The organism is Longispora sp. NPDC051575, from assembly GCF_040681875.1.
Taxonomy (GTDB): Bacteria; Actinomycetota; Actinomycetes; order Mycobacteriales; family Micromonosporaceae; genus Longispora.
The window spans coordinates 485,617-543,287 of the sequence record NZ_JBFAZP010000002.1 but is presented as its reverse complement, the minus strand read 5'-3'; the positions used below and the strand labels follow the sequence as shown (position 1 = coordinate 543,287).

General features: G+C 71.7%; 37 protein-coding genes, 20 tRNA genes and 3 pseudogenes (2 of these 60 only partly in view). 50 read left to right on the top strand and 10 right to left on the bottom strand.

Annotated elements, in window-relative coordinates; all coding sequences use genetic code 11:
- The 3 genes from AB0M43_RS06160 to tdh all read right to left on the bottom strand — a co-directional run.
- On the bottom strand, window positions 1–2,163 hold the 5' portion of the coding sequence (locus AB0M43_RS06160) for an RHS repeat-associated core domain-containing protein (RefSeq protein WP_363721603.1). It extends 1,908 nt beyond the left edge of the window; 2,163 of the gene's 4,071 nt are visible here — the first part of the coding sequence; its start codon is at window positions 2,161–2,163; its stop codon lies beyond the left edge, outside the window.
- A 123-nt stretch (window positions 2,164–2,286) separates the two neighbouring features.
- Window positions 2,287–3,468 carry a glycine C-acetyltransferase gene (locus tag AB0M43_RS06155; protein WP_363721601.1) on the bottom strand — a complete coding sequence of 394 codons (1,182 nt, stop codon included), beginning with the start codon at window positions 3,466–3,468 and terminating at the stop codon, window positions 2,287–2,289.
- A 4-nt stretch (window positions 3,469–3,472) separates the two neighbouring features.
- The gene (gene tdh / locus AB0M43_RS06150) at window positions 3,473–4,522 is read right to left on the bottom strand and encodes an L-threonine 3-dehydrogenase (protein WP_363721599.1); all 1,050 of its coding nucleotides are present in this window, start codon (window positions 4,520–4,522) and stop codon (window positions 3,473–3,475) included.
- Window positions 4,523–4,610: 88 nt separating this feature from the next.
- Between tdh and AB0M43_RS06145 the strand changes: the two genes are divergently transcribed.
- The gene (locus AB0M43_RS06145) at window positions 4,611–5,525 is read left to right on the top strand and encodes a LysR family transcriptional regulator (RefSeq protein WP_363721598.1); all 915 of its coding nucleotides are present in this window, start codon (window positions 4,611–4,613) and stop codon (window positions 5,523–5,525) included.
- 36 nt (window positions 5,526–5,561) lie between these two features.
- On the opposite strand, the gene AB0M43_RS06140 is transcribed toward AB0M43_RS06145, so the two are convergent.
- The gene (locus AB0M43_RS06140) at window positions 5,562–6,731 is read right to left on the bottom strand and encodes an ROK family protein (RefSeq protein ID WP_363721597.1); all 1,170 of its coding nucleotides are present in this window, start codon (window positions 6,729–6,731) and stop codon (window positions 5,562–5,564) included.
- Between the two features lie 98 nt (window positions 6,732–6,829).
- Between AB0M43_RS06140 and AB0M43_RS06135 the strand changes: the two genes are divergently transcribed.
- The 10 genes from AB0M43_RS06135 (at window position 6,830) to AB0M43_RS06090 (ending at window position 29,548) form a co-directional block, all read left to right on the top strand.
- Window positions 6,830–7,921 carry a Gfo/Idh/MocA family oxidoreductase gene (locus tag AB0M43_RS06135; RefSeq protein WP_363721596.1) on the top strand — a complete coding sequence of 364 codons (1,092 nt, stop codon included), beginning with the start codon at window positions 6,830–6,832 and terminating at the stop codon, window positions 7,919–7,921.
- A 2-nt stretch (window positions 7,922–7,923) separates the two neighbouring features.
- Window positions 7,924–9,351: a sugar ABC transporter ATP-binding protein gene (locus tag AB0M43_RS06130; protein ID WP_363722067.1), complete on the top strand. Its 1,428-nt coding sequence runs from the start codon at window positions 7,924–7,926 to the stop codon at window positions 9,349–9,351.
- Window positions 9,348–10,355 (top strand): ABC transporter permease, encoded by a 1,008-nt coding sequence (locus tag AB0M43_RS06125; RefSeq protein ID WP_363721595.1) that lies wholly within the window; start codon window positions 9,348–9,350, stop codon window positions 10,353–10,355. Before AB0M43_RS06130 ends, AB0M43_RS06125 begins: the two co-directional genes overlap by 4 nt.
- A complete protein-coding gene (locus AB0M43_RS06120; RefSeq protein ID WP_363721594.1) occupies window positions 10,352–11,302 on the top strand; it encodes an ABC transporter permease in 951 nt (316 codons plus the stop codon). The genes AB0M43_RS06125 and AB0M43_RS06120 overlap by 4 nt, the downstream gene beginning before the upstream one ends.
- Window positions 11,303–11,304: 2 nt before the next feature.
- Complete coding sequence (locus tag AB0M43_RS06115) at window positions 11,305–12,483, top strand: substrate-binding domain-containing protein (RefSeq protein ID WP_363721593.1); 1,179 nt, start codon at window positions 11,305–11,307, stop codon at window positions 12,481–12,483.
- Between the two features lie 2 nt (window positions 12,484–12,485).
- The gene (locus AB0M43_RS06110) at window positions 12,486–13,319 is read left to right on the top strand and encodes a sugar phosphate isomerase/epimerase family protein (protein WP_363721592.1); all 834 of its coding nucleotides are present in this window, start codon (window positions 12,486–12,488) and stop codon (window positions 13,317–13,319) included.
- Window positions 13,320–13,350: 31 nt separating this feature from the next.
- Window positions 13,351–16,896, top strand: coding sequence for a ThuA domain-containing protein (locus AB0M43_RS06105; protein ID WP_363721591.1), 3,546 nt, complete (start codon window positions 13,351–13,353; stop codon window positions 16,894–16,896).
- A gap of 398 nt (window positions 16,897–17,294) precedes the next feature.
- Window positions 17,295–21,653 (top strand): LamG-like jellyroll fold domain-containing protein, encoded by a 4,359-nt coding sequence (locus AB0M43_RS06100; RefSeq protein WP_363721590.1) that lies wholly within the window; start codon window positions 17,295–17,297, stop codon window positions 21,651–21,653.
- Window positions 21,654–21,710: 57 nt separating this feature from the next.
- Window positions 21,711–28,415, top strand: a complete 6,705-nt coding sequence (locus AB0M43_RS06095) for a polymorphic toxin-type HINT domain-containing protein (RefSeq protein WP_363721589.1) — start codon at window positions 21,711–21,713, stop codon at window positions 28,413–28,415.
- A 662-nt stretch (window positions 28,416–29,077) separates the two neighbouring features.
- On the top strand, window positions 29,078–29,548 hold the full coding sequence (locus AB0M43_RS06090; protein ID WP_363721587.1) for a YbaK/EbsC family protein: 471 nt from the start codon (window positions 29,078–29,080) through the stop codon (window positions 29,546–29,548).
- Between the two features lie 34 nt (window positions 29,549–29,582).
- Here AB0M43_RS06090 and AB0M43_RS06085 read toward each other — a convergent pair whose 3' ends face one another.
- The 3 genes from AB0M43_RS06085 to AB0M43_RS06075 form a co-directional block, all read right to left on the bottom strand.
- On the bottom strand, window positions 29,583–30,989 hold the full coding sequence (locus AB0M43_RS06085; RefSeq protein WP_363721585.1) for a hypothetical protein: 1,407 nt from the start codon (window positions 30,987–30,989) through the stop codon (window positions 29,583–29,585).
- The gene (locus AB0M43_RS06080) at window positions 30,986–31,516 is read right to left on the bottom strand and encodes a SigE family RNA polymerase sigma factor (RefSeq protein WP_363721583.1); all 531 of its coding nucleotides are present in this window, start codon (window positions 31,514–31,516) and stop codon (window positions 30,986–30,988) included. The genes AB0M43_RS06085 and AB0M43_RS06080 overlap by 4 nt, the downstream gene beginning before the upstream one ends.
- Window positions 31,517–31,794: 278 nt before the next feature.
- On the bottom strand, window positions 31,795–32,670 hold the full coding sequence (locus AB0M43_RS06075; protein ID WP_363721581.1) for a hypothetical protein: 876 nt from the start codon (window positions 32,668–32,670) through the stop codon (window positions 31,795–31,797).
- A gap of 373 nt (window positions 32,671–33,043) precedes the next feature.
- Here AB0M43_RS06075 and AB0M43_RS06070 point away from each other — a divergent pair, with 373 nt between their 5' ends.
- The 14 genes from AB0M43_RS06070 (at window position 33,044) to AB0M43_RS06005 (ending at window position 44,705) form a co-directional block, all read left to right on the top strand.
- Window positions 33,044–33,811, top strand: a complete 768-nt coding sequence (locus AB0M43_RS06070; RefSeq protein WP_363721579.1) for a hypothetical protein — start codon at window positions 33,044–33,046, stop codon at window positions 33,809–33,811.
- Window positions 33,812–33,835: 24 nt separating this feature from the next.
- Entirely contained in the window at window positions 33,836–37,312 is a 3,477-nt protein-coding gene (locus AB0M43_RS06065) for a hypothetical protein (RefSeq protein ID WP_363721577.1), read from the top strand.
- Window positions 37,313–37,361: 49 nt separating this feature from the next.
- A complete protein-coding gene (locus tag AB0M43_RS06060) occupies window positions 37,362–38,849 on the top strand; it encodes a hypothetical protein (RefSeq protein ID WP_363721575.1) in 1,488 nt (495 codons plus the stop codon).
- 399 nt (window positions 38,850–39,248) lie between these two features.
- Window positions 39,249–40,442 carry a MoxR family ATPase gene (locus AB0M43_RS06055; RefSeq protein ID WP_363722065.1) on the top strand — a complete coding sequence of 398 codons (1,194 nt, stop codon included), beginning with the start codon at window positions 39,249–39,251 and terminating at the stop codon, window positions 40,440–40,442.
- Entirely contained in the window at window positions 40,439–41,656 is a 1,218-nt protein-coding gene (locus AB0M43_RS06050) for a VWA-like domain-containing protein (RefSeq protein ID WP_363721573.1), read from the top strand. Before AB0M43_RS06055 ends, AB0M43_RS06050 begins: the two co-directional genes overlap by 4 nt.
- 104 nt (window positions 41,657–41,760) lie before the next feature.
- Window positions 41,761–43,212, top strand: a complete 1,452-nt coding sequence (gene argG / locus AB0M43_RS06045; protein ID WP_363721572.1) for an argininosuccinate synthase — start codon at window positions 41,761–41,763, stop codon at window positions 43,210–43,212.
- 236 nt (window positions 43,213–43,448) lie between these two features.
- Window positions 43,449–43,640 carry a hypothetical protein gene (locus AB0M43_RS06040; RefSeq protein ID WP_363721570.1) on the top strand — a complete coding sequence of 64 codons (192 nt, stop codon included), beginning with the start codon at window positions 43,449–43,451 and terminating at the stop codon, window positions 43,638–43,640.
- Between the two features lie 77 nt (window positions 43,641–43,717).
- A tRNA-Trp gene (locus tag AB0M43_RS06035) sits at window positions 43,718–43,790 on the top strand.
- A gap of 137 nt (window positions 43,791–43,927) precedes the next feature.
- A tRNA-Pro gene (locus AB0M43_RS06030) sits at window positions 43,928–43,999 on the top strand.
- A gap of 38 nt (window positions 44,000–44,037) precedes the next feature.
- Window positions 44,038–44,110 (top strand) — tRNA-Ala (locus tag AB0M43_RS06025).
- A 14-nt stretch (window positions 44,111–44,124) separates the two neighbouring features.
- Window positions 44,125–44,196, top strand: a tRNA-Glu gene (locus AB0M43_RS06020).
- Window positions 44,197–44,236: 40 nt separating this feature from the next.
- A tRNA-Leu gene (locus AB0M43_RS06015) sits at window positions 44,237–44,309 on the top strand.
- 77 nt (window positions 44,310–44,386) lie between these two features.
- A tRNA-Gly gene (locus AB0M43_RS06010) sits at window positions 44,387–44,457 on the top strand.
- 171 nt (window positions 44,458–44,628) lie between these two features.
- A tRNA-Gln gene (locus AB0M43_RS06005) sits at window positions 44,629–44,705 on the top strand.
- A gap of 71 nt (window positions 44,706–44,776) precedes the next feature.
- Here AB0M43_RS06005 and AB0M43_RS06000 read toward each other — a convergent pair.
- Window positions 44,777–45,658: a group I intron-associated PD-(D/E)XK endonuclease gene (locus tag AB0M43_RS06000; protein ID WP_363721568.1), complete on the bottom strand. Its 882-nt coding sequence runs from the start codon at window positions 45,656–45,658 to the stop codon at window positions 44,777–44,779.
- 157 nt (window positions 45,659–45,815) lie between these two features.
- On the opposite strand from AB0M43_RS06000, the gene AB0M43_RS05995 reads away from it, so the two are divergent.
- From AB0M43_RS05995 to AB0M43_RS05935, 13 genes are all read left to right on the top strand, one after another.
- Window positions 45,816–45,888 (top strand) — tRNA-Leu (locus tag AB0M43_RS05995).
- A 98-nt stretch (window positions 45,889–45,986) separates the two neighbouring features.
- Window positions 45,987–46,059, top strand: a tRNA-Ile gene (locus AB0M43_RS05990).
- A gap of 5 nt (window positions 46,060–46,064) precedes the next feature.
- Window positions 46,065–46,136: transfer RNA gene (locus tag AB0M43_RS05985), tRNA-Arg, on the top strand.
- 7 nt (window positions 46,137–46,143) lie between these two features.
- Window positions 46,144–46,230, top strand: a tRNA-Ser gene (locus AB0M43_RS05980).
- A gap of 5 nt (window positions 46,231–46,235) precedes the next feature.
- Window positions 46,236–46,307, top strand: a tRNA-Lys gene (locus AB0M43_RS05975).
- Between the two features lie 6 nt (window positions 46,308–46,313).
- Window positions 46,314–46,389 (top strand) — tRNA-Arg (locus AB0M43_RS05970).
- A 2-nt stretch (window positions 46,390–46,391) separates the two neighbouring features.
- Window positions 46,392–46,466: transfer RNA gene (locus tag AB0M43_RS05965), tRNA-Arg, on the top strand.
- Window positions 46,466–46,543: transfer RNA gene (locus AB0M43_RS05960), tRNA-Met, on the top strand. Before AB0M43_RS05965 ends, AB0M43_RS05960 begins: the two co-directional genes overlap by 1 nt.
- Window positions 46,544–46,566: 23 nt before the next feature.
- Window positions 46,567–46,639, top strand: a tRNA-Val gene (locus AB0M43_RS05955).
- A 54-nt stretch (window positions 46,640–46,693) separates the two neighbouring features.
- Window positions 46,694–46,778: transfer RNA gene (locus AB0M43_RS05950), tRNA-Ser, on the top strand.
- 10 nt (window positions 46,779–46,788) lie between these two features.
- A tRNA-Val gene (locus tag AB0M43_RS05945) sits at window positions 46,789–46,860 on the top strand.
- Between the two features lie 36 nt (window positions 46,861–46,896).
- Window positions 46,897–46,970, top strand: a tRNA-His gene (locus AB0M43_RS05940).
- Between the two features lie 89 nt (window positions 46,971–47,059).
- Window positions 47,060–47,133, top strand: a tRNA-Arg gene (locus AB0M43_RS05935).
- A gap of 136 nt (window positions 47,134–47,269) precedes the next feature.
- On the opposite strand, the gene AB0M43_RS05930 is transcribed toward AB0M43_RS05935, so the two are convergent.
- Together AB0M43_RS05930 and AB0M43_RS05925 are read right to left on the bottom strand one after the other, a co-directional pair.
- Entirely contained in the window at window positions 47,270–47,701 is a 432-nt protein-coding gene (locus tag AB0M43_RS05930; RefSeq protein WP_363721566.1) for an SgcJ/EcaC family oxidoreductase, read from the bottom strand.
- A gap of 35 nt (window positions 47,702–47,736) precedes the next feature.
- A complete protein-coding gene (locus AB0M43_RS05925; protein WP_363721564.1) occupies window positions 47,737–48,363 on the bottom strand; it encodes an SgcJ/EcaC family oxidoreductase in 627 nt (208 codons plus the stop codon).
- A 94-nt stretch (window positions 48,364–48,457) separates the two neighbouring features.
- Here AB0M43_RS05925 and AB0M43_RS05920 point away from each other — a divergent pair, with 94 nt between their 5' ends.
- The 12 genes and pseudogenes from AB0M43_RS05920 to AB0M43_RS05865 form a co-directional block, all read left to right on the top strand.
- Window positions 48,458–48,913, top strand: a complete 456-nt coding sequence (locus tag AB0M43_RS05920; protein WP_363721563.1) for a MarR family transcriptional regulator — start codon at window positions 48,458–48,460, stop codon at window positions 48,911–48,913.
- Window positions 48,914–49,024: 111 nt separating this feature from the next.
- Complete coding sequence (locus tag AB0M43_RS05915; protein WP_363721561.1) at window positions 49,025–49,372, top strand: hypothetical protein; 348 nt, start codon at window positions 49,025–49,027, stop codon at window positions 49,370–49,372.
- Window positions 49,369–50,007, top strand: a pseudogene (locus tag AB0M43_RS05910) (caspase family protein); the annotation flags it as partial. The gene AB0M43_RS05915 and the pseudogene AB0M43_RS05910, both read left to right, overlap by 4 nt.
- 195 nt (window positions 50,008–50,202) lie before the next feature.
- Window positions 50,203–50,409: pseudogene (locus tag AB0M43_RS05905) on the top strand (ribosomal protein L7/L12); the annotation flags it as partial.
- Window positions 50,398–50,670: a ribosomal protein L7/L12 gene (locus tag AB0M43_RS05900; protein ID WP_363722063.1), complete on the top strand. Its 273-nt coding sequence runs from the start codon at window positions 50,398–50,400 to the stop codon at window positions 50,668–50,670. The pseudogene AB0M43_RS05905 and the gene AB0M43_RS05900, both read left to right, overlap by 12 nt.
- Before the next feature lie 115 nt (window positions 50,671–50,785).
- The gene (locus tag AB0M43_RS05895; protein WP_363721559.1) at window positions 50,786–51,970 is read left to right on the top strand and encodes a DUF6745 domain-containing protein; all 1,185 of its coding nucleotides are present in this window, start codon (window positions 50,786–50,788) and stop codon (window positions 51,968–51,970) included.
- A gap of 24 nt (window positions 51,971–51,994) precedes the next feature.
- Window positions 51,995–52,429: a hypothetical protein gene (locus AB0M43_RS05890; RefSeq protein WP_363721558.1), complete on the top strand. Its 435-nt coding sequence runs from the start codon at window positions 51,995–51,997 to the stop codon at window positions 52,427–52,429.
- A 71-nt stretch (window positions 52,430–52,500) separates the two neighbouring features.
- Window positions 52,501–52,875, top strand: a complete 375-nt coding sequence (locus AB0M43_RS05885) for a hypothetical protein (RefSeq protein ID WP_363721556.1) — start codon at window positions 52,501–52,503, stop codon at window positions 52,873–52,875.
- A gap of 3 nt (window positions 52,876–52,878) precedes the next feature.
- Window positions 52,879–53,508 (top strand): annotated as a pseudogene (locus tag AB0M43_RS05880) (caspase family protein); the annotation flags it as partial.
- 418 nt (window positions 53,509–53,926) lie between these two features.
- A complete protein-coding gene (locus AB0M43_RS05875; RefSeq protein ID WP_363721554.1) occupies window positions 53,927–55,222 on the top strand; it encodes a hypothetical protein in 1,296 nt (431 codons plus the stop codon).
- Between the two features lie 510 nt (window positions 55,223–55,732).
- Window positions 55,733–56,926 (top strand): acyl-CoA dehydrogenase family protein, encoded by a 1,194-nt coding sequence (locus AB0M43_RS05870; RefSeq protein ID WP_363721553.1) that lies wholly within the window; start codon window positions 55,733–55,735, stop codon window positions 56,924–56,926.
- Between the two features lie 124 nt (window positions 56,927–57,050).
- Window positions 57,051–57,671, top strand: the 5' portion of a protein-coding gene (locus AB0M43_RS05865) for an aminoglycoside phosphotransferase family protein (protein WP_363721551.1). The gene runs 324 nt beyond the window's last position; 621 of the gene's 945 nt are visible here — the first part of the coding sequence; its start codon is at window positions 57,051–57,053; its stop codon lies off the right edge, out of view.

The window sequence follows — 57,671 nt, the reverse complement described above, 5'->3', positions numbered from 1 at the left end:
CGGGTCCGGCCGGTATTCGGTGCGGTGGCCGTCGCGGTCGGTGGTGCCGACCGGGTTGTCGTCGGGGTCGTAGGACACGGTGGTCACGTGCCGGGCCGGGTCGGTCACCTGGTCCGGCCGGCCGGCGGGATCGTGCCGGGTGCCGGTGACCGCCCCGCCGGGGGCGATGACCTGGGTACGGCGCCCGGCCTCGTCGTAGGCGTACCGGGTGGCGCGGGCGACCCCCGGCCGGGGCGACACGGTGCTGGACGCGACCCCGCCCCACCGGTCGTAGCCCAGGACGGTCACCCGGCCGGCGGCGCTGACCACGCCGGTGCGGTCGCCGGGGTGCGCGGGGTCCTCGTAGCGGTACCCGACCCGTTCCCGCTCGGCGTTGACCTCGGCGGTGACGTCGCCGAAGGTGTTGTACTCCAGGGTGCTGACCCGCTGCCGGGGATCGGTGACCCGGACGAGCAGCCCGTCGGCGTACGCGTACCCGGTGACGCGCAGGTTGGCGTCGGTCACGCCCGTCACGGCGCCGTACCCGTCGTAGGTGTAGCGGGTCCGGTGCCCCTCGCCGTCGGTCACCGAGGACACCAGCGCCGCCGCCGTGTAGGTGTACCGGACGGTGGCCGCCGACGGGGTGCCCGCGCCCCGGGTGACGGCGGTCAGGTGCAGGCCGGCGTACTGGTAGACGGTGACCGCCCGCTCCGGGTCCGTCATCGTGGTCGTGCCGCCGGCCGGGGAGGCCCCGTCGCCCGTGTACGCCCACGTCGTCCGCGCCCCGGTGCCGCCCACCTCCTCGGTCACCCGGCCGCGCTCGTCGTAGGCCACGGTGCGGGTGACCCCGCCCGGGCTGCGGGTGGTGGTGAGCCGGCGCGCCGCGTCGTAGCCCAGCTCCCACACCCGGTCGAGCGGCTCGGTGACCCGGGACAGGGCGCCGTCCTGGTACTGGTACCCGACGGTCAGCCCGGCCGGCCCGTCCACCCGGGTGACCCGGTCCCCGGTGTACCGCAGCCGCAGCGTCCGCCCGGCCGGGTCGGTCACCCGCTCCAACCGGTTGTCGCCGGTGTAGCCCAGCAGCGTGGCGTAGCCGTGCGGGTCGGTCTGGCGCACGAGGCGGCCGGAGTCGGTGAACGAGTGCCGGATCCGGTCGGCGTGCCGGCGGAACACGAACCCGCCGTCCTCGCGGGCCAGCGTGGCCAGCACCCGGGGCGCCGCCGCGTACCCGGCGCCGTCGGGGTGGAACACGACGACCGAGCCGTCCTCCTGGCGCACCTCGACGTCGCCGCCGGCCGCGAAGGTCAGGCCCAGGTCGTAGCTGTCGGTCCAGCCGAAGCCGAACCGCGACTCCCGGTCGGCGCGCAGCGAACTGTACGTCCGGGTCAGCGCGAGGGGCACGCCGCGACCGGGTACCGACAGGTCGGTGACCTGGTCCCAGTACGCGCCGGTCGCGCAGTTGACGGCCGGGGCCTCGCCGCACGGCACCGGCCGCTCGCTCGGGTTGGGCGCGCCGCCCTGCTCGGCGACGTCGGGGCCGCCCACCGGGGCGACGGTCGCGGCCGGCGCCTGGGCGAGCGCGAGGTAGGCGGTGGCCCCGGGCCGCAGCGGGCGGGCGAACGTGACGGTGCCGGAGCGGCCCTCGCCCGCGAGGCGCACCCCGGGGCCCGCGTGGGACGCCGGGCCGAGCGGGCAGCCGCGCGGCGCGGGGTCGACGCACAGCCCCGGTCCGGTGAGTGCGAACAGGGCGGTGTCGGCGGTGACGGCCAGTGCGCGCAGTTCGGCGGGGCTGTCGTTGCGCACCCCGACCAGGGTCGCGCCGGTCCGCCCGTCGTAGGGGCCCTGCCCGGGGTCGGTCAGGACGGCGACCGCGCCCGAGGCGGTCACGTCGATCAGCACCGCGCACCCGGTGTCGGCGCCCAGGGCCGGGCACTGCGCGAACGGCGCGGTCGCGGTGCTGGCCCCGACCATGCCGGTGGCCGGCCGCCACCCCTTCGGCGCGGGGCCGAACCGGGGGGTGACGGTGGTGGACCGCGCGGGATCCGCCGGGACCGGGTAGGTCACCGGCACCGGGTCGGTCCGCGTCACCGCCAGGTACGTGACCGTGGCGACGACTCCCGTGCCGAGCAGCAGCGCGGCCACGAGGGTGAGGGCCACCGGGGAAGGAGGGAACGGGCTCCGCATGGGTCGACCTCCGGCGGGGGACGGGCGGGGCCGCGAACACGGACGCCGACCCTCCCATTGTCCCCAGTGGAGGGTCGGCGTCGGTCGGGTTTCCGCCCGGTCCGTGTCGGCTCGCCGACTCCGTTAGGCGCCCAGTTCGTCCCGTACCTGTGCGAACGCCGCGACGGCCCGGCGGACGTCCTCGGTGGAGTGCGCGGCCGACAGCTGGACCCGGATCCGCGCCTTCCCCTGCGGCACGACCGGGTACGAGAACGCGATCACGTAGATGCCCAGCTCCAGCAGCGCCGCCGCCATCCGGCTCGCCAGCGCCGCGTCGCCGACCATGACGGGCACGATCGGGTGCTCCCCGGCCAGCACGTCGAAACCGGCCGCCGTCATCTCAGACCGGAACAGCGCCGTGTTCTCGTGCAGCCGGGCCCGGCGCTCGTCGGACTCCGCGAGCAGGTCGAGGATGCGCAGGGACGCCCCGACGATCGCGGGCGCGAGGGAGTTGGAGAACAGGTACGGGCGCGAGCGCTGGCGCAGCAGCTCGACGATCTCGGCGCGGCCGGCCACGTAGCCGCCGCTGGCTCCGCCGAGGGCCTTGCCGAGGGTGCCGGTGACGATGTCGACCCGGTCGGAGACGCCGAAGTGCGCGGGCGTGCCCCGGCCGCCGGGGCCCATGAAGCCCACCGCGTGCGAGTCGTCGACCATGACCAGCGCGTCGTACCGCTCGGCCAGGTCGCAGATCTCGTCCAGCGGCGCGATGTACCCGTCCATGGAGAAGACGCCGTCGGTGACGATCAGCCGGTGCCGCGCCTCGGCGGACTCCTTGAGGCAGCGCTCCAGGTCGGCCATGTCCCGGTTGCGGTACCGGAACCGGGCGGCCTTGGACAGCCGGATGCCGTCGATGATGCTGGCGTGGTTGAGCTCGTCGGAGATGACGGCATCGGCCTCGCCCAGCAGGGTCTCGAAGACGCCGCCGTTCGCGTCGAAGCAGGAGCTGTACAGGATCGTGTCGTCGGTGCCGAGGAACTCCGACAGCCGCGCCTCGAGCTGCTTGTGCGGCTCCTGGGTGCCGCAGATGAACCGCACCGAGGCCATGCCGAAGCCCCAGTCGTCGAGGGCCCGCTTGGCGGCGGCCACGACGTCGGGGTGGTTGGCCAGGTCGAGGTAGTTGTTGGCGCAGAAATTCACCACGGTGCCGCCGCCGACGGTGATGTCGGCGGACTGCGGGCTGGAGATCACGCGCTCGGACTTGTAGAGCCCGGCCTCGCGGATCGCCGCCAACTGCTCCGCGAGGTGCGGGCGCACGGAATCGAACACGGTGCTACTCCTTGTCCTGGATCTGCGGGCGGGTCCAGTCGATGACGACCTTGCCGCATTGCCCGGAGCGGGCCGTCGCGAACGCGTCCGCGTGGTCGGCGTAGCCGTACCGGTGGGTGATGACGGGGCTGATGTCCAGGCCGTTCTGGAGGAGGACGGACATCGCGTACCAGGTGTCGTACATCTCCCGGCCGTAGATGCCGCGCAGGGTGAGCATCCGGGTGACCACGGTCGCCATGTCCACGGGCACGTCGCCGGTCGGCAGCCCGAGGATGGCGATCCGGCCGCCCGGGCTCATGGCCGCGATCATGTCCTGGAGGGCGTCGGCGCGGCCGGACATCTCCATGCCGATGTCGAAGCCCTCGGTCATCCGCAGCTCCGGCATCACGTCGGTGATCCGGCTGGCGCTGACGTCCAGGGCGACGCTCGCGCCGAGCTTGCGGGCGAGGTCGAGCCGGTAGGGGCTGACGTCGGTGATGACCACGTTGCGGGCCCCGGCGTGCTGGGCGATGGCGGCGGCCATCAGTCCGATCGGCCCGGCGCCGGTGATCAGCACGTCCTCGTTGACGACAGGGAAGGACAGGGCCGTGTGCACGGCGTTGCCGAACGGGTCGAAGATGGCGGCGACGTCGAGGTCCACGGGGTGCCGGTGCACCCAGACGTTGGACTCGGGCAGCACGACGTACTCCGCGAAGGCGCCGTCGGTGTGCACGCCGAGCCCGATCGTCCGGAAGCACAGGTGCCGGCGGCCCGCCATACAGTTCCGACATTTGCCGCAGACCAGGTGACCCTCGCCACTGACCGTGTCGCCGACCGCGACCTCCCGGACCCCCGGCCCGACCTCCGCGACCTCGCCGACGAACTCGTGGCCCAGCACGAGCGGGGCCTTGACGGTCCTCGCCGCCCAGTCGTCCCACGAGTCGATGTGCAGGTCGGTGCCGCAGATTCCGGTCCGCAACACCCTGATCAGGACCTGCCCCGGGCCGGCCTCGGGCGTCGCGACCTCAGTCAGCGTCAGTCCCGGACCGGCGGCAGTTTTCACCAGCGCTCTCACGCGGACCATCCTGGCTTCCGACCCGCTCTGAAGTCCATCTCCAAATCATGGTCTATGTTGTGAAGCCGAGCTTCAAAGGAGGGCCACCGTGATCGACCCGCGCAGGCTCCGGGTGCTGCGGGCGCTCGCCGACCACGGCACCGTGACCGCCGCCGCCCAGGCGCTGTACCTGTCGCCCTCCGCCGTGTCCCAGCAGCTCGCCGCGCTGGAGGCCGAGGTCGGCCACGCGCTACTGGAACGCCGGGGCCGCGCCGTCCGGCTCACCGCCACCGGGGTCGTCCTCGCCGAGCACGCCACCCGGGTCGCCGAGCAGCTCGAACGGGCCGAGGCCGACCTCGCCGCGGTGTCGACCGGGGTCGCAGGGGAGGTGGTCATCGCCGCGTTCGCCACCTCGATCATCGAGGTCGTCGCCCCCGCCCTCGCCGGCCTGCGCCTCGGGGCGCCCCAGGTCCGGGTCCGGGTGAAGGACGCCGAGGGCCACACCAGCCTGCGCCTGGTCCTCGACGGCGAGGCCGACGTCGCGGTGGCCGTCGAGCAGCGGTTCACGCTCGGCTCGGGCGGGGACCGCCTGCTGCGCGAACCGCTCTACGTCGAACCGTTCGACGCGGTCCTGCCGCCGGGCCACCCGCTGGCCGACGACGCCGCCGTCGACCTGGCCGCGCTTGCCCCGGGCGCCTGGATCACGCCGTGGCCCGGCAACCCGGTGCACGACATGGTGCTGCGGGGCTGCGAGGACGCCGGGTTCCGGCCCCGGGTGGAGTGCCTGTCCGACGACTTCCGGGCGGTGTGCGCCCTGGTCGCGGCGGGGGTCGGGGTGGCGCTGGTGCCCCGGTCCGCCCTGCACTCGATCGACACGTCCGGCGCCGAGGTGCGGCCGCTGACCGGTCGGCCGCCGACCCGCCGGGTGTTCACGGCGGTCCGCCGGGGCAGCGAGACGCACCCGCTGGTGACCCTGGCCCTGGGCGAGCTCCGCACCCGCGCGGCCCACCTGTCCCACCCCTGAAACCCGGAAAACCACAGACCTCAGCCGGGTACGCGGCTACGCGTGCGCCGCCACCGCCTCGTCGATGACCCCGGGGCTCAGGATGTGCTCGATCACCAGCACCGACGCCCCGATCACCCCGGCCCGGTCGTCGAGCTGGCGGACCCGGATGCTCAGGTGCTGGGTGGCCAGCGGGAGCGACCGGCTGTAGACGACCTCGCGGACCCCGGCCAGCAGGTACTCCCCGGCGTCGGCCATGTCGCCCCCGATGATGATCCCGCCCGGGTTGAAGAAGTTGACCAGGGCGGCCAGCACCTCGCCGATGTCGCGGCCCGCCTGCCGGACCAGCTGGACCGCCCGGGCGTTCCCGGCCCGGACCAGCGCGACCACGTCGCGGCTGTTGGCGGCGTCCTCCCCGGCGGCGCGCAGCAGGGCGGCGAGCGCGGCCCCGCTGGCCACGGCCTCCAGGCAGCCGGTGTTGCCGCACCGGCAGACGATGTCGGAGGTGGTCACCCGGATGTGGCCGATGTCGCCGGCCGCGCCCTGGGCGCCGCGGTGCAGGCGGTGTTCGGTGATGATGCCGCTGCCGATCCCGGTGGCGACCTTGACGAAGAGCAGGTGCTCGATCTCGGGGCTGGCCGCCCAGTGTTCGCCGAGCGCCATGATGTTGACGTCGTTGTCGACCAGGATGGGGACGCCGAGCCGGCGGCCGAGCCAGCCGGGCACGTCGAACCCGTCCCACCCGGGCATGATCGGCGGGTTGACGGGCAGGCCGGTCTGGTGCTCGACGGGGCCGGGCAGCCCGATCCCGGCGCCGCACACCTGGTCGAGGGTGTGGCCGGACTCGTCCAGCAGCCGGTGGAACGCGTCGACCAGCCAGCCGAGCACCTTCTCGGGGCCGTCGGTGATCGGCACGTCCGCGCTGTGCTCGGCGAGCACCTGGGTGGCCAGGTCGGTGACGGCGAGCCGCGCATGGGTGGCGCCGAGGTCGGCGGCGAGCACGATCCGCGCGCCGGCGTTGAACGCGAACGCCACCGCCGGTCGGCCGCCGGAGGAGATCGCGTCGTTGGACGGGATGATCCACCGCTGGTCGGACAGCGCGTCGAGCCGCTGCGACACTGTGGACCTCGCCAGGCCCGTGAGCTGCATCAACTCGGCTCGGGTCCGGGCGCGTCCGTCGCGGAGGATCGTCAGAAGTGCTCCTGCGCCCGCTGCCTCGGTGGTCAATTCCCTGCCTCCCGTTGATCTTTCCCGGCTTAGTAATGACATCTTACATCAAGGTTTTGCTTGACCGTCGACGTAAGTGACTCCTAGTCTCCTTTAACATGTTGGAAATACGACGGTGGCCGACGGAACTCCGCGCAGGCATAGTCGGGACGGGCTTCATGGGCCGGATCCACGCCCGGGCCGCCCGGTTGACCGGTGCGCGGCTCGCGGGCGTGGCCGGCTCCACAGCGGAGCGGGCGCGCCAGGCCGGCCAGCTCCTGGGCGCGGACCGGGTCTTCGACACGGCCGAGGATCTGATCGAGTCCGGCCTGATCGACGTGGTGCACATCTGCACCCCCAACCACCTGCACGCCCCCCTCACCCTGAAGGCCCTCGACGCGGGGCTGGCCGTGATCTGCGAGAAGCCGCTGGCCACCGACGCCCGGACGGCCGCGCTGATGGCCGGCCGGGCGGAGGAGGCCGGGCTCCTCGGCGCCGTCCCGTTCGTCTACCGGTTCCACCCGATGGTCCGCGAGGCCCGGGCCCGGATGGCCGACATCGGCCGGGCCAGCCTGATCCAGGGCAGCTACCTCCAGGACTGGCTGCTGGAGCCGACGGACGACAACTGGCGGGTCGACCCCGAACTGGGCGGGCCGGGCCGGGCGATCGGCGACATCGGTACCCACTGGTGCGACCTGGCCGAGTTCGTGACCGGGGACCGGATCGCCCGGGTCAGCGCCCAGACCGCCGTGGTCGTCACCGACCGGGCGACCAACTCCCCGGTCCTCACCGAGGACGTCGCCACCGTCCAGTTCACCACCGCGTCCGGGGCGCTGGGCTCGGTCAACGTCAGCCAGGTCGCGCCCGGCCGGAAGAACCGCCTGGTCCTGGAGGTGTCCGGCACCTCCGGCAGCCTCGCGTTCGACCAGGAGGACCCCGAACGCCTCTGGCTGGGCGACCGCGCCGGCTCCCACACCCTCGTCCGCGACCCGGTCACCCTCTCCGAGGCGGCCCGCCGGTACTCGCCGCTGCCCGCCGGGCACGCCCAGGGCTACCACGACTGCTTCGACGCGTTCGTCGCCGACAGCTACGCCGCGATCCGGGGCGAGTACCGCGACGGCCTGCCGACCTTCGAGGACGGGGCCCGCGCCGCCGTCATCACCGACGCGATCCTCGACTCGGCGCGCACGGGGGAGTGGGTCCCGTGTTGAGGATGCGCGGGATCGGCAAGAGCTTCCCCGGCGCGCGGGTCCTCACCGGCGTCGACCTCGACGTGGCCCCCGGCGAGGTGCACGCCCTCGTGGGGGAGAACGGCGCCGGCAAGTCCACCCTGATGAAGATCCTCGCGGGGGTGCACGCGCCCGACGAGGGCACGGTGGAGATCGACGGCCGGGCCGTGACGTTCGGGCACCCGTTGGACGCCCAGCGCGCCGGCGTGGCGATCATCTACCAGGAGTTCACCCTCCTGCCGGAACGCACCGTCGCGGAGAACGTGTTCCTCGGCCGCGAACCCGTCCGGCGCGGCCTGGTCGACCGGGGCGCGATGGACGCGACCACCGCCCGGCTGCTGGCGTCGCTCGGCGAGGACTCGTTCGGGCCCCGGGACCTGGTGCGCCGGCTGTCGGTGGCGCAGCAGCAGGTGGTCGAGATCGTCAAGGCGCTGTCGGTGGACGCCCGGATCGTGGTCATGGACGAGCCGACCGCCGCCCTCGCCGAGCACGAGGTGGAACTCCTCTACGGGCTGGTCCGCCGGCTGCGCGACCGGGGCATCGCCGTGCTGTACATCTCGCACCGGCTCCGGGAGATCTTCGAACTCGCCGACCGGGTCACGGTGCTCAAGGACGGCGCGCGGGTCACCACCGCCCCGACGGCGGAGCTCACCACGACCGAACTGGTCCGGCTGATGGTCGGCCGCGACCTGGCGGACTACTTCCCGCCGCGCGCCTCCCGCCCGCCCGGCGACGTGCTGCTGTCGGTGCGGGGCGGCGGCAACGACCGGCTCGACGGCATCGACCTGGAGCTGCGGGCCGGGGAGATCGTCGGCCTGGCCGGCCTGCAGGGCTCCGGCCGCACCGAACTGGTCAAGGCGCTGTTCGGCGCGGAACCGTTCACCCGGGGCGAGATGACCCCGCGGCGGCCCCGGTCCGTCCGGGAGGGCATCGCCGCCGGGTTCGGCCTGGTGACCGAGGACCGCAAGTCCGAAGGGCTCGTCCTGCATCAGTCGGTCCGCGACAACGCCCTGCTGGTCGCCCGTACCCGGCGGGGCCGGCCGAAGGGCGCGGTCCTGGAACTGCTGGAACGGGTCCGGCTCACCCCGCCCCGCCCCCAGCAGGAGGTGCGCTACCTGTCCGGCGGCAACCAGCAGAAGGTCGTCCTGGCCAAGTGGCTGACGATCGCCCCGAAGGTGCTGCTGTTCGACGAGCCGACCCGCGGCGTCGACGTCGGCGCGAAGGCGGCGATCCACGAACTCGTGCGCGAACTCGCCGAGGAGGGCCTGGCCGTCCTGATGATCTCGTCCGAGCTACCCGAACTCATCGGCATGAGCGACCGCGTCCTCGTCCTGCGGGACGGCCGGATCGCCGGTCACCTGCCCGCGGACTCCTCGGAGGAAGCTGTGATGCACCTGGCGGCGGGCTCATGACCCCGGACACGCGGGACCTGGCCCCGAGGCTGAGAGCGCTGGCCCCGAGGCGGCTCGGACGCCTGGGAGGCGCGGACAACCCGGCCCGCCCCGTCTTCCTGGCCCTGGCGGCCCTGGCCGTCGTCGGCTGGCTGGTCGTCGCGGTCGACGGCGGACAGTTCCTCGGCCAGGAGAACATCGTCGGCATCCAGCAGCGTTCCGCCGCGCTCGGCATCGTCGCCGTCGGACAGACCCTGGCGATCCTCGCCGGTTCGCTGGACCTGTCGGTCGCCGTGGTGATCAGCCTGTCGTCCCTGGTGGCGGCGGAGACCATGGCCGACTACGGGGTGCTGCCGGCGATCGGCGCGGTGCTCGCGGTCAGCGCCCTGACCGGGCTGCTCAACGGGCTGGTCATCACCCGGCTGAAGGTGCACGCGTTCATCGCCACCCTCGGCGTCACCCTGATCGTCAAGGGGGTGCTGGACCACCGGTACGACGGGCCGGCGGGCAGCGTGCCGCCCTCGTTCCAGCGGCTGGGCTACGACCGGATCGGGCCGGTACCCGTCTCGGCGTTGCTCTGGGCCGCGATCGCCGTGGCGGCCTGGTTCCTGTTGCGCCGCACCACCCTCGGCTACCGGATCTACGCCGTCGGCGGGGACCCCGAGGTCGCCCGGCTGTCGGGGGTGCGCACCGACCGGGTCCTCGTCGTCACGCACGTGCTCTGCTCGCTGTGCGCCGGGATCGCCGGCCTGCTGCTGGCGTCCCGGCTCGGCGCGGGCGCCCCGACCGTCGGCACGGACGGCGGCTACGACCTGGAGTCCATCGCGGCGGTCGTGCTCGGCGGGACCGCCCTGGCCGGCGGGCGCGGCGGGGTCGCGGGCACCGTCGGGGGCGTCCTGGTGCTGGCCGTCCTCGACAGCGTCTTCAACCAGCTCGAAGTGAACTCCTTCGCCAAGGACGTGGTGCGCGGACTCGTCATCGTGGCCGCCCTGGCGATCTACGCCCGTCGGAGGCGGTCGGCATGAGACGCACCCTGCCCATCTTCTGCGTGCTGGCCGTCCTGCTCGTGGCCATCGGGACCGCCAACCCGCACTTCCTGGAGCCGGCCGGTTTCCTGTCGTTCGTCAGGCGGGCCGGCCCGTTGGCGATCCTGGCGGCCGGGCAGTACTTCGTCGTCGTGTCCGGCGAGTTCGACCTGTCGGTCGGCTCGCTGGTCACCGCCGAGGTGGTGATCGCCGCCCGGCTGATCGACGGGGAGCCCGCCGCGACCTGGCCGGTGCTCGCGCTGCTGCTGGCCGCCGGCGCGCTGGTCGGGCTCCTCAACGGGCTGGTCACGACCCTGCTGCGGGTGCCGTCGTTCATCGCCACCCTCGGCATGATGCTGATCCTGTCCGGCGCGGTGTTCCTGTGGACGGGCGGTGCCCCGCGCGGGGCGCTGACCGAGCAGTTCCGCGCGTTCGGCCGGGCCGGCCTCGGCGGGGTGCCGTGGTCGGCGCTCATCCTGGCCGCCGTCACGGTCGCGGTCGTGCTGCTGATGCGCGCCGACTTCGGCCGGACGCTCGTCGCCACCGGGGACAACCAGAAGGCGGCGGACCTCTCGGGGGTACGGACCCACCGGGCCAAGACCGTCGCCTTCGTCCTGTCCGGGCTCTCGGCGGCCGTGTGCGCGATCCTGCTCGGCGGCTACGCGGGCGTGTCCGCCCAGGTCGGCCAGGGGCTGGAGTTCCAGGCCATCACCGCCGTCGTCCTCGGTGGCGTCGTGCTCGGCGGCGGTCGCGGCTCGGTCGTGGCCGCGATCGCCGGGGCCTTCACCCTGGAGGCCCTGTTCACCCTCCTCAACCTGTACGGCGTCTCCGGCGCGCTGGAGGTCACCGTGCAGGGCGTCATCCTCGTCGCCGCGGTCGCCCTGGGAGCAGTGCGGCTCCCACAGTGGACCGCCCTACCCCGCCGCCCCCTGAAAGGACAGTCATAGCCATGCCCCTCTCCCCGAGACAGGTACTCACCGCGGTGGCGCTGACCACGCTGCTGGTTCTCTCCGCCTGCACCACCGACACCCCCTCCGCGTCGCCCACCACCAAGGGCGACACGGGGGCGCAGTCCAAGTTCTTCGTCCAGGCCGACTACGACGCCCAGCTCGCGATGCGCGGCCAGGCGGCGACCGGGCCGGCCGACAGGCCGTGGGAGCAGAGCATCGCCCCGCAGCTGGTCGACACGGCCAGGTACAAGAAGGCGGGCCCCTACCACCTGTGCTTCTCCAACGCGGCGGTCAACAACCCGTGGCGGCAGGTCGGCTGGAAGACCATGCAGGCCGAGGTCGCCCTGCACCCCGAGATCAGGGACTTCACCGTCCTGGACGCCGAGGGCAAGGACGACAAGCAGATCTCCGACATCAGCGAACTCACGGCCAAGGGCTGCGACGCGCTGATCGTGTCGCCGAACACGACCGCGACGCTGACCCCGGCGGTGGCGGGCGCGTGCCCGAAGGTACCCGTCATCGTCTTCGACCGGGGGGTGCAGACGGACTGCCCGGTGACCTTCATCAAACCCATCGGCGGGTACGCGTTCGGCGCGGACGCCGCCGAGTTCCTCATCGAGAAGGTCAAGCCCGGCGGGAAGATCCTCGCGCTGCGCATCCTGCCCGGCGTGGACGTGCTGGAGACGCGCTGGTCGGCGGCGAAGGTGGCCTTCGACAAGAGCAAGCTGAACGTCGTCGGCGTCGAGTTCACCGACGGCGACGCGGCCAAGACCAAGAGCATCGTCGGCGACTACATCCAGCGGCACGGCAAGCTCGACGGCATCTGGATGGACGCCGGCGCCACCTCGGTCGCCGCGATCGAGGCGTTCGAGGACGCGGGGCTGCCGGTGCCGCCGATCAACGGCGAGGACCAGCAGGACTTCCTCCAGAAGTGGAGCGACAAGAAGCTCACGGCGGTCGCCCCGACGTACCCGACCTACCAGTGGCGGACCCCCATCCTCGCCGCCCTGAGGATCCTCAACGGCGAGCAGGTGCCGAAGGTGTGGAACCTGCCCCAGCCGAAGATCACCGAGGCGAATCTCGGCACGTACCGCAAGCCCGGCATGCCGCCGCTGCACTACGCGCTGTGCGGCTGCGAGGCCATGCCCGGCTTCCCGCAGAAGTGGGGAGGCAAGTAGCCGTGTACCCGCTCGGAGTCAACACCTGGGTGTGGACGTCCCCGCTGACGAACGCGGACCTGGCGGTGTTGGCCCCACGGATCGCCCACTGGGGGTTCGACGTGATCGAACTCCCGGTGGAGCGGCCCGGCGACTGGGACCCCGACCGCGCCGCCGAACTGCTGGCGTCCCTGGGCCTGGCCGCCTCGGTCGTGCTGGTCATGCCGCCCGGCCGCGAACTGGTGGCCGCCGCCTCCGTCGCCGAGACCCAGGACTACCTGCGGCACTGCGTGGACGTGGCCGTGACCCTCGGCGCGCCGACCGTCAGCGGCCCGGCGTACGCGTCCGTCGGCCGGACCTGGCGGATGTCCCCGGACGAACGCCGGTCCGTGTACGCGGAACTCAGGGAGAACCTGAAGCCGGTCGTCGACCACGCGGCCGACCGCGGGGTACGGATCGGCGTCGAACCGCTCAACCGGTACGAGACCAGCGTGATCAATACCGTCGAACAGGCCCTCGACGCGCTCCCAGAGAACTGCGGCCTTGCATTGGACACCTACCACCTCAACATCGAGGAGAAGAAGCCCTCCGACGCCGTCCGGCTGGCCGGTTCCCGGCTCGCGCACCTCCAGGTGTGCGGCACCGACCGGGGCACGCCGGGCGACGACCACTTCGACTGGCCCGACTTCGCCGCCGCCGTCGGGGAGACGGGCTACGACGGCCCGCTCGTCATCGAGTCCTTCACCGCCGGCAACGCGACCATCGCGACCGCCGCCTCCATCTGGCGACCGCTCGCCCCGAGCCAGGACGCCCTGGCCACCGACGGGCTCGCCTTCCTCCGCACCCTCACCCGTTAGCGACGGCACCTCCCCCCTCAGGAGCTTCCCCATGCGAACATCCAGAACGGTCCGCGCCCTCGCGGTCCTCACCACGACGTTGTTGGCCCTGCTGCTCACCCAGGTACTGCCCGTCCAGGCGGCCGCCCCGGCCTTCAAGGCGCTGCTGTTCACCAAGACGGCGGCCGGCGCCTACCGGCACGACTCCATCCCCGCCGGCATCACGATGCTCCAGCAGCAGGCGACCGCGAACAACTTCCAGCTCGACCTGTCCGAGGACTCGGCGATCTTCACCTCGGCGACCCTGAACACCTACGACGTCGTCATCATGTTCCAGAACTCGGGCATGGTCTGGGACACCGACGCCCAACGGCAGGGCATCCAGGCGTACGCGGCCAGCGGCAAGGGCATCGTCGCGATCCACAACACCACGGACATGAACATCGACGCCGCGTTCCCGTGGTGGGACCAGCTGGTGATGGGCGGCGCGCACATGACCGCGCACTCGGCCATCCTGCAGGGCACGGCCAAGGTGGCCGACAAGACGCACCCGTCCACCCAGGGCCTGCCGGACCGGTGGGCGCGCAGCGAGGAGTGGTACAACTTCGACAAGGACCAGCGCGGGGACGTGCACGTGCTGGTGACCGCCGACGAGACCACGTACAACCCGGGGCCGTCGAAGATGGGGCACGACCACCCGATCTCATGGTGCCGGGAGGGCCAGCCCGCGAAGGTGTGGGCCACGGCGATGGGCCACAACACGTCCTCGTACTCCGAACCGCTGTTCCAGCAGCACGTCCTCGGCGGCGTGAAGTGGGCGGCGGGCGCGGCCCCGGGCAGTTGCGGCGGCACGGTCACCAACCGCTACCAGAAGGTCACCCTCGACGGCGCCCCCGACGAGCCGATGGCCCTGGACGTGGCCGCCGACGGCCGGGTGTTCTACGTCGAACGCTCCGGCGCGGTCAAGGCGATCGCCACCAACGGCGCGGTGTCCACACTGGCCACGCTCAACGCCTACACCGGCGGTGAGGACGGCGTCGTCGGCGTGGCGCTCGACCCGAACTTCACCACCAACAACCGGATCTACGTGTACTGGTCGCCCGCGACGGCCGCCAACAAGAACAGGGTCTCCCGGTTCACGCTCACCGGCGCGACCCTGGACCTGGCCAGCGAGAAGGTCGTCCTGGAGGTGCCGGCGGGGCGCGCGCCCGGGGACCCGGAGCCCGGGCACACCGGCGGGAACATGGAGTTCGGGCCGGGCGGCAACCTGTACATCGGGGTCGGCGACGACGTCATCCCGGGCGCGTCCAACGGGTACACCCCGATCGACGAGCGGCCCGGGCGCGAGGACTACGACGCGCAGGGCACCGCCGCCAACACCAACGACCTGCGCGGCAAGATCCTGCGCGTGCACCCGGAGGACAACGGGACGTACACGATCCCGGCCGGGAACATGTTCGCCCCCGGGACGGCGAAGACCCGGCCCGAGATCTACGTGATGGGCTTCCGCAACCCGTTCCGGTTCGGCGTGGACCCGGTGACCGGCTGGATCTCGGCCGCCGACTACGGGCCCGACGCGGGTTCCGCCGATCCCAACCGGGGTCCCGAGGGCATCGTCGAGTGGAACCTGATCAAGTCCACGGGCAACTACGGCTGGCCGTACTGCGTCGGCGCCAACACCCCGTTCAACGACTACAACTTCGCCACCGGCCAGTCCGGGGCCAAGTTCGACTGCGCGGCCCCGGTCAACACCTCGCCGAACAACACCGGGCTGACGAACCTGCCCGCCGTCAAACCGGCCACCGTCTGGTACGACTACCACGCCGGTTCGCCGTTCCCGGAGATGGGGACGAGCGGCGGCGCGGGCCCGATGGCCGGCCCGATCTACCGGTACGACCCGGCCAGCACGTCCGAGCGCAAGTTCCCGCAGTACTTCGACAGGACGCCGTTCTTCTTCGAGTGGAGCCGCAACTACATCCGCGAGATGCGGCTCGACGGCAACGGCGACCTGCTGAAGATCAACAACTTCGCCGCGCAGCTCAACACGCACGCGCCGATCGACATGGACTTCGGCCCCGACGGTGCGATGTACCTGCTCGAATGGGGCAACGGCTACGGCCACGAGAACCTCGACGACGGCGTCTACCGGATCGACTACGTCGCGGGCAACCGCGCGCCGCTCGCCAAGGCGAAGGCCACCCCCGACAGCGGGCCGTCGCCGCTGACCGTCGCGTTCTCCTCGGCCGGCTCGTCCGACCCGGACGGCGACGCCCTCACCTACGCGTGGGACTTCGACGGCAACGGCAGCACCGACTCCACGGCCGCCAACCCGTCCTACACCTACCCGACGAAGGCGACCTACAACGCGCGCCTGACCGTGCGGGACCCCGCCGGCAAGACCGGCACCGTCACCGTCCCGGTCTACGTCGGCAACACCCGTCCGAAGCTGGTCTTCGCGGCCCCGGTCAACGGCGGCTTCCTGACCAAGGGCGACTCGATCCCGTACCAGCTCACCGTCACCGACGCCGAGGACGGCACGGTGGACTGCTCCCGGGTGAAGGTGATCAGCTCCATCGGCCACGACAGTCACAGCCACGACGAGAGCACCACCTACGGCTGCTCGGGCACCATCCCGACCGGGGACGACGGGCACGAGGCCACCGCGAACATCTTCCGGGTACTGACGGCCAGCTACGTCGACAACCAGGGCCTGGAGGGCACCCGGGAGAACGTGCTGCAACCCCGGAGCAAGCAGGCCGAGTACTTCACCGGCTCGTCCGGGATCCGGGTCGTCAGCCAGGCGGGCGCGGAGAACGGCCGGCGGATCGGCGACATCGACAACAACGACTGGATCGCCTTCGACCCGGTCAGCATGAGGAACATGACCTCGGTGTCGTTCCGGGTCTCCTCGCCGGCCACCAGCGGCGGTTCGATCGAACTGCGCGCCGGCTCGCCGACGGGCACCCTGATCGCGTCCCAGCAGATCCCTGGCACCGGAGGGTGGGACACCTACGTGACCCTGCCCCCGGTGGCCGTCACCGATCCCGGCGGCTCCTACACCCTCTACGCCGTGTTCAAGTCCCCGATCGCCGGGCCGTTCGACCTCGACGCGATCACCTTCACGGGTACCGGCGTCGGCGTCCCCGGCACCGGCGGCGGCGGCCCGCAGACCGGGCGCGCCTACACGCTGACCGCCGCGCACAGCAACAAGCTCGTCGACGTGCGGGGCGTGTCCACCGCCAACGACGCGGCCGTCGTCCAGTGGCCGGCCACCGGCGGCACCAACCAGCAGTGGCGGGCCACCGACGCCGGCAACGGCACGTTCACGCTCACCGCCGTGCACAGCGGCAAGTGCATGGACGTCGCCGGCGCCTCCCAGGCGGAGGCCGCGCTCGTCCTGCAGTGGACGTGCCACACCGGCGCCAACCAGAAGTGGCGGTTCGAGCCGGCCGGGACGGGCGTCTTCCGGATCGTGTCCGTGCACAGCGGCCGGTGCCTGACGGTGCCCGGGGCGGTACAGACCGACGACACCCAGCTCCAGCAGGTGACCTGCGGGACGGGTACCCATCAGCAGTGGAAGGTGACCCAGGTGGGCTGACGCCGGTCAGGCCGGGTGTCCGAGTGCTCGGGCGCCCGGCCTGCGCCGACCTGGTGATATGCACGCTTCTGTGCAGTTTCGGTACCCCGCATCTGGGGTGTTTCCGTGCTCTCCCGGGTGGGCGGTGTCCGGGGGGCGATGACCGGTAAGGGGCGGCCGGTCCACTTTGGTAGCCCGATGCCTGGTTACGCTTTCCAAACGCTTGCCGTGCAGGTCAGAGGGGGTGGCGGGCGGCCGGAGGGTCCGATAGCTTACGTGCACGTCGTGATCGGTACCGGCACCGACGGGTCATGCGGCAAGTGCCACGGGGGCAGCGTGACCTGGTCGGGGCTGGCTGCTGCCCGCTCCCGTTGTGCTGTGCCCGCCCCTGTGCCACCCCCTTGCACAAGGAGCACGAGTTGCAGCCCTCATCCCCTCGGGCGTCGATCGTCCGGTTAGCGCTGGCCGCGCTACTGGTGTCCACCCTCCCCGTCCTGGCCGCCCCCGCCGCGGCCGCCCCGCCCGCCCCACCGGTGCCGCCCACCGAACTGGCGGACCCGTCGGCCGCGTCCACGGCGGCCCGCAGGTTCCAGACCCGGGTCGGGGTCGCCGACGAGCGCACCGCGACGACGGAGGTCTTCGCCAATCCCGACGGCACGTTCACCGCGGACATCGCCAGCCAGGCCGTCCGGGTCCGCCGGAACGGCGGCTGGGTACCGGCCGACCCGACCCTGCGGCGGGACGTCGACGGCTCGGTGACCACGAAGGCCTCGGCGACCGCGCTGCGGTTCTCCGGCGGCGGCACCGGCCCGCTGGTCGTGCTCGAACGCGACGGCAGGCAACTGGCGCTGACCTGGCCGGGCACCCTGCCGGCCCCGACCCTCGACGGCCGGACCGCCACCTACGCCGAGGTGCTGCCGGGCGTGGACCTCAAGGTCCGGGCCGAGGTGGAGGGCTTCTCCGACGTCCTGGTGGTCAAGAACCGCGAGGCGGCCCGGAACCCGGCCCTGCGCGAGATCCGGTTCGGCACCCGGACGACCGGCCTGCGGCTGGAGCTCGGCGAGGCCGGCTCGCTGCGTGCCGTCGACGACCGGGGCGCCGGGGTGTTCGCGGCCTCGGCCCCGGTCATGTGGGACTCGCCCGCCCCGCCGCTCCGGGAGCGCGGCCGGGGCCAGCAGAGCGCGACCGCGGAGCCCGGCGGCGGCGAGAAGGAGAGCCGGCGCGCGACCATGCCGATGGAGCTGGGCGCCGACTCGCTGACCCTGGTCCCCGACCAGGCGCTGCTGAACGGCCCCGACACGGTCTACCCGGTCCACATCGACCCGACGGTCGGCGCGGCCGGCGCGGGCTGGTGCCTGCTGGGCGGGTACAACGCCAGCTGGCAGGACACGGAGTACTGGGGCGGGGACGGCGACAACCTGGCGAAGGTCGGCTACGCCACCGGCTCCTACCCCGCCAAGTACCGCTCGGTGTTCCAGTACGACCTGTCCGGCTACGGCGGCTGGAAGATGATCAAGAACGCGAAGTTCGCGGTCAACTCCGTCGACTACGTCTGGGACAACCCGACCGCCGTGACCCTGCACAAGACGGGCACGATCAACGGCGCCACCAACTGGAACAACCACGCGGGCACCTGGTCCGGCAGCCTCGGCCAGCGCGACGCGCGCACCGGCCAGGGCCTGGAGTGGTCGGTCGACCAGCAGGCCAAGGACTCCTCCCTCGGCTACCTCGCGCTCGGCATGCGCACGGCCACCGAGTGGACCGCCAGCAAATGGCTCCGGTTCAACCCCGCCAACGCCTACCTGAGCGTCACGTACAACACCAGGCCCGGCGTGCCGCACACCCGGCGCACCGAGGGCAAGGACTGCGCCACCCCCGCGTACGTGGGCACCCGCACGCCGAAGCTGACCGCCATCGCGTCGGACGGCGACCCGGGCGCCAGCGTCCGGCTGGACTTCGAATGGTGGCAGGGCGGTGCCAAGGTCGGCGGGGCGAGCGCCCACAACCTGGCCGACGGCTGGACCGGGACCGTCACCACCGGACAGCTGACCGAGGGCGGCACCTACACCTGGCGGGTCGGAGCCAACGACACCCAGGACGACAGCGGCTGGTCGGACTGGTGCACGTTCACCGTCGACACGATCCGGCCGGGACTGCCGACCATCGCGTCCGACGGCGTCTTCAAGGAGGACCACGACCTGAGTACGGGCGGCGTGGGCGACACCGGGACGTTCACCCTCGGCGACGCGGGCTCCCTCGACGTCGTCGGCTTCCAGTGGGGCTGGGGCTCCCCGGTCACCTTCGTGGCCGCCGACAACCACCAGGCCGTGCTCAGACTGACCCCGATGGACGCGAGGCTGCAGGAGCTGGCGGTCCGCAGTGTGGACGCGGCGGGCAACCTGAGTGACATCAAGCTGTTCACGTTCGACGTGCTGCCCGGGGCGCTCGAGGTCGGCAACTGGCCGCTCGCCGAGGGCACCGGGAGCGTCGGCGCCGACACCGTGCCAAGCAACCCGCACGACCTGGCCCTGTCCGGCAGCACCACCTGGGCCCCGGCCGCCGGCCCCGACAGCCGCTCGGTGGGCGGGCCCGCAGCCCTCCGCTTCAACGGGTCCACCCTCGGCACGGCGAAGACCAGCACGACCGTCATCGACACCTCGAAGAGCTTCAGCGTCTCCGCCTGGGCCCGGCCGACCGTGTCCACCAGTTCCGATTCCGTGCCGCGCACCGTGCTCAGCACCGACTCGGCCAGCTCCAACTCCTTCGCGATCTCCACGACCGCCGACGGCAGGTGGCGGCTGTGGACCCGGCCCGACGAGTCCTCGGCCGCGAACACGGAGATCCGGGGCGGCGCCGCACTCATCGGGGTGTGGTCGCACGTGGCCGCGAGCTACGACGCCGCGACCAGGTCGCTGACCCTGCACGTGAACGGCGAGTTGGCCGGCACGGTCACGCTGCCCGCCCCGCTGTACAAGGCGACCGGGCCGCTCGCCCTGGGCCGCTACCAGTTCACGGGGAACTACAGCGGCTTCTTCGGCGGGGACATCGCCGAGGTGCGCGCCTGGCAGCGGCAGCTCGCGCCCGACGAGATCGACTACATGGCGCGCCACGCCGAGCGCCAGGGCGAGTGGCAGCTGACCACGAACACCAACGACCTGTCGGGCAAGCAGCGCCACCTGACCGCCGTGAGCGCGAGCGTCGTCGGCAGCGCGCTGGTCCTCAACGGTGTCGACGCGCACGCCAAGACCACCGGACCGGTACTGCGCACCGACCAGTCCTACTCGGTCGCGGCCTGGGTCAACCTGGACCGCAAGGACTCCAACGACCTGACCGCGGTCTCCCAGTTCGGCAATCGGGCGAGCGCGTTCTGGCTCCAGTACCGGGCCGGGGTGGACCGCTGGGCGATCGGGGCGGGCGTCAACGACGCGGACAACACGGCGGTGACCTACGCGCTGTCGGACCAGTCGCCGAGACTGCGGACGTGGACGCACCTGGTCGGCGAGTACGACGCGGGCGCCCGCAAGCTCCGGCTCTACGTGGACGGCGTGCTCCAGGCCCAGGTGACCGACTTCACCGCCACCTGGAACGCCACGAACCCGCTGTACGTGGGCCGGGGCCAGTACAACGCCGCCTATCCGGGCTACTTCCCCGGTGCTGTCGACGACGTGCGGGTGTTCTCCGGGGTGCTCCCGGCGACCGCCGCCGCCGGGACGGCCAGCGTCCAGGTGCTGCTCAACCGCTCGCGGACCGCGACCACGCGCCAGGCGAGCGTCGGCGAGCGGGCGGACGTCCTCGCCTACCACGACAAGGCGGGCGCCTCGGCGGTCTTGCGGATGGCGCGCACGTCGAACACGCAGCACGGCGCCGCCGCCGAGCTGTGGACGTCGGCGGCCTACCCGGTCGCGACGACCCGCGCGGCCTCCGGCGACTTCAACGGCGACGGAAAGCGCGATGTCGCCCTGCTCCGCGAGACCGGCGGGAACCTGAAGGCGACGGTGCTCACCGGCCAGCAGGACGGCGGTGTCGTCCAGGCCGCCGAGGGCGTGGCGCTGATCGGCGTGGCCGCGATGGACCACGTCCAGCTGTTCGCCGGGGACGCCAACGCCGATGGCAGGGACGACCTCTACGTCGTCTACCGGGGTGATGACCTGTCCTTCCGGATCTGGACCGCGCTGGCCCAGCCGGACGGCGTCAGCTTCGCGGTCGCGGCCGCGTGGCACACCCAGCCGCCGAACTCGTTCAACATGGCCTTCTCCAAGTGGGTGTCCGGCGACTTCAACGGCGACGGCGCGGCGGACCTGGCCACGTTCTACGACTACGGCAACGGCCTCACCCGGATGTTCGTGTACCGGTCCACCGGCATCGGCCTGATCCAGGAGATCTGGTGGGTCTCCAACACGGGCACCTGGGACTCGGCCCGCGCGCAGTACACCGTCGGTGACCTCAACGGCGACGGGATCGACGACGTGGCCGCGATGTACGACTATCCGGGCCTGACGACGGGGTTCTACGCCTTCCTCGGCAACGGAGCCAACGGCCTGTCGAGCCTGTCCCGATGGTTCATGAGTCCCGCCGGCACCTTCGACGCCACCAAGGTGAAGCTGGTCACCGGGGACTACAACCTGGACGGTCGGGCGGACCTGACGCCGATGTACAACTTCGGTACCGGTCCCTGCCTGATGGGCATCGACTCGACAGGCGACGCGTTCTCGCCCACCTGGCACAACCGACGCGATATCGATCCCAGCTACGCCTGGAACAAGCTCACCCTGCTCTGACCCCCCTCGGGCGGGGCGCCCCACGGCGCCCCGCCCTCTCACCCCCCTGGAGGTTCTGTGCGAAGTAGAACGCTGTCCAGATCCGGCCCGCTCGTCGTGGCCGGCCTGACCGGGGCGCTGCTGGCGTCCCTGGCGGGCGCCGCCCCGGCGCTGGCCGCCCCCCTCGTCCATCTCAAGCCGCAGCAGGAACGGGTGGTGCCCGGCAAGGCTGTGCCACCGGTCAGGGCGAAGTCCGACCCGATGGGGGAGGACACCGAGCGGGAGCGGCGCCGCCTCGCCCACCCGGCGGTCGCGGTACCCGGCAAGGGCAAGGCCACCGTCGACCTCTCCGACTCGGTCCGGCAGGGCGCGGGCGCGGCGATGGCCGCACCGGTGCCGGTCCGGGCCCAGGGCCTGCCGGTCACCGTCGAGCCGCTGGTCGGCCGCGCGGCACTGCGCGCGCCCGAGGGCAAGGTCACGGTCGAACTCGTCGACGGGAAGAACCGGCGCCCCGGTGAGCTGCTGCTGAGGGTGACCGGCCAGTCCGGCGCGGCCCGGGTCGGGATCGACTACTCGGCCTTCCGGGACCTCTACGGCGGCGACTGGTCGAGCCGGCTGACCCTCAAGGAGGTCCCCGACTGCGCGCTGTCCACCCCGGACAACGCCGAGTGCGGGGGCACGCCGCTGCCGTCGGCGAACAACGGGTCCAAGGTCACCACGGACCTGGCCGCCACGTCCGCGCCCCGACTGCTCTCGCTCACCGCGGGCGCGTCGGGCGGGGCGGGCAGCTACGCGGCGAGCAAGCTGTCGCCGTCGGCGACCTGGAACGCCGGGGGCTCCTCGGGCGACTTCACCTGGTCGTACGCGATGCGCACCCCGCCGACGGGTGCCGGACCGCAGCCGTCGGTGAGCCTCGGCTACTCGGCACAGGCCGTGGACGGCAAGAACGCCGCCACCAACAACCAGCCCTCCTGGGTGGGGGCCGGGTTCGACTACGCGCCGGGCTCGATCGAGCGTCGGTACAAGGGCTGCGCGGACGACATGGACCCGAAGGGGAGCCTGCCCGCCGCGAACCAGACGAAGACCGGCGACCTGTGCTGGGCGACCGACAACGCCGTCATGTCGCTGGGCGGTCGTGCCGCCGAGCTGATCTACGACGCGCAGACCGGCTGGCACATGAAGTCCGACGACGGCACGAAGGTCGAGCGGGTCACGGGCGAGGCCAACAACAACGGCGACAACGACACCGAGTACTGGAAGGCCACCACGACCGACGGCACCCAGTACTTCTTCGGCCGCAACCGGCTGCCCGGCTGGACCTCCGACAAGAACGACACGAACTCCACGTGGACCGTCCCGGTCTACGGCAACCACTCCGACGAGCCCTGCCACACCGGCGCGGGCTGGTGCCAGCAGGCGTGGAAGTGGAACCTCGACCACGTCGTCGACATCTACGGCAACACCATGACCTACTGGTACGACAAGGAGACCAACTACTACGCCCGCAACATGACGGCCACCGCCGCCACCCAGTACGTCCGGGGCGGCTCCCTGCGCCGGATCGACTACGGCACCCGGCTCGGCGGCGAGTACGGTACCGCCGCGGCGCAGGTGCACTTCGACATCGCCGACCGGTGCGACACGAACTGCGGCGACAACGCCAGCTGGGTCGACACCCCGAAGGACCAGCACTGCGCGGGTACGAACTGCGCCGGCCGGTACAGCCCGACGTTCTGGACCACCCAGCGGCTGGCCAAGGTCCGCACCCAGTACTGGACGGGCACCGCCTACCAGAAGGTCGACTCGTGGACGCTGCGGCACACCTACCCGGATCCCGACGCGGACCCGAAGATGACCGGCGCGCTCTGGCTCTCCGGGATCACCCACACCGGTGAGGTCGGCACGGCGAAGGACCTGCCGGAGGTCGTCCTCACCGGCCAGGCCCTCGACAACCGGGTCGACCGGGGCGACGACGACCGGCTGCCGCCGATCAAGTGGTACCGGATGTACAAGATCAAGTCCGAGAGCGGCGCGGAGACCGTCGTCTGGTTCAAGCCCGAGGACTGCACGCTCGGCAGCCGGATGCCCGGCGCGCCGGAGACGAACAACCTGCGCTGCTACCCGGTGAAGTGGCGGCCCCAGGGCCACACCGACGACATCACCGACTACTTCCACAAGTACGTCGTCGACCGGGTGACCACCGACGACACCACCGCGGCCGGCGGTCAGCTGACCACCGAGTACGAGTACGTCGGCGCCCCGGCCTGGCACTACACCGACGACGACGGCCTGATCGACCCGGACAAGAAGACCTGGTCCCAGTGGCGCGGCTACGGCGAGGTCAAGACCCGGGCCGGCACCGGCGCCGAGCAGACCCTGTCCGGTTCCCGGTACTTCCGGGGCATGCACGGCGACAAGCTGCCGTCGGGTACCCGCAACGTGCAGGTCGACGGCATCGACGACGAGGCGCCGTACGCCGGCATGGTCCGCGAACAGCTCGCCTACAACACGACCGACGGCTCCGTCGTCACCGCCGTGGTGACCGACCCGTGGAAGTCGGCGCCCACCGCGACCCGGACGCTGAACGGGACCACGGTCACCGCGCAGTTCGTCGGCTCGCAGGGCAGCCACCTGCGCACCGTCCTGGACAACAACCGGGGCTGGCGCAAGGTCGACAGCACCACCTGGCACGACGTCGGCTACGGGCTGGTCAGCAAGGCCGAGCAGCAGGCCTCCCAGGTCGACGCGGCCGGCGTGGTCACCGCGACCGGCGCGAAGAACTGCAACACCAACTACTACGTCGACAACGCTGCGCTCGGTCTGCGCGGCGTGGTGTCCCGGACGGTCGCCCACGCGCTGCCGTGCGGTACCGCGCCGACCGTGGAGGAGGACATCCTCGGCGACACCGAGTTCGGCTACGACGGCCAGGCCCCGGGCACCGCCCCGACCGTCGGCAACCCGACCCTGATCAAGGGGCTGAAGTCCTGGTCCGGCGGCACCACGAGCCGCGCGACCCTCGCCACCAGCCAGTACGACGAGCGCGGCCGGGTCAAGGAGACGGTCGACGCGCTCGGCGTCCGGACCACCATCGCCTACACCCACGCCGCGAACGGCCCGGTCACGCAGGTCACCCGGACCGACCACGCGGCGAACACCACCACCTCGGAGGAGATCAACCCGGCCTGGGGCGCGACGAAGTCCAGCACCGACGCCAACGGGCGCAAGACCCAGCAGGCGTACAACCAGTTCGGTCAGGTGACCGGGGTCTGGATGGCGGGCCGCAGCACCGGGTCCACGCCGGACGCCGCCTACGAGTACAAGATCAACAATGACAAGCCGAGTGTGGTGATCAGCAAGTCGCTCACCCCGAACGGCGGCCAGAACACCACCTACACCCTCTACGACGCGCTGTTCCGCGAACGCCAGACCCAGAAGATCACCACGGGGGGTACCGCGGGCCGCCTGGTCACCGACCAGTACTACGACTCCGTCGGCCGACCGAGCCGCAGCAACGCCGCGTACGTGATGTCGGGGTCGCCCGGCGAGCAGCTCTACGCGACTGCGGACAACGCGGTACCCGGCCAGCACGTGACCGTCTACGACGGCGCGGGCCGCTCCACCGCCTCGGTCTACAAGGCCCTCGGCCAGACCAAGTGGCAGACCACCACCTACGACGCCGGTGACCGCACCGACGTCACCCCGCCGAACGGCGGCGTCCCCACCTCCTCCCTGACGGACGTGGAGGGCCGGGTCACCGAGCTCCGCTACCTCCGGGCGACGGGCGCGGAGACCCTCAAGTACACCTACCACCGCAGTGGGCAGCTCGCGACGGTCACCGACCCGACCGGCCAGAACAAGTGGCTGTACACCTACGACGCCCGCGGTCGGCTGACCTCCAGCACCGACCCGGACACCGGCACGACCAGCTCCACCTACAACGAGGCTGGGCAGCTGCTCACCCGGAAGGACGCCCTGCAACGGGTGCTGTCCTACGAGTACGACACCCAGGGCCGCCCGACATTCGTCCGCGACGAGTCCCTGCCCAACCGGCCGATCCGGACCGAGTACGGCTACGACCAGGCGAAGTTCGCCAACGGCAGCGTCGTCAAGGGCGCGCGGAGCTCCTCGACCCGCTGGCTGAACGGCAAGGCCTACGTCAAGCGGATCGACACGGTCGACGACGGGTACCGGCCGACCAGCTCCAGCGTCGTGATCCCGACCGAGCCGGGCCTGACCGGCACGTACACCACCAAGTTCACCTACAACGCCGACGGCAGCCCCGCGACCACGGAACTGCCCGAGGCCGGCGACATGGGATCGGAGCTCCTCAACCACACCTACGACGTCCACGGCCAGCCCCTCGCGCTGTACTCCAGCGAGAGCGGCTACGTCATGGACAGCACCTACACCTCGTTCGGCGAGCCGGCCGTGCGGGTGCAGAAGACCAGCGCGCTGTCGAGTGCCCCCCGGGTGCAGCAGCAGCAGACCTACGAGGAGGGCACCCGCCGGCTGACCGGCACACTCGTGCTCCGCGACGTCGTGGCACGCGAGGTGACCAACCGGCAGTACACCTACGACAACGCCGGCAAGGTGCAGCGCATCGCCGACGTACCCTCCGGCGGTCAGGCCGACACCCAGTGTTTCCGCTACGACGACCTCCAGCGGCTCACCAAGGCGTGGACCCCGCAGAACGGAGACTGCGCGCCCGACCCGACCCTGGCCGCACTGGCCACCCACCCGGCGTCCTACTGGCAGAGCTGGGCGTACCTGCCCAACGGCAACCGGCAGAGCCAGACCGACCACAAGACGGCCGCCGGCGTGGCGACCACCACCTACGGCTACCCGGCCGACGGCGCCAGCCAGCCGCACACCCTGCGGACGGCGTCCACCACCGACACCAACGGCACCCGGGTGGCCAACTACGAGTACGACGCCCTCGGCAACACCACCAAGCGCCCCAACGGGGCCGCCCAGCAGACCCTCGGCTGGGACATCGAGGGCCACGTCAACAAGGTCGACGGCCGGGCCGACAGCTACGTCTACGACGCCGACGGCAGCCGCCTGATCAAGCACGAGGCCAACAACGACGCCACGTTGTACCTCGGCGGCACCGAGGTGCGCTACACCGCCGCGACCGGCTCGGTCAGCACCACCCGGTACTACGAGCACGCGGGCGCCCTCATCGCCTCCCGGACGAGCGCCGGCCTGACCTGGCTGTTCAACGACTACCAGGGCACCAGCCAGGTGTCCGTGTCGACGAACGCGGCCCAGACCGTCACGACCCGCCGGCAGACCCCGTACGGCACGTCCCGCGGCGCCGCCGTCACCTGGGTCAACAAGCGCGGCTTCCTCGGCGGCGACCAGGACGCCGGCGGCCTGACCCACCTGGGTGCCCGCGAGTACGACCCGAACCTGGGCCGGTTCGTCTCCGTCGACCCGGTCTTCGAGGCCACCAACCCGCAACAGATCAACGGGTACGCCTACGGCGACAACTCCCCGATGGTCAAGTCGGACGCCAGCGGACTGCACGCCCAGGCGATCAGCGACAGCTGCGACATGCAGGGCCAGGGGCTCTGCTGGCCCGCCGGCACCCACAACACCTACAAGGAGGAGTTCGAGGAGGGCCAGGCGGCACTCCAGGAAGCCTGCTCGATGACCCCCTACATCGGCGGGGCGTGCGACGCCGCCGAGGGACTCGGCTACCTGGTCGAGGGCGAGTACGGCAAGGCCGCCGAGGCCGGTGCGTGGATGGCCCTGAGCGCGATCCCGCCCGCCAAGTGGGCGTTCAAGGGGTCCAAGCTCGCCCGGTGGATCGTGAAGAAGGTCGACAACATCGCCGGGAAGATCCCGGACTACGTCGGCAACAAGGCGGCGGAGGACGTCGTCAAGGCCGGCAAGGAGGAACAGAAGGCCCAGCGGGCGGTGTCGAAGGCTGCGGCTGACGAGCGGCGCGCGGCTGAGGCGGCCTCGGCCCAGAAGAAGGCCCAGGAACCCCCGCCAAAGAAGGACCCCGAGTCCGGTCCGGAAAAGTGCGACCACAGCTTCGACCCGAACACGCAGGTCGTGATGGCCGACGGCTCCACCAAACGGATCGAGGACGTGGAGACCGGAGAGGAGGTCGTGTCCACGGACCCGGAGACGGGGGAGACGACCACCAAAACGGTGACCGCTTTGCATCGCAACGACGACATCGACCTGTCCGACCTCACGGTTGTCGACGCCGCTGGAGTGACGTCCACGGTGAAGACGACGCAGCACCATCCGTTCTGGGTGGTCGGCGACGGGAAGTGGGTCGACGCGGGAAGCCTGCGCCCCGGCGACCAACTGCTCGGCCTGACCGGCGGGACGATGCGGGTCGTCGCTGTGGACAACCGCCTCGGCGCGGCGGTGATGCGCGACCTCACAGTCGCCGACATCCACACGTACTACATCGTTGCGGGTAGTACTCCGGTGCTGGTGCACAACTGTGGAACAGGGCCGACCCTTCGCGAAAAGTATGTTTCGGAAGTGAATGGGCTCGGAACCTTGCGGGACACCTTGTTTGCAAACGGCTCCCCGAGTCAAGAAGTAGCTACGATTCTGCACGCCGAGCGAAGAGCATTGGGTGTTAAGTACAAGGATCTCACGCCTACGGATATGCTGGACAAGATCTATGCGCGAAACATTGACAAGTACGGCGACAAACTCGGCCCAACAATCGATTGGCTACGCGGTCGGGGAAAGAGTTGGGATGACATTATTGAAAGCTCAACGCGGACGGGTGGAAAGGATCTTGGGCTGTGATCTATGTTGAATCCCACGATCGTTTCGTCGAAGTTGGCGACTTTGATCCCGAGACAGGAGAACTGCAGCTTTGTGAACGTACGTCAACGGGCGGAGAGCTCCGGGCGCTGAAAGGCCACTTCGCTAGAGTTGGAGGGGCCTACTGGGTGCTCTATCGATGGGGGGCCAGCCTGTGGCTCCGAGTCGGCGGCGAGTCGTGGTGCCTTGATGACCTGTCGGCCGGGTGGCATTCGGCAGACCGGATTTCAACTCTGATTCTCTCTGGGGCAAGCGCCGATGCAGTGCGCCTGGAATACGAATCCTCTAGCCAGGGAAGGGATGAGGCAACGGCTCTCGGGGATCCGGAGGATTGGGACTTCGGACTATTCGTCTCCAATGTGCTGCGTGATCGCGACCGTCGCGATCGGATATATTCCGGGTACTAAGGTTGCGCATATGGGTGGCCTTCCGATTTGCAGAAGGCCACCCATTCGTGCTATCGAAGTTAGGTCTACGGCCCCTAAGTTTGAGCCGCGAGGTGGTGCTATGGGTCGAATGGAAACGCTTCGGGGTGGGCCGAGGCGCGGGTCCCGCGCCTCGGCCCCAAACCGTGATTTCATGAAGGCCGCAGGAGACAGCACAGGACGCCGGACCATCCGTCACACAACGGGGAGCACCTCCGCATGACCATCAGTAAGCGGGCACAGAAGTTTCAGGAGCTGCTTGGGGAACGTGGTCTGGACCTGACAGTCCTGGAGCTTCCCGACTCCACCCGCACCGCCGACGACGCCGCCCGCGCCCTGGGCTGCGAAAAGGCCCAGATCGTCAAGTCGCTGGTGTTCCGCACGCCGACCGACGACCCGGTCATGGTCCTGGCCAGCGGCCCGAACCGCGTCAACGAGCAGACCATCGCCACCCTGCTGGGCACGGAGATCGGCAAGGCCGACGCGGACTACGTCAAGCGCGTGACCGGCTACTCGATCGGTGGCGTCCCGCCACTGGGCCACAAGGAGCCGCTGACGATCCTCGTGGACCAGGATCTGCTGGAGTTTCCGGAGGTGTGGGCGGCGGCCGGTACCCCGAACGCGGTCTTCAGGATTCCGGCCCCGCTCACCGCGATCCTGGCGGAGCACACGGTCGTCTCCGTCCTCTGAGCGGGCCGCCCCGGCGCGGGCGGAACGAACCGCCTCACCGCCGTCCCCGCCGCCGGGGAATCCCGAACGCCACCACCACCCCGACCACGAACACCAGCCCCATCACCAGCCCAGCCCCGAGCACCACGAACCGTCCCCGCACCGGAAACGGCTCCGGCGGCACGGCGGGCCCCCCGAACCGCCCCGCCTCCACCAGATCGAGCGGCACATCGACCGCCTTCACCCCCGCCGGCGGATCGAGCAACGTCTCGGCCCCCCCGCCGGACAACGCCACCAACCGAGCGTGCCCGGCCGTGTAGAAATCGGAGTCGGGCGGACTGTCGGGATACGTCGCCACGTCATCCCCGGCCCGCAGCACCACGGCCACCAGATCCGTCCCGTGCCGCCACCCCAGTCCGCGCACCGCCACCCCGGTGACCGCAGGCAGCGAAGGCCCGACGGTGTCCGCACCGGTCGCACCGTCCAGGTACCCGAACGTCCACCGCCGCGCCCCGAGCTCGGCGGCACCGCACGGCAGCAGACACCCCTCCAGGGTCGCCGTGCCGACCCGCGCCCCGTCCGGCGTGAACGCACCGGGACCGACCAGGTGCCGGCGCGCCCCCAGGTCCCTGGTCCACAGCGTGTTCCCGGAGCGGTCCAGCATCCGGAGTTCCGTGCCGACGGTGACGGCGATCCGCTGGCTGTCGGGGGAGAACGCCGCCACCGACGCCCGCCGCACCCGCGCCAGGTCCGGGTACTCCACCAGCGGCGTCGCCGCCCCCGTCGCCACCTCGAACAGCACCAGGGTCGCCCGCGAGATCCCGTTGCCCTTGGCGTCCAGGTGGTCGGCCATCCGGTGGTGGGCGAGGCCGAGCAGCCACCGGCCGTCGCGGGACCAGCCGACGGACTCCACGCAGCAGTCCGCGCCGTCGGGGCCCGCGAGCCGGCGTACCGTGCCGGTGACGAGGTCGACGATGTTCAGGCCGGGGTCGCCCTCCAGATAGCCCTGGGCGACGTACCGGCCGTCGGGGGACACCTGGGCGCTCTCCCCGGCTGTGGCGGGCGAGCCGTCGAGCAGGGTCCGGTAGGAGCCGTCCCGCCCCACGACCACGAGTTTGCCCTCGTCATCGATCAGCTTGTCGCCGCTGAGTCCGAGGCTGCCGTCGCCGCTGAAAACCACCGAAGCGGGGCCGGCGGGGGCCTGCCGCACGGTCGCCTGCCACATCCAGGGCACAAAGACCTTTCCGGGTACCGCCGCCCCCGCGGCCCCCAGCGGCGCTCGCGGGCTCCGCACCCCCCACGGCACGGCCGCCGCCACCGCCACGAGCAGGAGCGCGAGGCCCACGGCCACCCGTTGCCGGGTCCGCCGCCGCCGCCCCCGCTGCCACAGGTCCCCGGGCAGCCGGGCGGGGGGCATCGTGTCGCCGGCGGCGCGCAGCAGCTCCCGCAGTCGGGTACTCATCCGTCGTGCCTCCCGCCGTTGATCGTCCCCACCAGTTCGGCCAGCTCGGGGGCCATGATGCGCAACCGGGCCAGCGCGTCGCGGGTCGTGCTCTTCACCGTCGACACCGAGCAGCCCAGCGCCTCGGCGGCGGCCACCTCGGTCAGGTCCTCGAAGTACCGCAGCACCAGGACCGCGCGCTGCCGCCGGGCCAGCCGGCCGAGCGCCGCGCGGACCATGAGGGCGGCCTCGATGTCCGGGGCGCTGTCGGCCTGGGTCCGCTCCGGTGGTTCGGCGCGCAGGTCGACGTCGCGCCACCGGCGGCGCCACAGCGACACGTGCTGGCTGTAGAGCACCCGGCGCACGTACGCGTCGGGTTCGCCGCGCGCGACGACCCGTTCCCAGTGCCGGGCGACCCGCACGAGCGTGACCTGCACGAGGTCCTCGGCGTGGTGGTGGTCCCCGGTGAGCAGGAACGCCACCCGGGACCAGGCGGCCAGCCGGCCGGACACGTACTCGCGGAACGACTCCTCCGGACCCACGTCCACCTCCTGCCTCCCTACACGCCCGGCACCCCGCGCCCGGGTGGGTCAACCTACACCTTTCCGACCGGGCGCGGGATCCTCCTGCGCGGAGGCGGGGCGGGACCAACCGCGACGCCACTTCCGATCCTCCTGCGGAGGCGGGGCGGGAGGTGCTCCTGTGGCGGTTCGCCCGCTTCCGGGGCCGCCGTCCGATGCGGGGCGGGATTCCGACGCGGCGCCGACACGAACCGCCCCGCAGGCCGTGTGGGCCTGCGGGGCGGGTGTCGTGCGGAGGTGGGGCCTCAGCAGAGGATGAGCAGCGGCGTCACCACGACGCACCGGGCCACCGCGGAGTCGTTGGCCGGATTCGGGTCGCCGGGGCTGCTGAACGCCCGGACCGCCGTCGCGTTCAGGGTCAGACCCACGGTCAGCGTCGGGTACGTCACGCTGAACCGCCGGTTCGCCGAACCGGACACGGGCAGGGCCCCCAGCGGGCAGGACACCGACCGCCGGCCGGCGTCGAGGCTGCACCCGTCCGGGGAGCTCACCGAGGTGGCCACGGTGGACAGCGTCGTTACCAGCTTGCCCTCGGCCAGCGGCTGCGGTCCGGCGTTGCCGACCGTCGCGGTGTAGTCGATCCGGTTGGTCAGCAGGCCCGCGGACGTCGCGGCGAGCCGGACGCCGACGTCCGCGGCGGACGGCCGGACCGTGAGCGTGATCGTCGGGGTGAGGAGCAGCTCGTGGCCGGCGGACGTGTAGTACTGCACCGCCGGGGTGAAGGTGAAGGTCGTGCCGAGCGGGGTGCCGGGCGCGACCCGGACCCGGATCGTGGCGGTGCCGGCCCCGCTGACGACCGCGTACATGGCGAACGCGTCGAACGAGCAACTGGTGGCGCCCGGGCAGCTCTCCAGCGTCAGGTACGGCGACAGCTCCGTCGACGCGATCACCGCGTCGGCGGCGTAGGAGACGGGCTGGTTGAACGTGCTCTGGAACGTGAACGACACCACCTCGCCGGGGCCGGGGGTCGTGTTGTCGAGGGTGACGGAGGCTTTCGCCACCCCGTCGTCACCGGTGGAGGTGGCCGGTGCCGCGCTCGCGGGTGCCGCGGTGAACACGAGGGCGAGGGCGACCGCGGCGAGGGCGGTCCGGAAGAGTCGGGCCGGGAATGCCGGAGACATCGCGGGGGCTCCTGACGGTGGCGCGGGCTGACACGCTGGCCCGCTGGGCCGGAACGGAACCCATGGAGCGTAGCGGCGACCTCTGCTCCGAACTGGACACTGCCCGATTGGCGACTCGCGGTTATAACCCCGGACAAGGGGGGTACTCGCCATCGGCTCCCGGCCCGGCCCTCTGGCCTTGACCACCAACCAGCCGTGACCGGCGGCGTGAGTCTGGTGTGGATCGGCCACAGCGGAGCGTGTCGTTCGACCAGCGGTCCGCATCCGCCGTTCCTCCACGACAATGCGCATGTTCGTGGGTGCCGTTCTGTCCATCAACTGTTCAGAATGACAGGGGCGCACCGTTGGTCGAGCTAAGGAAGGACTATGCCGAATGTGGAGTGGGATCCTGTCGGGTCTGATCGTCGCGGTTGTGCTGGCAATAGTCTCGGTCGTATGGCGGCACCGAGGCTTCTGGGGGCTGCTGCGCACGACGATCTGGCGGTTCGGCACCGTTCGAGTGTCCGTAGCGGCGCTGTTGCGGATCAAGGATGACGACTGCTATGTCCTGTTCCACTCGCCGTTTCGCCCACAGACCTACGGGCCGCCCGGCGGGGTGTTCAAGTACGGTTCCCAGGCACAGTCTGATCTTGACCGTCTCGGGTTTCTGGACCAGCGCGTCGATGGCCGACAGGCGGAGATGGCGCACGATCTGCGGGGCTACCTCGGTGCGGGGCGATGTCTGGGGTTCATGCGCTGGTTCGTCTCCGGCAAGGGGCGGGAGACGGCGGCAGAGTGCCTGCGGCGGGAGTTGCGAGAGGAACTGGCCGAGGTCGGTCACCCGGAATTGATCGCGTTGGTCGACCGGCTGAACTTCGACCTGGTGCGGTCCGTGTTCGAGAGGCCGCGACCGGCCCGCGGCGAGCACTACAAAGTGATGCGGTACTTCGAGGTGTATGAGATCCGGAAGGAGAACGCTGAGGCGCTCAAGCTGATCGACAGACTGCTCAAGCTCGGCCGAGCGAAGGCAGAGACCCAGGTCATCGCGGTCAACGCCGCCGACACCCGCAGCGGCCGGCACGGGCACTTCATTGTGTCGCCGCAGTCGGCCTTCCTGATCGGAGACAGACGGACCCATGACGACCAACCGGCGCTGCGCTGACGGGTACCCGGCGGTGCGGTGAGTATGGCGGACTATCTTGACGAGATCCGTGACCGGCTCGCCACGATCGGCGTGGACCTGACCGTTGATCTCGTCGATCGGGCGGCTGCCCGCCTAGCGCCCGCCTCCTTCGCCGGTCTCTTCGACCGGACCAGCGCTCCGCTGGTGCTGGGCGCGGTATGGAAGTCCCTGCTCGACAAGAAGCGCTTTGACGCAGAGTGTGATCTTGTCACCGTGGTCGCTGTCCATCACGCGGCGACGCACTCGCCAAGACGTGCCGCCGCCCACCTGCCGGATGGATTGAACTGGCCTGGCACGTGGCTCGAGATCAACATCAGGTTGGCCGGGTCGTGTTACGACCAGCATCGGACGCTGCTGGGCTCTGGAGGCAGTGACGAACTGGTCAGGAACTGTCTGGCCGAGTCCTTCGCTGCCTGGGACGTCATCGAGCCACAGGCGGGCCGGGTGGTAGATCGGCGAGCCAGGATCTGGCGCGGACAGCGCGCGGTCGGGGGACTGGTGCTCGCGCGTAAGAGTGACGAGCCCGTCCCGCTCCTCCTCCGCGCCGTCGCCGACTTTGCCAAGGCTTTTGAGTTCGGGGACAGGTCCGACAGGCATTTCAGCTACCGGATCGAAGCACTGAAGCGCCTTCTGGACCTGGGGTACGACGTCTCGGAGGAGGCCGAGGCGGTCGTCGCCGCAGCACTGAGCCACGGTGCCAAGGGGCGCGAATGGTTCGCGTCCCTCGGGGACCTGCGCACGTCGCAGGGAGTGGCCCTCGGAGCGACGCTGGTTGCCGACGCGGTGACCGACAGCGAATCCGAACGAATCCTGGTCGGCGCGGTAGCCCTGACGTTCGCCACTGACGCCCTGGCCCGCTACGCCGCGGCGGTGGACCTCTACACCGAGGCGCTGCTGTTCCCTGCGGGCGGTGACCTGTCGGACGGCCTGGTCGGGGCGAAGCGCGGTGTCGCCCGTCTACGGATCGCCTGGGTCCATCGACTTCTCGGCCGACCTCAGGTGGGGATTCTCGACGAGGCGATCGCTGCCCTGCGGTACTGCGGCACACCGGGCGCGAAGATGCGAGGCTCGGCCCTGCCGGCGGCGTTGCTGCAACGGGCCCGTGAGCTGCGCCGCGATCGACAGCTCGACGAGGCGTTGGCACTCGCCACCGAGGGCCATCTCTATTGTCTGGCTGAGCCGGAACAGGTGTCGGCGGAGTTGTGCGCGGGCCTCGCGGCGATGCGTCACGGGCTCGCGCTGGGCGTCATGCTCCGGACCGGGACGGAGGTGGACGCGGTCGCGCTCCGGGTCCACCTTGACGGCCTGTCGGCGCTTCCGCCGGACATTCGCGTGATGATGTGGCCTATGGTCGGCGCTGCCGTACGGCTCGTCTACGCCGGTGACCAGTCCGCTGCTGACCGCGACCGGATCGCGGCCGTCGTGGACCGGCTACGGTACGCGGTCGACCACGCCTCCGACGACGCGATCGCCCGCTGGCTGCAGGAACGGATCGGCCGGCTGTGCGCGCATCTCGGAAGCGCGCTGTTGACGCAGGTGCCGGACGAAGGGGCCCAGGACCAGGCGGACGCGACCGGCACCAGGCTCGCTTGGCTGCGCGGGGCGTACACCGCCTTTCGGAGCGCGAGACCGCCCGACGGGGAACCGTCGTCGGAGCTGTGGTGGGCGCTGGGCCTGGCGGCACTCCACTACGCGAAGTCGCTGCGCCACATGGATCCGCCCGGATCGCAACGGTTGCTCGCCGAGTGCATCGACTGCCTGACCCGGTTGTGGGATCGCGAGGATGTGCCACAGGTGAACTCCGCCGCCGACGTCCCGCGCCCGACGGCGAGGGTGACGGGCGACAGTGACCTGGACGCCGAGGCCGAGGCCGAGAGCCAGTACGTTTTGCCGGTGCGGGAAACCGCGAGCTACCTCGGGGAGGCCTTTCTCCGCCTGCATACGTTCACCCGCGCATCGAGTGACCTGGCCGGGTCGATCACGTGGTTGGAGCGTTCGGTGGCTGCGGGCAACGATTCCGAGGCGATGTTCGGTCTGCTCGGTGACGCGCACTACCGCCACGGACGCGAGACGAACTCTCCCGCGTCGTTCCAGATCGCGCTGGCGCACAAGGCGAGAGCGCGGGCGGCCGGCCTGCCCGGCGTAGCCAGCCGGGAGAACTGGAGCGTGAGTGCGGCGAGTCACCGGGCGCTATGGGAGCTCCGGCACGACCCCGCGGACTTCGTGGCCGCCGTCGGGTTCGCCTGGCAGGCCACTGCCACCGACCGGGCCTGGCCGTGGCCGATGGTGCAACTGCTCGACCTGCGCGATGTGGCCGGGCTGGGCGAGATCTCCGCGATCGCCTCGGCCGAACCCGCGCTCGACGACCAGCTGACCCGGATGTTCCTCGAGCCCGAACCGACCACACTGCGCGCCGAGGTGGCGACCCGCGCCGCGCGCAACCGACAGTTCCAGCAACATGTACTCGGCGGCAGGTCCCAGACGTTCGTGCTGAACGACCCGCACCGGCTCCTGTCCGTGTCGCTGGTGATCAAGCCGACCTCCCGGGCACTCGCGACGGCCGAGGCCGCGCGGACAACGTCGCTCGATCACTACCTGCGTTCCTCGGGCGCACCGCACTGGATGCAGGTGCCGGTGGTGATCGACGCGGTCGACATCCCCACGACGATCCTGGACGGCGTGACGGTGAACAGCGCCTACGTGACCCGCCGGGCGCTCGGTCGCAGTCTGGCCGAGTTGACCGCCGCTCGCCGCCGTGGCCCGGCCCTGTTCGAGGCGTCGGAACGCGCGCTCCGCTTCCTGGCACGGATCCACTGCTCGCAGGGCGGCGGGTCGGCGGATCATGACGGCCGGGCGCTCGGGCAGGTCGCGAGGGTCGTGGAGCGGTTCGGCGCGCGCGCCGGTATCGGCGACCCGACCGGCCTGGCGTCCGCGTGGACCCTGCACGCGCCCCCGGTGCCGATCGCCATGCCCGGCAGGGACGGCCACGCCGAGAACTGGCTGGTCACCCCGAGCGGCGGGGTGACGGCCCTGGACTTCGAGGATCACCCGCGCCACCCGCTGCTGTACGAGGCCGTGCAGCTCATCGAGGACCACGCCCTGCTTCCGCCGGAGGACGGGACGCGTGAGCAGCGACTCGGTCTGTGCCGCGCCTACCTGGACGAACTGGCGCTCGTCGGAGAGCCGCACCCGTTCGGCGACGACGACCTGTGGCAGGTGTACCGCGCGTTCGCGTTCGTCAGGGCGGTGTTCCTCGCCGGCTATCTGCCCCGGAAGATGGCCGCGAGCGACGACCCGGGATTCCTCCACGCGGCGGACGCGCGATACCGGCACGCGCGACATCTCATCGTCTACCTCGCGGACACCGAGACCCGCCCGGAACTCCGCGACGTCTACGCGCGGGCGATGCGCGCCGTACCGACCAGGCCGGGCGACGGGGCTGATGCCGCCGGGCGGGATGCTGTACGCTCCCGGCGATGAGCATCTTCTCGAACAGATCGGGGGTCCCGTCCGCGCAAGGTGAGTGCTGATGCACACCTTGACCGTGTACGGGGAGTCCCGACTCCAGTACTGGCGGCGCGTGCGCGAGTTCGCCGTCCCGCCGTCGATGATCGAATCCGCGACCGCCCGCCGCACCGCGGGCGACTGGGCCGGCGCGTGTACGGCCGCCCGCGTCGACGTCGATGTGGACCTGCCGGCCACCACCCGGGCGTACGGCCGGGAGTTCGCCGACCTGGTGCGCGCCGATCTCCGCCTGCTGGCCCCCGACCTGCTGCGCTGGCACCTGCCGAGGATCACCCCCGACGGACTGCTGCGCCCGGGCCTGACCGTGTCCCTCACCCGCTACCCGCCGGACGGCGCGGTGCACCTCGTAGTGCGGACGCCTCCGGCCTGGGCCGACGCGGGGCAGCGCGTCAGCCTCGCCCTCTGGGACGCCTCCCGGCCCACCGCCGGTGCCGGCCTGCACCCGCATCCCCACCCCGACCGCCGGTACCGGCTCGACCTGCACCGCCACCTGTGGGACGCGCACCGGGCGGGCGAGTTCCGGGCCCGGTCCGGCGTGCGACCTTCCGGCGCCCTTGACCCCGCGGGCTTTGATCCCGCGCGCGGTGACCCCGCAGGCCTTGGCATCGCAGGCTGTGACCCTGCGGGCCTGGACTCCGCAGGCTGTGACCCTGCGGGCCCGGACTCCGCAGGCCTCGGGTCTGTGGGCACGGACTCCGCGGGCCCGCTGTCCGCAGGCCTGGTCCCAGCGGGGACAGGCTGTGCCGTGCACCGCTGGGCGGACGAGGCGACGATCCTGCTGCGCTCGCAGGGCCGAGACACCGGCACGGTCGCCGTGCGCCTCTCCCACCATCAGCGGCTCCTTCTGCACGTGGACGACACGCACCCGCCACGGATCACGGCCGCCCCGGCCAGGGGCCAGACCACATCCTGGCCGGTACTGCCGGACGCGGCGACCTGGGTGCCGCCCGACCTGGCGCTGCTGCGCGCCGGACTGATCGGAGCCGACCTCCTGCACCCCCTGGTCGCGGCGGCACTCGTGCCGGGCTCCCGTCCGGCCGGTCCGGGGCGGGCTGCGGCTCCCACCGGTCCGCGCGTCGTCGAGTGTCGCGGAGCCCGGCACCGGATCGGCTTCGTCGACGGCGCGCTCGTCCCGCTCGACCACGATCGGGCCGAGCTGCACCGCGAGGAGCTCCTGGTCGCGCTGGGCGGCCCGCCGGTGCCGTGCCTGCGCGCCATCGACGCGGTGAACCGGCACCCGGAGTGTCTCCCGGACATCCGCGCCCGTCTGGACCACGGCGACGCCACGGGGGCGCTCGCCGTGCTCGAGAACCTGCTGGGCCCCGAGGCGGTACTCCGCGACGGCGCCCTGCGCGACGAACTCGACCTGGCGGCGCGACGACAGGCCACCCACGCGCTCTACCGGGCCGGGCTCGCCGCCGGACCACCCCGGATCGCCCCCGAGCTACGCCGCACGCCGCGGCTGAGGAAGCGCCGCACCTCAACCCGCTGACCCCAGCGCCCGCGCCACCCCGCCACCCCGCCATCGGACGTGGCGACCACGACCCTGCCCTCCGCCGCCGTGCGGCCCCGACCTCCAAGGTGATCACACATGTCTGTTTCCACCCCGCCCACCACTGACGCACCCACCCGGGCCGAGACCCACCCGCCACGGTCCGCACCGACCCGGACCGATTCCCACCCGCTTCGGTCCGCACCAACCTCGGCCGATTCCCACTCACCGCGGTCCGCGTCCGGCCCGGCGGCTTCCGATTCGCTTCGGTCCGCGTCCGGCCCGGCCGATTCCCACCCGTCGCAGACCGCGCCCTCCACCGCCGAGCCCCGCAGGCTGACGGTCGTGTCCGCCGCGCCGGATCCCCGCTCCTCGAAGGCCACGCACCCCGCCCGCCCGATGGACACCGCCGCCGCCCTCCTCGCCCTCCTCCGGGACACCACCACCGAACTGCGCCCCGACACCCAACTGGAGGCGCTGACCCTCGCCGTGGCCGCCGACCTGCCGGTACTGCTGTGGGGCGAGCCCGGCATCGGCAAGACCGCGGCCCTCACCCAGCTCGCCGAGGTACTCGACCTCCCGCTGACCACGGTCATCGCCAGCGTGCACGAGCCGTCCGACTTCTCCGGACTGCCGGTGGTCGGCGACGACCCCGCCGTGCAGGGCGTCCCCATGGCCCCGCCGGACTGGGCGGTGCGCCTGGTGCGGGCCGGCCGGGGGCTGCTCTTCCTGGACGAGCTGTCCACCGCCCCGCCCGCCGTGCAGGCCGCCTTGCTGCGCCTGGTGCTCGAACGCCGGATCGGCGCCCTGACCCTGCCGCCGGGCGTGCGGATCGTGGCCGCCGCCAACCCGCGCTCCTCGGCCGCCGACGGCTGGGAGCTGAGCGCGCCGCTGGCCAACCGGTTCGTACACCTGCAATGGGTCTGTGATCAGGAGGTCGTCGTGCGCGGGCTCGGCGGCGTCTGGCCCCGGGCGGTGCTGCCCACCCTCGACCCCGGGCGGCTGACCGGTGCGGTGGCGTTCGCGCGGCGGGCGGTGTGCGGGATCCTGGCCGCGCGCCCGGCGCTCGTGCACCAGTTGCCGGGCAGCGAGGCCCGCCGGGGCGGACCCTGGCCCTCGCCCCGCAGTTGGGAGATGGCGCTGCGCCTCACCGCGTTCGCCACCGCGGCGGGGGTGGGCAGGGAGGTGCTGTCGATGCTGGTCCGGGGCGTGGTCGGGGACGGTCCGGGGCTGGAACTGCTGGCCAGCCTGGACCGCCTGGACCTCCCGGACCCCGAGGACCTGCTGGCGGACCCGGCGTCGGCGGTGCTGCCCGAGCGGGGCGACCTGCGCCAGGCGGTCCTCGACGGCGTGGTCGAGGCGGTGCGCCGCCGACCCGAACGGTCCCGGTGGGACGCGGCGTGGACCGTGCTCGTGCTGGCGCTGGAGACCGGGGCCCCGGACCTGGTGGTCGTACCGGCCGCCACGCTCGCCTCGTTGCGGCTCGACGACTGGGAACTCCCGGCGTCGATCGAACGGCTAGCGGGCGCGGTGTCCCTGACCCGGCTGGCGGACCACGCCGACGCGCGGTACAAGGTCGGGGCGGGCCGGTGACGACGCTGGACCGCGAGAAGCTCTACGCCGCGCGGCTGTACGCCACCCGGGTCCGGCCGTACCTGGCGACCGCGCTCTTCGCCCTGAAGGTGGTCGAGTCCCGCCGGGTGCCGACGATGGCCGTGGACCGGCACTGGCGCTGCTACGTGTCACCGGGGTTCGTGGACCGCACCCCGGTGGAGGAACTGGCCGGGGTGTGGGTGCACGAGGTGTCGCACCTGCTCCGCGACCACCACGGGCGCGGGGACCGGTTCGCTCTGGAGCACGGGTTGACCGGGCCCGGTGAACGGCTGCGGATGAACATCGCCGCGGACTGCGAGATCAACGACGACGTGTACGGCGACGGGCTGCCCCGCCCCGAGGGCGCCGTCCAGCCGCTGGACCTCCGGCTGGCCGCGGGCGAACTGATGGAGGACTACCTGCGCCAGTTCCGGCTCGGCGCGGTCACCGCGCACCTGGCCTGGCTGGACTGCGGCAGCGGCGCCGACGGGGGCGAGCGCGACTGGGACCTGGGCCCCGACGGCGCGCACGGCCTCAGCGCGCAGGAACGCGACGCGGTCCGCTTCCGGGTGGCCCAGGGCGTGATCGGCCACCCGGGCAGCGTCCCGCGGGGGTGGCGGCGGTGGGCGGAGCAGGCGTTCCATCCGCCGCAGCCGTGGCGGGACCTGCTCGGCGCCGCCGTCCGCTCGGCGGCCACCGGGGCGGGCGTGGGGGAGGACTACACCTACGGCAGGCCCGCGCGCCGGGCCGCCGGCCTGCCCGGGGTCGTCCTGCCGAGCCTGCGCCGCCGGCCGCCCCGGGTCTGCGTGGTCATCGACACGTCCCGTTCGGTGAGCGACGCCGAACTGGGCAGCGCGCTCCTGGAGGTCGCGGCGATCTCCCGGAGCGTGGGCGGCCGGCGCGACCTGGTCAGCGTGGTGTCGTGCGACGCCGCCAGCAATGTCGCGGAACCGCTGTGCCGTGCCGAGGGCATCACGTTGCTGGGTGGTGGCGGCACGGACCTGCGGGAGGGGTTCGCCGCCGCGCTGCGCGCCAACCCCCGCCCCGACGTGGTCGTGGTGCTGACCGACGGGCAGACGCCCTGGCCGGACCGGCGGCCTGCGTGCCGCACCGTGGTGGGGCTGTTCCAGCGGCACGGGAACGTCCGGGAGTGGGACCCGGACTACGTGCCGGACACGCCACCGGACTGGGCGCGGGTGGTCACCATCGGCTGACCGGGTGCCCGGCAAACGCGGCCCCGATGGGGAAGAATAGGGATGAAAGTACCCATCGATCGGGCGAATTTGCATGGTCATGCAGCATGATGCATACTTCTACCATGTCTAAGGTGCTGGGGTCTCTGCCTGTTGGTGAACGTGTCGGAATCGCCTTCTCCGGGGGTCTCGACACCTCCGTCGCCGTCGCGTGGATGCGCGAGAAGGGCGCGATCCCCTGCACCTACACCGCCGACATCGGCCAGTACGACGAGCCGGACATGGACACCATCTCCGGCCGCGCCGAGGCCTACGGCGCGGAGATCGCCCGGCTCGTCGACTGCCGGGCCGCGCTCGTCGAGGAGGGCCTCGCGGCGCTGGCCTGCGGGGCGTTCCACATCCGCTCCGGCGGCCGGACGTACTTCAACACCACCCCGCTCGGCCGGGCCGTGACCGGCACCCTGCTGGTCCGCGCCATGCTCGAGGACGGCGTGCAGATCTGGGGCGACGGCTCCACCTACAAGGGCAACGACATCGAGCGCTTCTACCGGTACGGGCTGCTGGCCAACCCGTCCCTGCGGATCTACAAGCCGTGGCTGGACGCCGACTTCGTCACCGAGCTCGGCGGCCGGACCGAGATGTCGGAGTGGCTGCTCGCCCGCGACCTGCCCTACCGGCACAGCACCGAGAAGGCCTACTCCACCGACGCCAACATCTGGGGCGCCACCCACGAGGCCAAGTCCCTCGAACAGCTCGACGTCGGCATCGAACTCGTCGAGCCCATCATGGGCGTCCGGTTCTGGGACCCGGCCGTCGAGATCGCCACCGAGGACGTGACGGTCAGCTTCGTGCAGGGCCGGCCCGTCGCCATCAACGGCAAGGAGTTCGCCACCGCCGTGGACCTGGTCCTGGAGGCCAACGCGATCGGCGGCCGGCACGGGCTCGGCATGTGCGACCAGATCGAGAACCGGGTGATCGAGGCCAAGAGCCGCGGCATCTACGAGGCCCCCGGCATGGCCCTCCTCTACGCGGCCTACGAGCGGCTCGTCAACGCCATCCACAACGAGGACACCGTCGCCGCGTACCACAACGAGGGCCGCCGCCTCGGCCGCCTGATGTACGAGGGCCGCTGGCTCGACCCCCAGGCCCTCATGCTCCGCGAGTCCCTCCAGCGCTGGGTCGGCTCCGCCATCACCGGCGAGGTGACCCTCCGGCTCCGGCGCGGCGACGACTACTCGATCATCGACACCACCGGCCCCGCCTTCAGCTACCACCCGGACAAGCTGTCGATGGAACGCACCGAGGACTCCGCGTTCGGCCCGCTGGACCGGATCGGCCAGCTCACCATGCGCAACCTCGACATCGCCGACTCCCGCGCCAAGCTGGAGCAGTACGCCCGGCTCGGCATGGTCGGCGGCCAGCCGCACCCGGCCCTGATCGGCGCCGCCGAGCCGGCGTCGACCGGGCTGATCGGCGCGATGCCGGAGGGCGGCGCACGGGCGATCGCCTCCCGGGGCCGGGCCGGCGACAACGACGAACTGCTCGACGCCGCCGCCATGGAGTCCGGCACGGACTAACCCCCCGCACCACGAAGACCGCCGCCCGGCCAGCCGCCGGGCGGCGGTTCCGCGTCTCCGGCCGCCGGCGGAGTTCGGGCGCGACAGATCCTTTCCGTGCCAACGCATTCGGTGCCGAAACCTCGCGTGAAGGACGTCACCGGAAGCGCGGCGCGGAAAAGCATTGCGACGCCCACGGGCGTGACCTATGGTTGTCACAGCACTGAGAGAGACAAGAACCGAAGGAGGGGAAGACAATGTTGCAGGCCACCACCAACTGGCAGTACTCCGCACTACGCGGCGGTATTACCGTGCGAGTGGGCGCGGTCGCCATGCACGCGGGCAATGCCGCCGTGCACACCGGCAAGGCCGTCACGCACATGTCCAACCGACCCCTCGGGCACCTCCACCCGAAGCCGTACCTGGAAACGGGCAGGTGGCAGGCGTAGCGCATCCAGTGCTACCGCCACCGCCCGTCCACCAGGACCGGGCGGTTTTCTCTTTCTCCACCTCCGCGTTCCAGCGGACGGGTGTAGCTCAATCGGTAGAGCACCAGCCTCCAAAACTGGCGGTCGCAGGTTCGATTCCTGCCGCCCGTGCTATTGCCGTACCCCACGGCGAATTGTTTCTTGAGAATTCCACAGCGGATGGCATGAATAACCGGCGCGCATTGCGTGCGCCGGAAAGTCCCGCACGCCGTGGAACAGTAATTTTCGACAGTGTGCGGGCATCATTTCTGGGACGAGGAAGACGGAAATCCGCCCGCTTTGGAAGCGGGAGACACGCGGTTCGACTCCGTGGTCCCAGACGAGGTGGTGGAGCGCCGGGGGGTACTCCACCACTCCAGGGCCTGTGGCGCAACTGGTGGCGCTCCCGTCTGGCTGGCGGGTGGTTTCGGGTTCGAATCCCGACGGGTCCACGCACGAGGTACCAGGCCGATTCGACCATGGGTAGCGTCACCGCTCTCTCACAGCGGAGGACCGGGTTCGAGTCCCGGATCGGCTACCGACGCCGGAGCTCCGCGCGAGCGGGTCGCCGGCGGCCCGCCCCGGTGGCCCAATCGGCAGAGGCACCCGGCTCAAACCCGGGTTCTGCGGGTTCGAGTCCCGCCCGGGGCACGCGACGCCTTCGCCACCGGGTGGCGGCCGTCCTGGTATGACGGCCCGGGCCGGTTCGACTCCGACCGAAGGCTCATGCCGCTGTAGCACAGGGGGAGTGTGCCGCGTTGCCAACGCGGAGACCCGGGTTCGAATCCCGGCAGCAGCTCTACGGATCCGCCCCGGCCCGGGGCGGCGCCAACTCCAGGGAGAACTCCGGGTCCGACCGGGCTCCCTCCGAAGCGCGGATGATCCCGCCCGGGACGCCTCAGGCGCCGGGTGGGGCTCGCTCATCGCGCGCTGGGCACCCGGCGGGACCATCACGCCCGCCGGGTGTCTTTCCTGCGTCGTCTAACCAGGTAGCGACGCCCGGCTCTGAACCGGGAAGTGGGGGTTCGAATCCTTCCGCAGGAGCCAGCCCGACACCCGGCCAGCCGCCGGGCGCGGCCCTCGGGCGGGAGTCGAGCTGTCGGCTCTGACCACCCGAGCTATCCGGGCATGCTGCCCGGCTGGCGCCGAGCACGTGACTTCCGCTGCCGGGCTGGCGGCGGGGCTTGGACTCGTTCGTCTAGGTGGGACAGCCGGTAGCTCTCGTACTTCTGCAGGTTGAGAGTCATCTGACCCTGCACGGCTTCCAGTGGGATCAGATAGCTCCTGCGGTCCCAGGTGTAGATGAAGAAGAGGTCGATCTCCCCTGGCGCGTAGACTCCTCTGCCGTATCTCCCGGTAGAGGGGCTTGTCCCGGTTCCGTATACCGTCCTGCCGATTCCCACGGTGTGGGCTCGCGTGGTCTTGACCTGGATCCTCTTGAGGCCTTCGTCAGATTCTGCGATCAGGTCGTACCTGGCGGGCTCCAACGGAACAGAGACCATGTATCCGCGTTCCATGAACCACGTGGTCGCCATTGCCGCGCCCGCCTTGGACAGGTTCTCTGGAGCCGGAGGTCGAAAGAACGGCACCGGGAGCGCCTGAACCGGAGCGCCGTTCCAGTCCTGACGAAATATTCCGGAGGTGTCGATCCCGAACCTTTCGGCAGCCTCCTGGGTCCTCCTCTGTGGCCGGTGGTGTTGAGAGAGCCCTAGCTTTCCCTGCACCTCGGGCCAGGTCCTGGATTCCTGGATCGCCTGTCGTAGCACCTGCTCCTCGATGTCCAGAGGAGATCCCGGCTGCGGCGACGTGATGGGAACGGCTCCTACTCTGCTCTTCAGATGAGAAACATCGAGATTCAAGCGCAGAGCATGGCCTCTGAGGCGGGCGATGGTCTTTCCGTACGGGTTCAACCCGAGCCGACGGGTGGCCTCTGTCCAGGAGGCTGCTCCCGCCAGAGCGTGTGCCAGTTGCTCGTCGCTCCAGGTTCGAGGTCTTGCCATACTCCAACGATAGAGTAGGGAGTCAACCTCATGCTCATTAGGCTATGAGGGATCCGGCTCGTCGCTGGTAGGAACGGTAAGAACGCCAGCGCAGCACGAAGGCCGCGCACCCATCTCGTACATGGGAGGCTCCGGTTCGATTCCGGACGCTGGCTCCGCCCGACTGGCCCAGTGGAAGAGGCGCTCGGTTCAGGTCCGAGAGGTGCGGGGTTCGAGTCCCCGGTCGGGTACGCAGGAAAGAATGGGCTGGGCGCCGGTGCGCAGTGCTCCCTTGCAAGGAGCGCCCCCTCGGTTCGACACCGAGTCGGTCCACGCAAGACACCACCATCCCGCCTGAGCCAGCTGGTGACGGCACCGCTCTGATGAAGCGGCTCTGCCAGGTTCGACTCCTGGAGGCGGGACCCATGCCCTGATAGCTCAGCGGACGGAGCGCCGGTCTACGAAGCCGGAGGCCCAGGTTCGATTCCTGGTCGGGGTGCGTTGTGGGAAGTTGGCGCCCAGCGGTGGGCGACCGGTCTCGAAAGCCGGGCCGGGGCCGTGGGGTCCCGAGGGTTCGACTCCTTCAGCTTCCGCTCGCGGGCCGCGAGCATGGATGGTCATGCTCCGGACTCTTACTCCGGAGAGCGGGGTTCGAGTCCCTGGCGGCCCACGTTCTCCCCTGGCAGCTCGACGGACCGAGCGGCGGCCTTCTAAGCCGAGGTGTGCGGGTTCGAATCCCGCCCGGGGGACCATTGCCGCTCGCGCCCGATGGCCGGGCTCCGGACTTCTACTCCGGACTGCGTGGGTTCGATTCCTACGGGCGGCACCAGCAGGGTGGAGCAGCTCGGAGTGCTCGCGGGTCTCATAAACCCGAGGTCGTCGGTTCGAATCCGGCCCCTGCAACCATGTCCCGCCCTCGGCGGGTACCCGCTCCGGTAGCTCAGCTGGTAGAGCGCCGTCCCGACATGGCGGTGGTCCCCGGTTCGATTCCGGGCTGGAGCACGGCCCTGCGGGGCGCTGGGCGTAGTGGCCGGACAGGAACACGGGCACGACCCTGGAGGAGCCGGCCCGGCTTCGGAACCGCCCCTGGAAAGGGCGGACGCGTTCGCGCGCGTCGTGGGTTCGAATCCCACCTCCTCCGCGCAAGGCACGCCCGCGTAGCTCAACGGAAGAGCACCTCGCTTACAACGAGGGGGCCGGGGGTTCGACACCCTCCGCGGGTACGTCGCCGGGACCGGACTCCGGGCCCGGCACGCCATGGTGTCCGTGGTGTAAGGGAAGCACGCCGGTCTGTGACTCCGGCGGACGTGGGTTCGACTCCCCGTGGACACCCTGAGCGCGTCCTGGACGGCGGCACGTCCAGCGGGCTGTAACCCCGCCGCCTTCGGGCAGACCTGGGTCGGCACCAGGGGCGCGCACCACACCCTCGTAGCTCAGCGGAGGAGAGCATCCGGTTCCGAGCCGGAAGGTCGCAGGTTCGAATCCTGCCGGGGGTACGTCGCCATCCGCTGTGGGGGACTCGACCGCGGGGGAGCGCTGGGACTCAGCCGGTCCTCATAAGACTGGAGCGCCCGGATCGTCACCGGGACCCGCGACCCACACAATCCAGGACCAGACCTCGACGGGTACGCGTCAGCGCGCGGCCGGTCGGGTGCCGGGCTGGAACCTGAAGGACACCGCCTCCATCAGCGGCTTGTGCTGCGTCTTCTGCACGGCCGCGATCCGCCACCGGCCGTCGGTGTCCCGGACGACCGTGTAGGTCGCGAGCTTGCCGAGCTTCCTCGGCTGGCCCTTGGCGGATTCGCCGCGGGTCACGACGACGGCCGTGTCGGCGCCGTAGTGCCGGATCTCGAGGATGTCGACGGTGAGCCGGGTGCCCTTGAGGAAGCTGTCGAACAGCGTCTGGTGGGCCCGGCCGATCTCCTCGCCGCCGTGGTAGACGGTGCCGGCGTAGGTCACGTCGGTGGCGTCGGCGGTGAAGCAGGCCCCGTAGGCGGCCCCGTCGCCACTGTTCCAGGCGTCCTGGCTGCGCGCGAGGAGAGTACGGATCTCGGCGGTGTCCATGGTGGATTCCTTCCGGTGGTCGGTTGCCAGTACCCTCAGCGTTCCGCTCGGGGTCTGGTCTGCGGGTCGAAGAGGTAGGAGATCCGTTCCATCACCGGCTGGCGCTGGGTGTTGTGGAAGCTGGCGATCCGCCACTGCCCGTCGGGTTCGCGGACCAGCGTGTAGGTCTGGGTCTTGGACAGCTCGACGGGACGGTCGCCGTCGTACCGGTCGCCGCGGGTTGTCACGACGGCCACGTCGGTGGCGTAGAAGCGCATCCCGAGGTAGGAGTCGGCGAGCTTGGAGCCCTTCAGGAAGCCGCCGAACAGGGCGCGGTGTGCCGCAGTCAGGTCCTCGCGGCCCCGGTAGTGGGTTCCGATGAAGGTCGTGTACGTGGCGTTGGCGGTGAAGACCGCGCCGAACGCGTCGGCGTCGTTGCGGTCCCATGCGGCGGTCATGGCGCTCAGGGTGGAGCACACCCCGCGCAGGTCGGCGTCGGTGCCGCCGTCGGTGGTGACGGTCACGCACTCGGTGACGCCGGTGTCGCGGACGTCGGACGTCTGGTCCAGCCACAGGTAGCCGCCGGTCGCGGTGACCGCGAGCCCGAGGGCGGTGGCGCCGAGCGCCCGGACCAGGGTGCGGCGGCGGGAGGTGCGCGGAGGCCGGGTATCGGCTGAGGTCATGGCGGGTACCCCTCGTGTTAGTCTCTGCTTGAAAGATTTAACTGCTCTGAAGATTTCTCTTCTCTGAGGAAGAGATTATGGGAGAGGGGTGCCGGTGTCAACACCTCCGGATCCGAGCGCGGTGTTCCGGCAGTACCTGAGTTCCGTCGTGCTGCACGCCCAGGCGGGCGCCAAGGCCGTCGACCTGGGCGCGACCGACCTGTACGCGCTGAACGTCCTCGAACTGCGCGGCGCCATGACGCCCGGCGAACTCGGCGCGCGCACCGGCCTGACCACCGGCCCCACCACCCGGCTCGTCGACCGCCTCGAACAGGCCGGCTACGTGCGCCGCGCGGCCGACCCCGACGACCGGCGCAAGGTCATCGTCGAGCCGGTCGACCAGCCCGCCGACCTCGACCGGGTGCTGGCCCCCGCCCGCCGCAGGATCGGCGACCTGCTGGCCAGCTACACCCCGCAGGAGCGGGAGCTGCTCTTCGACTACTTCGCGCGCGCGGCCGAGGCGTTCCAGCAGTCGGTCGAGGACCTCGCCGACCACGACCGGGGCGCCTGACCCCGCCCCGGGGCCGCCGGTGGTCGCGTGTGGAGCGTCCACCGGCCGGCCCGCGCCGCCCGGTGCGGCATACTTGTGCCCGTCGATGATGTCGTGGAGCGGGGAGGTCTCATGGACGTGTCGCTGTCGGTGCGGTCCGAGGGGGACGGCGGGGCGCTGGCCGAACTCCACGACTGGCTGCGCCAGGAGCCCGAGCTGCGCGGCCTGGTCACCGCGGTCGCGGGCCGGCCGGAGCCGGGCGAGCTGGGCGCGGTCACCGACGTCCTGTCGATCGCGCTCGGCGGAGGGGGAGCCCTCACGGTGCTGGCGACGTCGCTGCGGACGTTCTTCGCCCAGCCCCGCCGCTCGGACATCACGATCACGATCACGGACCCGGACGGGAGTTCCGTGGAGATCGACGCCCACCGGGTGCGCGACGTCGAGGCGTTGGCGCGGGCGGCGTTCGACCGGCCCCGGTGAGTGTGCGCGCGGCCGACGCGGCCCGTTCCCGGATCGTCCTGATCGGCACCCCCGGCTACGAGGATCCGGAGCTGCCGGACGTGCCGGTCATCACCAACAACCTCCGCGACCTGGCGGCCGTGCTCACCGACCCGGGTCTGGGCGGGTTCAGTCCGGCCCACTGCGCGGTCGCCCCGCCGGACGCCGGCGCGGCCCAGGTCGGCCGGCTCCTGATCGACGCGGCGGCCCAGGCCGAGGACCTGCTGCTGATCTACTACAGCGGACACGGGCTGCTGGGCCCGCTGCGCCGGGACCTGTACCTGAGCCTGGCCGCGACCCGGCAGGACATGCTCGCGTTCACGGCCCTGCCGTTCGAGGCCGTCCGCGACGTGTGCCTGGCCAGCCGCGCCCGGAACCGGGTCGTGATCCTGGACAGCTGCTTCAGCGGCAGGGCCATCGGCGACACCCTGGCGAGCTCCGCGGCGGAGGTCCTCGGCCAGCTCCAGGTCGCCGGCACGTACACCCTGACCTCCTCGCCCGCGAACCGGACCTCGGTGGGCCTGCCCGGGGAGCCGCACACGGCGTTCACCGGCCGGATGCTCACGTTGCTGCGCGCCGGCAGCGCCGCCGCCGGGCAGGTGCTCAGCCTGGGGGACATCTACCGCCACCTGTTCGCGCAACTGCGCGCCGAGGGTCTGCCGGTGCCCCAGCAGTGCGGTACCGCGACCGCGGACCAGCTCGGGCTCGTGCGCAACGTGCGGTTCGGGGCGCCGGGCGCGGTGCCCCAGCTTCCGAGCGCCCCGGCGCCCTGGACGCCGCCGGCCCGGACCCCCGCGCCCCCACCCGGCCCGGACGAGTTCGACGTCGTCCTCGACCGCGACGGCGGCCGGAAGATCCAGGTCATCAAGGTCGTCCGCGAACTGACCTGGCTCGGCCTGAAGGAGGCGAAGGACCTCGTCGAGAGCGCCCCGGCGGTGATCCTGCGCAAGGTCGACCGGGTGACGGCGGACCGGGCCAGGATGGTGCTGGAGGTCGCCGGGGCCGCCGTGAGCGTCAGGTCGCCCGGCGACGGGGCGCGCGCCGCCGCCGTGGTCCGGGCGGAGCTGTTCGACGTCGTCCTGGCCGAGGTCGGGAGCAGGAAGATCCAGGTCATCAAGGTGGTCCGGGAGATCACGGGGTTGGATCTGGCGGCGGCCAAGAAGCTCGTGGAGCGGGCTCCGACGCCGCTGTTGCACAGGGCGGACCGGGGGACGGCGGAGCGGGTCCGGGTCGCGTTGGGGCAGGCCGGGGCACGGGTCGGGATCACGCCACTGGGCTGAGCGGGCGTTCCGACCGTTGACCGCCGGTGCGGAGACAACCGGGTTGCGGTGCCCCGGCGGGCCGTGTGACCATCGTCGGCATGTCGAACCGAAAGGGCGCGTCCGCCCTGGCGCTGTGAGCGCCCGTCGCCGGCGACCCTGTCGCCGTGCCGCTGTTCTGCGTGACCCCGGCCCCGTTCTCGCCCAGTGGCACGAGGCCGTCCAGCTCCGGGCGGAGTGGACGGGGCACGCACTGTCCACCGCGCCGGCCGACCGGGCCGCCGCCGAGCACGCCGTCACCGGTCTCTACGCCCTGCTCGGGGAGCCGCCGCCCGCGTTCGTCTGGGTGCCGTCCCCCGCCGCCGCGTCCGTGGTCGTGCCGCCGGTGGACACCGGGGCCGCCAGCGGGCCGGAGCCGGTGGAGAACAGGCTCGCCACCCTGGTGTTCGGGCTGCGGGAACGCCTAGCACGCAGTGCCCGGGTCGAACCCGTGGAGTTCGGCTGGAACCGACCACCGCGCGTCGACCCCGAGGCGGCGCTCCGGGAGGGCGTGCCGCTGCGGTCCGTCCTGGAGCGGGTGGCGGCCCCGGCGCTGCGGCGGGCGGTCCGGGAGTCCCTCGTGGCGCTCATCCGCGCGGGGACACCCAACCTTCCCGACTTCACCTGGTACGGCCAGCACGACGCCGACTGGGTCGGCTTCTACGACATCCACCGCCGCGTCCTGGGTACCCGCTTCGGGGTCGCCGACACGGCACACTTCGAGCTGTGGGCGTCGCTGGCCCGGTCCACCGGCTGGTGGTGGCCGCGCGCCGGCGTGTGCGTACTGGCCGACCGGCCGGCCGCGACCCACGCCGAACCCGTGCCGGACGGTTCCGGTGAGCGGCGGCCGCACGGCCCGGCGGTGCGCTGGCGCGACGGCGCGACCGCGTACGCCTGGCACGGGCTGCCCGTGCCGTCCTGGGTGTTCGAGGACCTCACGGTCGCCCGGATCGCCGGCGAGCGCAACGTCGAGATCCGGCGGTGCGCGATCGAACGCCTCGGCTGGACCGCGTTCATCGACCAGGCCGGCCTGAGGCTCGTCTCCCGGGCCGCCGACCCGGGCAACCCCGGCGCGGAACTCCAGCTCTACGACCTGCCCTACCTGCACTGGGGCGCCCGGACCAGGCTGCTGCTCGCCGTCAACGGATCGGTGGAGCGGGACGGCACCCGCCGTCGGTACGGGCTGCGGGTGCCGCCCTGGTTCGACCATCCCGTAGACGCGGCCGGCTGGTCCTACGGGCTGACCGGCGCGCAGTACGCACAGCTCCAGCGACGTACCTGACCCTCGAACCCCACGGTGACCATCATGAGACTCGCAGACATCCTCGACCGCTCCGGCCTCGACGTCCTCGGCCATCTCGAACGCGCACTGACCGTACCGGTGATCGACGGGCTCCAGGCCCAGGGCGACCTGATCGTCGTACCGGCCCCGATGCTCGGCACGGTCGGGGTGCACTCCTTCGCCTCCTGGGAGCCGGTACCCCGCTCCGGGGTCGAACTCGTGCGCGGCGAAGCCGGCAACAACCCGCACACCCTCGTCGCCGACCCCGGCACCTGCCACTGGACCACCGGGGTCCGGGACCCCCTCTGGTTGGCGATCGGCATGTTCTCCAACACCAGCCCGGTGTACCTCGTCCACCCCGAACACGGCGGCAGCGGCGTCGCGCCCGGCAGGTGGGTCGTGCGCCGGCAGCAGGAACGCTCCGGGGGCTTCCGCAGGAACGTCCTCGTCGCGGACTAGGTGACGACCACTCTCCGGGGCCGGTCGGGTATCGGACTCTGTCCGGCGGTGGTGTCGGCTACGTTGCCAGGATGAGCGCAACCCTTCTCGTCCGACTGGCGGTGCGCGGCGTCGACGAGGGGGACACCGACGACGCCGTCACCGGTGTGCTCGACGAGTTGACCCTGCACCCGGTCGAGGCCGTCGACCGGCCGGCCGCCGGGGACGCCCCGGACGGGACCCGCGCGGGCGAACTCGTCGCGCTCGGCGGGGTCCTGGTGACCCTCGCGAGCAGTCCCGAGGTGGTCACGTCGGTCCTGTCCGGACTGTGGGGCTGGCTGGACCGCCGGGGACGGGGCCGGATCGAGATCCGGATCGGCGAGGACCAGCTGATCATCGACGGCACCACCCGGGCGGAACGCGCCCAGCTCATCGACGCCTACGTGCACAAGGTTCTGGGGCGCTAGCGGGTGGCCAGGCGCGCGCTGATCATCGCCAACGGCCGGTACGAGGATCCCCGTTTCCGGCCGCTGCCCGGCGCGGAGGCGGACCTGTACGGGCTGCGCGCGGTGCTGACCGATCCGGCGGTCTGCGGCTTCGAGGTCGAGGTGGTGCGCAACGGCCGCACCGACGACATCCGGATCGCCATCCAGCAGTTCTTCGCCTCCGCCCGCCGCGACGACATCCTGCTGCTGCACGTGTCCGCGCACGGCCGGCGGGACGAGAGCCGCTGGTACTTCGCCGCGACGAACACCCGGCACGAGTTCCTCGACGCGACCGGGGTGTCGTTCGAATACATCGACCAGCGGATCGACCGGGGGCTGTCCCGGCGGGTCGTCGTCCTGCTCGACTGCTGCTACAGCGGGGCCGCCACGCTGCGCCGGACCCGGGGCGAGCCGGTGGCCGACCTGAGCGACCAGTTCAACGGGCGGGGCCGGGTGGTGATCACGTCGTCCACGGCGTTGCAGTACGCGCACGAGCAGGACGTCACCAGTGTCACGCCCGCCCGGCCCAGCGTCTTCACCCAGGCGGTGATCACGGGGCTGGCCACGGGGGCCGCCGACCTGGACGGCGACGGGTTCGTCAGCGTGGACGAGCTGTACGACTACGTGCACGCCGAGGTGACCAGCCGGGTACCGGAGCAGACCCCGACCCCGGACCGCCGACCAGGTCGAGGGGCGCCTGCTCCTGGCCCGCGCCCCGGCCGGTGGGGGTTCCCACCCCGGGGCCGGGGACCGCGCGCACGACGCCGAGGGGAAACTCGCCCGGATCCGGGACGGGAACGGCCCGGCCGTCCGGGAGACGTCCACGCCGGTCGCGTCCGTCGTGCGCCCGCCCAACGAACGCGCCGGTCCGGCGCCGGACCATGGAGCCGCCTTCCCTCCCGTGGAGCACTCCGCCGCCGGCATGTCATCGGGGGAAGGTCGATCCCCGGAAGTACCGGCATCCGACGACCCGACCCACCCTGCGACATCGGCGGCATCGACCCGCCCGGAGTCCTCAGCGTCGACCGGCTCGGTGTCCAAGGCGTCGGTCGGTCCGGCGCTCGGCACGGGGTCTGTCCGGCATCCGGGCACCGTGTCCGCCCCGGCCCGGAGTTCGCCGCTGCTCCGGGGGCCGGTGACGCCCGGCGAGTACGGCAGGGCCGTGGCTGTCGAGCTGCTGGCCGGCCTGGCCTGCGGTACCCTGCTGATCGCCGTTCCGATGTTCCTGATCAGTTTCTACGGCTACAGCACGGGGCCCGTGTTCCTGGCCACCATCCTGGCGAGCGTCGCGGCGCACCTGGCGATCCGTGGACCGCTGCTGTCCCGCGTGACCGCGTACCGGGGCCCGGTTCTCCTGACGACGGCGTTCGCGGTGGCGGCGCTTCTCGTCGTCGGCCCCTCGGACTCCTGGTCGGGCTTCTCGCTCCTGTTCCTGGTCGGCCTGCTGTCCGCCCTCCGGCAACCCGTCACCGCCGGCACGTTCCCGGTGGTCGGCCCGGCGGTCCACTCGCTGTCGCTGCTCGGCCAGGTGCTGGGCGCCGTCGTCGTCCTCGCGGTGTTCAGCGCCAGCGCACTGCTCGTCCCGTCGCTGGTCGCCCTCCTGTCGTACGTGGTCGCCGCCGGCCTCGCGTACCCGTTGGAAGGTGCGCCGGAGGTCCGTGGGGAGCGACTCACCCGCCGGAGCCGGCTGCTGATCCTGGCCGCCGCGACCGCCGAGTTCGCCTGGGGCGCCACGTTGGTGACCATGGTCTACTACCAGGGCGTGCGGTTCGGGGTACAGGCCCCTGAGCGCTTCGACAACTACCTCACCCTGATGTGGGCGGCCATGGCCGCGGTGGTGCCGTCGTTGCTGGTCGGCTGGCTCGGCAGCCAGGGCCGCACCAGGGGTCTCCCGCTGGGACCGGCGGGACCGGGCCGGCAGGTGCTCGTCGCGGCGGTGGCCGTGGCCGGCCTGCTCGGACAGGCGATCCTCCTGATCGCGGTGGCGGGGAAGAACGAGTTCGCCACGGACGCGGTCCTGGTGCCCGGCCTCACCCTGTTCACGACCCTCACGGTCCGGGCGGTGAGCCAGGCCCTCGCCGAGGGGGACGGCTCCGCGCGCGAACAGTCCGTTCTCACCCGGGCGCGTGGCCTCGCCGGCGGGCTCACCTTCCTGCTGGCGCTGTACCCGATGATCGTCTCGAGCGTCCCTCGGGAACAGCTCGCCCAGGCCGGGGTCGCGATCTCGGTCGAGGCCGCGTTCGTGGCCCTCGTGGCGGCCCCGTTGGCCGCCGTGCTGTTGCTCGATCGGCGGCGGCGCGCGGATCGTGGACGCGCCCTGATCTCCTGACGGCCCCGATCCACGGCAGCGGTCCGCGCCCGACGCACAGCGGCGGCGCGTGTTTCCGCACGTGACACCCTGTCCAGGGGAGACCAACGAGATGGACGAACCTGGCGCCCACACGTGGAGCCCGCACGCATCCCCACCACGCGGAGCCCGTGCGCGTCCCCACTACACGGAGCCCGCGCGCGTCCCCACCACGTGGAGCCCGTGCGCGCCTACCACGTGGAGCCCGCGCGCATCCCCACCACGTGGAGCCCGCATGCGCGCCCACACGCGGAACCTGCGTGCGCCCCCACACATGGCGCCCGCGTGCGCCCCCAGCACTCGGGGCCTACGCGCCCCCACATGCGGTGCACGCGTGTGACGTCTGCACCCGGGGCACGAAGCGGTGCACGCTCGTCGCGGCAGGACGTGGCGCCCAGCCCCGGTGCACGGACACGACACCTCGTGCTCCAGGCCCACGGGCGCGCCTCCCGCGCCGGTACCCATCGGGTGTTTCGTGGTTGAATCGTGGGTATGCGCAGCTCGCCTCCCTCACCGTTGGACCCGCCCGCCGCCGAACTGTCCTGGCTGGACCGCGCGGAGGCCCTGGCGGCGGACTTCGCCGACCGCGCCGCCGAACTGGACGAGTCCGCCGAACTACCGGTCGACAACCTGCGCCGGCTGCACGAGGCCGGCTTCGACACCGCCTGGCTGCCGGCCGAGCACGGTGGAGAGGGCCTGTCCTGGGTGACGTTCGGCGCGGTGCTGACCACGGTGGCGCGGGCCTGTCCGTCCACGGCGACGATCTGGCTGATGCACCTGGGGGCCGCCTACGGCCTGGTGCACATGAGCGACGACGCGAACGCCCGGTTCTTCGCGGGGGAACTGGCCCGGGGGAAGCGGTTCGCCAACGCGCTGTCGGAGCCGACGGGCGGGAATCTGTTCCTGATGCCGCTCCAGGCGGCCCGGCCGGTGCCGGACGGCTTCGTCCTGGACGGGGCGAAGAGGTTCGTCTCCGGCTGCGAGGCGGCCGACTACCTGCTGGTCAACGCGCTCGTCGACGGGGTGCCGGCGTTCTTCGGGATCACGCCGGACGCGACGCTCAAGCTCGTACCCATCTGGGACAGCATGGGGTTGCGGGCGACCCGCAGCCAGCTGATCACGTTCGACGGCACGGTGCTGCCGGCCGACCGGCGGTGTACCCGGCGGACCGACGAGCCGAACCCGATCCCGGTCGGGCTGCCGTTCCTGTCGATCGGGGTGGCCGAGGCGGCGCTGGAGACCCTGCGCGCGCACGCCCGCGACCGGGTCATCCCGACCACGGGGCAGCCGCTGGCAGAGATGCAGTGGGTCCGGTTCGCGGTCGCGGCGGAGTACGTGCGGCTGCGGGCGGCCACGCTGCTGGCGGCGCAGACGGCCTGGCTGGCCGACCAGCGCTCGCCGCTGACCAATCCGACGTCGCTGGAGGCCAAGCTGCTGGCCAACGAGGTGGCCAAGGACGTGGCGGCGCTCGGCGTGAAGGTCGGCGGCGGTTCGGGCTATCTGCGGACGTCCCCGATCCAGCGGCACTTCCGGGACGCGCAGGCCGGGGCGCTGATGGCGTACTCGGTGGAGGTGTGCCAGGACGAGGTGGGCACGGCGTTCCTCGCGGGGCCGGCGGCGGCGACCGGATCCGGGGAGGCGGCCGGGCCGGCAGCGGCCGGCGCGAAGGCGGCGACGGACGCGTAGGCGGATGCCGAGACGGCGTTCCTGAGGCCCCGGCGCCGCGGCCGCGGGCCAGAGTCAGCCGAGGCCGGGTCGCACTCGCGTCAATCCCGGCTGACAACGGCCCCCGACGAATAGGCTCTCGCTCATGACCGACGGCGACTGGAGGGATGGCGGGTTCCGGCAGCGTCGGCCCTCCGTGGAGACTCTCGCCTGGGTTGCGGCGTCGATGGGTCGGGGCAGTCGCGTCGTTGGCCATCGCCGATTGACCGGTGGCGTCTGCTCCGCCGTGCATCGGCTGACTGTCGAGCGACGTGGAATACGAACGTTCGTCGTACTGCGGCAGTACCCGGGCGGGCTCGGCCTGCGGGAGAGCTTGGCGAAGGAGATCGCCAACCTTGGCGTGGTGGCGGGAAGCGGGCTCCCGGTTCCGGGCATCCTGGCTACCGATGTTGCTGGTGCTTCGACGGGGGGCGCGCCATCGCTGCTGATGACACGGTTGCAGGGCCATGTTGACCTCCATCCGGCGGAACCCCGGTCGTGGCTGACGAGGATCGCGGAGACTGCCGTGTTCCTGCACTCCCTCGATCTCCCCGCGAAGACGTTCAGACCGTGGACGGACTCTTGGATCGCTCCTCTGGACGGGCTTCAGGTGCCGGCCGGCGCGCGGAAGTCGGCTGTGTGGAAGACGGCGTTCGGTGTCATGGCGGCGCCGCCGCCACAGGACACTGCCGTCTTTCTGCATTGTGATCTCCTGCCTGTCAACGTG

Excerpts from the sequence above, each read along its gene's own strand:
- AB0M43_RS06075 (WP_363721581.1), bottom strand. The coding sequence starts at position 32,670 with ATGTCTCCGGCATTCCCGGCCCGACTCTTCCGGACCGCCCTCGCCGCG.
- AB0M43_RS06135 (WP_363721596.1), top strand. The coding sequence starts at position 6,830 with ATGTTGGAAATACGACGGTGGCCGACGGAACTCCGCGCAGGCATAGTC.
- AB0M43_RS05885 (WP_363721556.1), top strand. The coding sequence starts at position 52,501 with ATGAGCGCAACCCTTCTCGTCCGACTGGCGGTGCGCGGCGTCGACGAG.
- AB0M43_RS06115 (WP_363721593.1), top strand. The coding sequence starts at position 11,305 with ATGCCCCTCTCCCCGAGACAGGTACTCACCGCGGTGGCGCTGACCACG.
- AB0M43_RS06085 (WP_363721585.1), bottom strand. The coding sequence starts at position 30,989 with ATGAGTACCCGACTGCGGGAGCTGCTGCGCGCCGCCGGCGACACGATG.
- argG (WP_363721572.1), top strand. The coding sequence starts at position 41,761 with ATGTCTAAGGTGCTGGGGTCTCTGCCTGTTGGTGAACGTGTCGGAATC.
- AB0M43_RS06090 (WP_363721587.1), top strand. The coding sequence starts at position 29,078 with ATGACCATCAGTAAGCGGGCACAGAAGTTTCAGGAGCTGCTTGGGGAA.
- AB0M43_RS06120 (WP_363721594.1), top strand. The coding sequence starts at position 10,352 with ATGAGACGCACCCTGCCCATCTTCTGCGTGCTGGCCGTCCTGCTCGTG.
- AB0M43_RS05870 (WP_363721553.1), top strand. The coding sequence starts at position 55,733 with ATGCGCAGCTCGCCTCCCTCACCGTTGGACCCGCCCGCCGCCGAACTG.
- AB0M43_RS06060 (WP_363721575.1), top strand. The coding sequence starts at position 37,362 with ATGCACACCTTGACCGTGTACGGGGAGTCCCGACTCCAGTACTGGCGG.
- AB0M43_RS06065 (WP_363721577.1), top strand. The coding sequence starts at position 33,836 with ATGGCGGACTATCTTGACGAGATCCGTGACCGGCTCGCCACGATCGGC.
- AB0M43_RS06125 (WP_363721595.1), top strand. The coding sequence starts at position 9,348 with ATGACCCCGGACACGCGGGACCTGGCCCCGAGGCTGAGAGCGCTGGCC.
- AB0M43_RS06000 (WP_363721568.1), bottom strand. The coding sequence starts at position 45,658 with ATGGCAAGACCTCGAACCTGGAGCGACGAGCAACTGGCACACGCTCTG.
- AB0M43_RS05890 (WP_363721558.1), top strand. The coding sequence starts at position 51,995 with ATGAGACTCGCAGACATCCTCGACCGCTCCGGCCTCGACGTCCTCGGC.
- AB0M43_RS06130 (WP_363722067.1), top strand. The coding sequence starts at position 7,924 with ATGCGCGGGATCGGCAAGAGCTTCCCCGGCGCGCGGGTCCTCACCGGC.
- AB0M43_RS05930 (WP_363721566.1), bottom strand. The coding sequence starts at position 47,701 with ATGGACACCGCCGAGATCCGTACTCTCCTCGCGCGCAGCCAGGACGCC.
- AB0M43_RS06040 (WP_363721570.1), top strand. The coding sequence starts at position 43,449 with ATGTTGCAGGCCACCACCAACTGGCAGTACTCCGCACTACGCGGCGGT.
- AB0M43_RS06105 (WP_363721591.1), top strand. The coding sequence starts at position 13,351 with ATGCGAACATCCAGAACGGTCCGCGCCCTCGCGGTCCTCACCACGACG.
- AB0M43_RS06055 (WP_363722065.1), top strand. The coding sequence starts at position 39,249 with ATGGACACCGCCGCCGCCCTCCTCGCCCTCCTCCGGGACACCACCACC.
- AB0M43_RS05915 (WP_363721561.1), top strand. The coding sequence starts at position 49,025 with ATGGACGTGTCGCTGTCGGTGCGGTCCGAGGGGGACGGCGGGGCGCTG.
- AB0M43_RS05925 (WP_363721564.1), bottom strand. The coding sequence starts at position 48,363 with ATGACCTCAGCCGATACCCGGCCTCCGCGCACCTCCCGCCGCCGCACC.
- AB0M43_RS06070 (WP_363721579.1), top strand. The coding sequence starts at position 33,044 with ATGTGGAGTGGGATCCTGTCGGGTCTGATCGTCGCGGTTGTGCTGGCA.